The following is a 57,671-nucleotide window of genomic DNA, read 5'->3' as shown; positions in this document are numbered from 1 at the left end:
CCCAAACGAAATAGAACAAAAGAACGCCAATGCCAAACGGTCCGAAAAAGTCAATTTCGACGAAACCACGGACCAAAAACATAAACGCCATACCCAGAAGAAAAATTGTCTCGGTGTTACAGCCCTCCCGCAACACCCGGAACAACCCCACCAGACAACTCCCCAAGATCACAAAAGAAATCAGGAGCACCCCGATAACACCCAGATCAACCAAGACCTGAACGAAAACGCTGTGGAAATGAAAGCTGGAAGGAACCGGCACAAAAAAGACCCGCCCCAGACGTTCGGCTTCGGACTGTCCGGGAACCCAGAACCCGGAATAGCCGTAACCAAGCCAAGGCTTGTTCATCGCAATTTCCAGCCCCTGCCCCCATAGCCACGTCCGCCCGGTCAAGGTTGGGCTTTTACCAACCGCCTTTAGTATTTCAGCCTGCGGATTAATATCGAATGCGAAAAGCATCATCGCGGCCGTCGCTATGGCGAAAACCATCAGCCCCAGCAAAAAAGGCCGCAGGCTCCGCGGGAAGGCCGACAGAAAACAGGCCGCTACACTCAAAGACAAAACAACCGCCAGCGATAAAAGCGAAGAGGCAGAATGACTAAGGATCAGGCATATTACCGCCAATGCCAGCGGCACGAGAGCAAACACGAGCAGTTCCCCCGGTTTTTTCCGGAATTTAAACAAAAGGAGAAGCGCGATAAAAATACCGATTTCCGCGTACAGACCGACCTGGTTTTTCGATCCGAAAAGCCCTTCGAACGAGAACGTCCCGGTTCGGAACAGCACAATCAACACCAGAAATATTCCGATTGAAAGCCCCTTGAGAAAGGCCTCCAGAGACACTGTCCGCGCTATAATCATGGTACAGACAATCATCGAAACATATTCCAGACTGTCTACAAGCGTTGTGCGCGGATACCCCGACCAGAACGTTGAAAAGACGCAATAAATTGAAATCAGGGCCGGCAGGATCAGATCTCCCGACGGTTTCAGGATAAACTGCTTTTTAAACAGCATATGCGGCAGCCATATAGCGTAAAACAGCAAAATCGGAACGATACTCAGCAAATAGGAATAGGCCATAATCAGCGTACTGATCGCCACATAGGCAATCGCCAGATTATCATTGATCTTCGGATATCCTGTCGTTGGCGCGGCGATCATGATGCAGCCTCTTCGTAGATTCCGTCCCAGAACGCATTGGCATCGGCGGCAGAAAACAAAGTTTCCGCTGTTTTGCGGGCCTGGGTTCGGAGCGCCTGATACGCCGTCTTATCCGCCAAAAGGGGTTCGATCCGTTCCAGAGCAGCCGCCGCCAGCCGGTTTGTTTCAGCTTCGAAAAGCGCTTCGTAGGCGGTCGATGCCCGGTCAGCATGGACAATATGTGCCCATTCACCGACCGCGTCCGTTTCCAGCGGCAGCAAGATTCCGTTCACGCCATCCTCGATGAATTCCGGCAGCGCGCCCTGCGCCGTAGCCAGCACCGGCGTATAGTTCGCCATGCTTTCAATCGCACTGAAACCAAACGAGTCACTAAATGTCGGCAGCAAGGTAAAATGCGCATTACCAACCAGCTTGAGAACCTCTTCATTCGGCAAACGGCCATGGTGGCGGACGTTGGGCAGCGATGTGAGCAATGCCCTGTAAGGACCGAAGAACTCATCACGCAGAGGGTCGACCCATGAAGCCGCCCCGACCTCGATAGAAGAAACGATATCAAGCTCCAGCGCCAAGCCGCTTTGCGCCGCCTTTTCCGCCATACGCAGCGCGACAAGCCCGCCTTTGCGGGCAAAGTGCGCCCCCACAAATACCAACCGTATCGTTTTATCCGCGCTGTCTTGAAAGCCATCAGCGGCGGGCGGCATGGGCATGTTCGGATACCGCACAACCAGCTTTTTCTCCAAAGCCGGCGCCCAGGGCTGCCCTTGGTGCTGGCGCAAAAACTGGCGGCGGGCGTACTCGGAAATCGCGATGATCTTCCGACATCGCGGCCCGGCGAGCGTTTCCGCCAGCAGACGGTAGAAAGCCGTGTTTTCAAGGCCAAAGGCACGCGGTAAATGCGATTCAAACCCGATCACAAACGGCGTCGTACCGATCGGGATGCGATTAAAGGCATGGATCAGATCAAATTTCTGGAACGGCCACGGATTAAAAACCGTTACCCCTTCGATTTTCCCGGAGATCTTGTTAAAGGGTACAAAACTACGCACGGAAATGCTGTGCCGCGACCCGCGCGGCCCGTTAAACCGCCACGGATATCGTGTAGGCGCCAGAATGTTGAGCTGTTTTCCTGTCATTTTTTCCGTGCTATTTTTTCGTATTCTGCGAAATAAGTTTCCCCGGCTTTTTTCATTGATAGATTGCGAATAACATATTGCCGCGGATTATACTGGTCTTTTTTCTCCCAGAACTTATCGCAGGCCGTTTCAAATTCATCAATGGCAAAACGCAGGCCGCATGTCTCATCAAAATACGGCACCGATGAAACGCGGACATCATCCGGTATAAATGTCTGGAATGCGGAATTGGCCATTTTTCCTTCATCCCAGGCCAAAACCGGGATATTGGCCGCCATGGCTTCTTCGCATGCCAGCCCCTGGGTTTCGTGTTCGCACACGAACAACAATGCCTTTGATGCTTTGAGTGTGCTTATAAATTCAGATTGAGGATGATGGCCATAGCGCAGAATTTTATAGCTCAGGCATTTTTGCTCAAGTTTTTTGATAATGCGTTCGAGAACTTCGGGAACGCGTTTCTCACGGCACCCGTGGACCTTGTCGTAGATCAGAAAATCTATCGTTTTGGGATATGACGTCATATCCGGCCAGCGCTCTGTATCAATACCAACCGGACAGACCGTTATTTTGTCGCCGCAGTATGGACGATAAATATCGGCAAACCATTGAGACGGCTGGATCAGTTTGGTGAAACGCGGATCTTCGGCGATTTTCTGTGACGGCGCGGGCATGCCGAAATCTCCGGGACCGAAAATGCGCGGATTTTTCAAAAAGTCCGTTCTGTGCAAAACAGAAGGATATCCGGCGATGCCGATCGGGTAATCCGGATTTTTTTCAGCCGCGGCAAAATCGTTCACCCGGACATTGCAACCGATCATTTCCAGACTGCGCCGCAAAGACAAAAAGGCTTCATAAAAGCCCGTCCGGACGTGACGGCCCTGTGCCCGGATCTTGACATAGCGGGCCATACGCCGGGCCTGCGAATACAGCGCGCCGCCGATCCCCGGGCGGGCGATCAGATCGTACCCGTCGAAAAACAGAAGGACAAGCGGTCCGCGCGCTGTTTGCTTTAGTCCTGAAGACATTTGGGCGTTCCTTTTTTTATACGGGCCCAAACGGGCATCCAGAAAAATCTGATGGCTGTGGGCCGGCGCAGCGCCGCCTGCATAGCGCCCGAAAAATCGCGCTGTTTTATACTTTCGACCATTAAGCAAAAAGCATGCATATCCCTTAATTGAAAAGTTCTGACTTGCTGGGCCTTTTTTGCTTTCGTCTCTAAAGCGTGACGCGCCAAAAACCGTTCGTCCCCGGTCAGAACGCGGGCAACATCATCCGATGACAGGCGATGCGAAACAGAACCGGTGCGGGCCGTATACAGATATCCGGCTGCCGGGTCGATCGCGCAAACCGCGCCGCAAGCCAGGCTTTCCGCCAGCAGCAGATAATCTTCGCCGTTTCTGATATCGAGGGGATAAGAAAGATCGTGGCGTTTCAGGAAAGCCGCCGCAAAGACAGGTTTTAAATATCCCAATGTATAGGCGGAAAACTGGTCCAGCTTTCCCCGGATGAAGGCCGCAAGATCCAGTGTTTTCATTTCGGCCAGCCGCGCGGCGGGAAACATCGGAAACGGATCGGTGTCGGTTTCCGGGCAAATCAGGAGATTATCAACGACGATATCGGCCTTTGCCTGCGCGGCCCGGTCCAGACACCGACGCAAACGTCCCGGCGCATAGGCGTCATCCCCGTCGAGAACGGCAATCCAGTTGCCGCCGGCCACAGCAATCCCGGCATTACGCGCGGCCCCCGGCCCACCATTTTCCGGCAGCTGCAGGCACTTAACGCGCGGATCGCTGATCGCCTGCGCCACGGCCAGCGTCCCGTCGGTCGACCGGTCGTCGACCACAATCACCTCAAGATCAACGCTTTCCTGCGTCAGGGCGCTCTGAATCGCGCGCTCAATATAGGACTCAACGTTGTAGGTCGCGATGATGACGGAAATATCAATGCTCATGATTTTTCCTCCGTGCCGTATTGTACCAGATCACTCTTCCCCAAAAGGCGCATGATAACGCCCAGATGCAGCGTCCCGCGCAGCAGCCAGAAAGCGGCCCGATCAAACCGCCAGATATTGAGCAGCGCCATAATATAGCTGAGCCCCCATTTCAGCGCAGCAACCATCCCGTTTTTCAGGCGCGGAGCGATTCCGAACCCTTGTGCCTCCATCAGCAATAACCCATGGGTCTGGCCGGAACGGAATTTACGTTTCAAAAGCCAGCCTAGCCGGGCACGGGCCGGCGGCACGTCTTCGGTGACGAGCGCCGCCGGGGCGTATGCGATTTTCCCGCCGTTTTGGTGAATGGCGGCGAAAAACACGGTGTCCTCACCGCCGCTGCGGCCCAGATCAGGCCGGAAACGCAAGCCTTGCAAAGCGGGTGCAGATGCCCGGAACAAGACGTTACAGCTATAACCCGTAATAATTTCGCCCGCGACCCAGACGGGCTGCGTAGCGTGAAAATCGCCCTTTTTCATCCAGTCCGGCGCTTCATCGCCATAAAACGCCTGTACCGGCCCCAGCACGACATCGCTGTCGCCCTTTGTGATTTCAGCCATCAGGGCCATCAGCCAGTTTGGCGCGGCGATTTCATCATCATCAAGAAAAGCAACATAATCAGCATCCGCGTTATCAAGACAGGCATTCCGGGCCACCGATATATTCCGGGCCGGCGCATGAACATAAGTTACGGACAGCCCGGTTTCCTGCGCGGTTTTTTCGACCAGTTCCCGCGCGGAAGGCGTATCGTCGTTGTCCGCCACGATGACCCGTACCGTCCATTCCGGGTTTAATGCCAGACGAGCGAGCGAGCGGAGCGTATCGGCCACTTGCGGACGGCGGAACGTGCAAACGCAGATATCAATTTTTGTCCGGGTGCTCATCGTTTCAACATCCCCGTCAGCAGCCCGCTCCAAAAGCCGAGCGACCATGAAAAATGCATAATCATAAGGGCCGGGCCGATCGCCAGCAATTCCCGATCTCTGGCCTTGAAAGCCAGCGAACCGCCATAGGTCAGACAAATCAGCGCCCAGACAATCAACGGCAGGGCCGCCAGATCGCCCAAGGGTTCTTCCAGCAGCGCCAAGATTGCCGCCGGAGCGACGACCGCCGGAACCAGTTGCCGGATTTTGGGAATAATGCGGTGTTTGAGAACCGTGCGGGCACGGCCCTGCCCGAATTTATAATATTGCCGGAACAGCGGCCCCGCCGCCGCGCGCGGATAGTAATTCAGAGCGGTGCGTCCCGTCAGCCAGATTTTATAACCCGCCGCCCGCAGCCGAAGATCCAGTTCGGCGTCCTCGTTATGAGAGAAGTTTTCATCATAACCGCCGACGGCCTGAAAAGCCGCGATACTCATCAGGGCATGGTGACCGTGATCGACCCATGCGCCATCCTGACCGGCATTGCGGTGAGCCGCGCCGCCATTGCCCAGTTTGGAGTTCTGGGCCGCCGCCACCGCTTTCTGAAAGCCCGCTTTCCCGACGGTATCCATCGCCACGACCACGGAATCCGCCCCGGTTTTTTGCGCTTCCTCCAGAAGGATCCTGCAAAAATCAGGGGGATAATCCGCATGCGCATCCAGCCGGATTAACCATTCGCAATCCGCCCCGTATGTCGCGACGGCCCGATTGACGGCAGCGCTCTGGATTTTTTGGGGATTATTTAGATACGATACGTAGCTATATTTTTTATCAAGCTGCTTTGCCGCCGAAATCGTTCCGTCTGTGCTACCACCATCGGCGATCACAATATGAACAGGCAAATCCTTGTAATTACTTACCAAAGACTCAACGAGACGCTCGATATGCGCCGTTTCGTTAAGGCAGGGAATGACGATCAGAACAGGTTTATCCATGGCCGTTTTCCCGCTTTAAATTTTCCAGCCAAGACACGAATTCCCGGCCCTCATCGGGGCCACACAGCCACCGGGAAACAGGAACACCCTGCGCCGCTTTTGCCAGTTCCCGATAGTGATCCGGCGTCACATCATTGAAAAACGCCCGCACGGAATCGGCCAAGGGTTCATCCAGTTGCACTCCCGTCCCCAGACTGGTCAGGAGCCGTCCCGTTTCAACATGAGATTGCGCCAGCGGCACGCAGCCGTACAAACCGCCTTCGTAAATCCGGTTGGGCAGCAGCCACGTCGAATTCAATCCTTCTTCGAACATATCAATGGCCCATGTGAAATGGACATCGCCATAAATCACAGCCAGATCATCGGGATAACGATACGGCCCGGCATACGTTACGCCGGGCGTTTCCCCAACAACCCGGTCAAAATCGGGCATCTGGTCATAAGAGGGTTTACCGCGAATAATTACCTCGATCCGACCGGCACTTTCCCGCGCCAGATCGCTGAGAATTTTCAGGCTTTTGGCACAGCGCAGCGCCCCGAACCAACCAATCCGCCAAGGCGGCCCCGCCGAGCGCATTTCGTTGCGCGCGACGGTAACGCCGGGCATGTAGACCTTGTTTTCGACCAGCTTTATCGGCAAATCCACCCTTGATCGGGGTTTAAAATAGTTGTCTATAAAGGCCGGGGAACTGGTAATCAGCGCCGAAGCGCGCCGTGACAGCCATCCCTCCAGCGCCCGCAGCACAATCCCGACCGGCCCGTTATTCAAGAGCAAACGGTGAATATCAATGCTCTCATAAACAATCACAGGCGGAGTTTTACAAAGCCCGCGCCCCCGCACCGCCAGCGCCAGCATTTCCAGATTGCGGGCCACAATAATGTCGACCTCCACAAACAAGGCGCGGTGCTTTTTCAATCCGATTATTTCCCGCAAAACGGCGGCCACGCGCTGGACAAAGCCACCATTATAGGTTCGCCCCCAATCAACCGCCGGCGCCCCGGACACATCAGCCGGGGGCTGTTCGCTGCGCCGGAATCCGGCCACGCGCACCTGCGCCCCGCCATCGCGCATCATGGCTGTGCGCTTTTTCACCCCGGCATCCGAGAGATCATGAACCAGATAAAGAATGTTCAAGCGGTTTGTCCTCACTACTGCTCTGTATCTTTTTCTGCGGCTTCTAGAGCATCCATCGGTGTAAATTTTACCCATGCCACGTCCGCATTCACCGGCCCCTTATAATGGAAGCGGCCCAGCCAGTCACTGGCTTTCTTTGTTCCCGACCACAAGCTGAAATACAGTCGGCCGGGATTGTCCGGAATGTCGGCCCCGTCAGGCGTTTCGAAAATCTGCCGTCCATCCGCGTACCAGCGAATTTTATCGGGCATCCATTCAAAAGCATAATCATGAAAGTCCGCCGAAGCATCGAACCCCAGCGTGACCGTGAACGGCCCCATATTTTTTCCTTTCCGGTGGTAATTAACTTCCACCTTGCCCGGTTCCTTGCCCAGAAATTCAAAGTCAATTTCATCATGGACCGGATTGCCATGCGGCGGCCCGGTAAAGGTAAAAAACGCCGTATTCAGGCCCGAACCGGCAGCGGTGCGCATCCGCGCTTCATAGCGGCCATAGCCGAACATTTTCCTAGTCTGGATTTCCGCGCAGCCATATTCACGGAGCGTTGCGCCCTGATGATCGCTTAGCCACATCCGTAGATGCCCGTCTTCGCCCTTGAGCGCCTCGGCCCGCCATTCACAGGAATGATGCCCGCCATTCGTCCAGCCATGCGAGAGATACCAGCGGCTCTGGTCTATATGCGGGTACGTCGCAAAAAACGGTATATCTTCCGCCTGCGCCGGGCTGACGGATGCCCCGCACAAAACCAGCAACACGATGAATAACCGCCACCCGGCGTTATGATGAATTGAATGCTTGTTCATTACGCTTATTATTCCCTGTTTTCTCAGGGCGACTATAAACAAGAACGCCTTGAATTTTCAATGTTTTATTCCCCTGCCCCCTTTTATGCGCTAAGATGGCGCCCGGTGCGCACGACAATGAAAGTCCCCCATGAGTTCCTCTTATGACGTTATTATAATCGGCGCCGGCGCCGCCGGCATGATGTGCGCGATCGAAGCCGGGAAACGCGGCCGCCGGGTCTGGCTGATCGACCATGCCGCCAAACTGGGGGAAAAAATCCGCATTTCCGGCGGTGGACGCTGTAACTTCACGAACATTGATGCCGGGCCGGATAACTACCTGTCCCAAAATCCGCATTTTTGCAAATCCGCGCTCAGCCGCTTTACACCGCAGGATTTCATATCCCTGCTCAGGAAACACAGCATTCCGTTTCACGAAAAGAAGCTGGGACAGCTTTTTTGTGATGAGAGCGCCAAAGATATCCTTGAAATGCTCAAAAAAGAATGCCGGAACGCTCAGGTCGATCTGGCGCTGGATACGCATGTCGAAACCATTGACTATGCCGATGGCGGCTATGCCGTCAAAACCAGCCGGGGACTCCGGACATGCGCGGCGCTGGTCATCGCCAGCGGCGGTTTGTCGATCCCGAAAATCGGGGCCAGCAAATTCGGTTACGAGGTTGCCCGGCAATTCGGCCTGAAGGTCGTTGAAACGCGGGCGGGGCTTGTTCCCCTGACCTTTCAGAGCGATTTTCTGGAACGCTGCAAAGCGCTGTCCGGCCTGTCGGTCGAGGCTACGGTGAGCTGCGGGCCGGTTACGTTTTCCGAAGGGTTGTTGTTTACGCACCGGGGGCTGAGCGGGCCGTCGATCCTGCAGATATCCTCTTACTGGCGCGAAGGACAGGAAATTATCATTAATCTGGCGCCCGGCGTGGATGCGCTTGATTTTCTGAAAGACAAAAAGCGGGCGCACCCGAAACAAGATATCCAGACAGCGCTCTCCGATCTTGTTCCCAAGCGGCTGGCCCAGAGCATTTGCGATGATATGGACATCAAAGGGCGGCTGGCGGACCTGCCGGACAAAACCCTGTCCCGGCTGGCGGCGGCCCTCAATGACTGGCATGTCAAACCCGGCGGCACCGAAGGTTATCGGACCGCCGAGGTAACACTGGGCGGCGTTGATACGGGAGGTCTATCCTCGCAAACTATGGAAGCCAAAAAACAGCCGGGATTGTATTTCATCGGTGAAGTCGTCGACGTCACCGGCCAGCTTGGCGGCTATAATTTCCAGTGGGCCTGGGCGTCCGGCTATGCCGCCGGACAAGCCGTCTAGATTTATTCGGCCGAGCGGCTGCTACGCTTCCGTTCATGCGGACACAGATGCTTTTTACGCAGACGCAAGGATTGCGGGGTTACTTCCAGCAACTCGTCATCGTTGACGTAGGCCATCATGTCTTCGAGGCTCATTTTCCGGGGCGGCACCAGAACAACAGCTTCGTCCGAACCGGACGCCCGCATGTTGGTCAGTTTCTTGCCCTTCAAAACGTTGATCTCCAGATCGTTGTCACGGTTATGCTCGCCGACGATCATACCCTGATAGACCGGGGTCTGGTGGCCGATGAACATCGATCCGCGATCCTGCAGGTTGAAAATCGCATAAGCGACCGCCGTCCCGGTATCCGTCGAAATCAGCGCTCCGTTGCGGCGCTGGGCGACATCGCCCTTGTACGGCGCATAGGAATGGAACAGGCGGTTCATCACCCCGGTCCCGCGCGTCTGGGTTAAAAAGCGACTCTGGTAACCGATCAAACCGCGGGAAGGCGCCAGAAACGTAATTCGGGTTTTGCCCGCGCCGGAAGAGCGCATATCGGTCATTTCGGCTTTACGTTTGTTCATGGAATCGATCACGGTGCTGGAATATTCTTCATCAACATCGATAATGACTTCCTCGATCGGCTCCAGACGCTGGCCGTTTTCTTCCTGAAACAACACTTTCGGACGCGACACGGTCATTTCAAACCCTTCGCGGCGCATGGTTTCGATCAAAACGCCCAGTTGCAATTCGCCGCGGCCGCCAATTTCAAAAGAGTCCTTGTCGGCGCTTTCCTTAAAGGTAATGGCCACATTGGTTTCCGCTTCGGCCAGCAATCGTTCACGGATCATCGTCGAGGTGACTTTCGTTCCCTCCCGCCCGGCGAAGGGCGAGTCATTGACGCTGATGGTCACCGACATGGTCGGCGGGTCGATCGGCGTCGATTTCAGAGGCACGGTTTCCGCGGGGCTGCAAATCGTATCGGCCACCGACGCGGCTGTCAGACCGGCAATACAGATAATATCACCCGCATGGACTTCATCGACCGGCACACGTTCGGTTCCCTGAAACATCAGCAATTTGGTCAGGCGCCCGGTTTCAACGGTTTTCCCGTCCAGATCAATCGCCTTGACCGTATCATTGACCTTGGCCGAGCCATGAACAACCCGTCCGGTCAGGCAACGCCCCAGAAACGGGTCGGAATCCAGCAAGGTCGCCAACATGGCGAATGGCTTGCCTGCCATAACATTCGGCGCCGGCACATGATCGAGGATCATATCCAGCAACGGATGAAGATTTTCACGCGGATCGGACAATTCGCGCGCGCACCAGCCATCACGGCCCGATGCATACAAGATCGGGAAATCAAGCTGGGCATCATTGGCATCCAGCGATACGAACAGGTCGAAAACTTCGTCGATGACCTCTTCCGCGCGGGCATCCGGACGGTCGACCTTGTTGATAATCACGATCGGGCGCAAGCCGAGCTTCAGAGCTTTCCCCAGAACGAATTTGGTTTGCGGCATCGGCCCTTCGGCCGCATCCGTCAGCAAAATCACACCATCGGCCATGTGCAAAACACGTTCGACCTCGCCGCCGAAATCGGCGTGACCGGGGGTGTCGATAATATTAATCCGCACGCCTTCCCACTGGATCGAGGTCGGTTTAGCCAAAATGGTAATCCCGCGTTCCTTTTCCAGATCGCCGGAATCCATCATCCGCTCGTCCACTCTCTCATTTTCGCGGAACATACCGCTTTGCTTCATGATAGAGTCGATCAACGTTGTCTTGCCGTGGTCAACGTGAGCGATAATTGCAATATTGCGCAAATCCCGGGTCATAATTTGTGTGCCTGTTTTTGTTACTGTGTTTCCAGCGTGCAGTCCTACAGATTTACAGCCAAAAAAGAAAGTCTTATTTACATACAGGCGCCCCGGAAAGCGCATTTTGTTGACACGGCCAGTAAAAGCTGTCACTGTCCGGCCACAGTTTGATAAAGCGCTCTTACGGACAGAGCTTTCTTGAGGTATCTTCCCAAAGATACGTGGAAGATAGTGAACCTCAAAATTCACCTTTCCTGAAAAGTTCAGTTTTTCGAATAGTACTCCAATCGAACTGGGGAGGTAGACCGCACGGTGCGGCTACGCCCCGATAACTGTTTTCTGCGAAAGGATAAAACAATGCAACAAACAGGTACAGTAAAGTGGTTTAACGACCAAAAAGGTTTCGGCTTCATTCAACCTGACGATGGCGGCAACGATGTTTTCGTTCACGTAAGCGCCGTTAACAAAGCCGGCATGCACACGCTGCGCGAAGGTCAGAAAATTTCTTTTGAAGTTCAAAACGACCCGAAAAGCAACAAAAGCAGCGCTGCTAATCTGCAAGAAGCCGCTTAATAGCTCATTATTTGCATTGTCATCCGGCCCTGGCGCCGGGTGGCAATCTTCTCTTTTTTTACTTCCCCTTCCTCCCTTTTATTGTTCTTAAACTGGCACGGTTAGTGCATTATCATGTCCCCGGGCAAGATAAGGTTGTTCTTTTTGCGAAGGATACCTTTCCCTGATCCGTATAATTTTCTACATAATATAATCCAGACGGGGAGGACAATAACACGTGCGTTTTTACGGCCTGACGACATTCCTGACGATTGCAGCGCTGTTGAGTGGCTGCGCCGCTGCGCCGTCGCATGCGCCGGAAGAGGCCGTGTCCCTGACGGAAGAATATGCCCGCGCGCCGGTAACTTCTGCCCCGGACGCCCTGCTGGCCGTGGCTGATACAAGCCAGCCCTGGTGGACACATTATAACGATCCCGCTCTTAACGCGTTAATGGATGAGGCGCTGGCCAACAATCCCGGCCTGAACCAGATCCGCAAACGGATGGAACAAGCTGCCGCCGCTGCTCAGCGCGATTTTTCAGACCTTTTGCCCGATGCCACCCTGTCCGGTGAGCGCGCCGTCAGCCGCGGCGACAATGCCGGGCCATCGACTTTCTCCCTGCGCGGCGCCGCCAGCTATGAGCTGGATATATGGGGCGGCAACCGGGCCAGCTGGCGGGCCGGCGATCTGGAGGCACAAGCCAGCATTGAAGAAACACGGGCCGCGGCCATTACCTTGAGCGCCTCTATTGTTGAAAACTGGTTGACACTGCGGTCTTTGCGCGAGGAAGAAACCTTGCTGCACGGCCAGATTGAAACCAACGAGCTGGTTCTGGCGCTCCAGCACAAACGCTATGAAGGCGGCGTGGCGGCAATGCTGGACGTTCTCCAGCAAAAAGAAGTTCTGGAGCGCGCGCGGGCGCGGCTGCCCGACATTCAGGCCAATATAGAGCTGACCGAGCACCAGATATCGTTACTGGCCGGGCGCAACCCGTCTGTGCCGCTGGATATCGCCGGTGACAAGCTGCCGGATATCCTGCCTTTGCCCGTGACGGGCATTCCGGCGCAGTTACTGGATAACCGCCCGGATATCATTGCCGCATGGCTCAAGGTGAAAAGTGCTGACTGGGCCGTGGAATCGGCACGGATTGACCGCCTGCCCGCTTTTGATCTTTCTGCTGATTTTTCAACCGCCAGCACGGCCTTTGCCAACCTGTTTGATGTCTGGGCGCTGGATCTGGCGCTGGGGCTGGTGATGCCCGTCATTGACGGCGGACAACGCGCCGCCGAACAAGCCCGGCAGGAAGCTCTGGCCGATGAGCGGTTTATGGCCTACCGCGAAACGGTTCTGGCCGCGATCGGCGATGTTGAAAATGCTTTATCACGCAATTATCATCAAACCGCCAAAATCGCAGCCGTCAAAGACCAGCTGGCCGCCGCCCGCAATACGCTGGAGCAAGCACAAATCAGCTATGCGAACGGCGACAGCAGTTATATTGTTGTTCTGAACGGGCTTATCAATACGCAATCTCTGGAGCAGCAGCTCGTACAAGAACGCCTTGGTCTGGCCTTGGACCGTGTATCCTTATGGCGGGCGATTGGTCTGCGGGCCTGGACGGACCGTGCCTTGACGGCTGAGCAAAAAGATAAAACGGAGGAACCCTCGTGATTTCTTTTCTGAAAAAGGGATTATTGCCTTTGCTGGTTCTGGCCGTGGGACTGGGCATCGGCGCATGGTTTTTCAGCCACCCGGAAGAAGCCAAAAAGCGCCCGCCGCAACCGGCGCAGGCCTTGCTGGTCGAGACAGGGCAACCGGAAGGCGGCCAGTTCAATGCCCTGATCGAGGCCATGGGACAGGTTATTCCCGCCGTCGACGCTGAATTAAAAGCGCAGGTTTCCGGAGAAATCATCAACACGGCCGCTGAGTTCGTACCGGGCGGAACCTTCCTGAAGGGCGAACCGGTTTTAATGATTGATCCCGAGGACTACGAGCTAGCCGTGCGAAAACAGGAAGCTATCCTGAAACAGGCACAGGCCGATTTCCAGCTGGAGCAAGGACGGCAGGATATCGCCAAGGATGAGCTGGCTCTGCTGGCTAAAACGACCGGCAAAAAGCTCGACAACCCCAAACTGGCCCTGCGGGCGCCGCAACTGGCGCAGGCGCAGGCCGAAATTGACAAAGCCCAAGCGGATCTGGATACGGCCAAACTGGCCCTGCGGCGCACGACGATCACCGCCCCGTTCGACGCCCTGGCAATCGCCCGTCACGCAACGCTTGGCGATAAAGTCTCCACCGGCGAGTCGCTGGCGACGCTTGTCAGCACCGATACCTACTGGGTTGAACTTTCCGTGCCGGTTAATGTTTTACCGTGGCTGTCCTATTCGCCGACCCCGCTGCGCAACGGCATTGGCAGCCCGGCCGTGATTAAAACAAGCAACGGCAGCCGCAAAGGTCATCTTTTGAAATGGACCGGGGCGCTGGATCCGGATACCCGGCTGGCAACGGTTCTGGTATCGGTTGTCGATCCCCTGATGCTCGACAAAGCCATACCGGGGGCGCCGCAACTGACCCTTTACGATTATGTCAGCGTTACGCTGGAAGGCCGACGCTTTGCCAGCGACACACTGCGCATCCCCCTGCAATGGCTGCGGGACGGCGGTAAAATCTGGCTGATAGAGGACGGCAAGCTGGTTTCCCGCAGCGTAAAGATTATCTATGAGGATCGCACACATGCCTACGTCACCGAAGGGCTGGACAAAGACGACCGGATTGTGACCTCCGGGATCGCCGTGCCGGTTGAGGGCATGGCCCTGCGGACGGCGGAGAGCCAGCCATGAGTCATTTCGATCCTGAGGAACTGAAGGATATAAAGCCCGGCCCGATCGCGTGGATGGCGTCACACCCCGTCGCCGCCAATTTGCTGATGATCGTTTGCCTTCTCGGCGGGCTGTTTATTTATTCCAAGACAATCAAGGAGGTCTTTCCGACCTTTGCCACCGACACCGTCACCGTCCGCATGTCATATCCCGGCGCCAGCCCGGAAGAGGTCGAACAAGGCATCGTTCTGGCGCTTGAAAACGCCGTGCGCGATGTCGAGGGGCTGGGCGAGATTACCTCTGTCGCCAACGAAGGGGCCGGCAGCCTGACGGCGGAAATTCTCGATGAAGACGATATCATGCGGGTTTTGCAGGATATCAAAACGGCCGTTGACCGCGTAACGACGTTTCCGGTCGATGCCGAAGATCTGATCGTATCCATCAACAACCGCAAGCGCGAAGTGATGGAACTGGCGCTTTACGGCGCGGTCGACAATCACAGCCTGCGCGAGGCCGGCGAGCGTCTTCGTGAACAACTGGAGGCCAACAACGACATCGGGCCGGTTGAGTTATCCGGGATTAAGGATCTGGAGATTCATATCGAAATCTCACAGGAAGATCTGCGCCGTTACAACCTGTCTCTTCCGGATATCGCCAGCCGGATCAAAACGATTGCACTGGAGCTGGGCGGCGGACGCCTGAAAACAGAAAACGGTGAAATTCTGGTGCGTATGAGCGAACGCCGCGACACAGCCCCGGACTTCAAAAATGTTCCCGTCATCACACAGGATAACGGCGCGCAAGTTCTGCTGGGTGATATTGCGACGATCAGCGAAGGGTTTGACGATTCCAGCCAAAGCGCCAGTTTTGACGGCAAGCCTGCGATTTTGCTGAATGTCTACCGGATCGGCGACCAAACCCCGATTGGCGTTGCCGAAGCTGTCTATGAAGAAATCGAGAAAATGGGTGCGATCCTGCCCGCGGAAATGAAAATCGGCGTTATTGACGATGATTCCGAGCTGTTTAAGCAGCGCGCGCAGCTCCTGATTAAAAACGGGTTGTGGGGATTGACGCTGGTGGTGATTTTCCTGGCGCTGTTTCTTGACGTCCGGCTGGCGTTCTGGGTAGCAATGGGAATCCCGATTTCCTTTATGGGGGCGTTCCTTTTGTTCCCGATGACGGATTTCACCGTCAATATTGTTTCGATGTTTGCTTTTATTATCTCGCTGGGGATTGTGGTTGATGATGCCATTGTTTCCGGCGAAAATATCTATCACTACCGGCAAAAAGGCTATCCGCCGCTAAAAGCAGCCGTCACCGGCGCCCGTGAAATTGCCGTACCGATCACCGTTAGCGTCCTGACCAACATGGTGGCGTTTTTGCCGCTGATGTTTGTACCGGGCATCATGGGCAAAGTCTTCAGCGTCATTCCGATTGTTGTGAGCGCCGCGTTTCTGGTGTCGCTGGTGGAAAGCCTGTTTATCCTGCCCGCGCACCTGACGTTCCGTAAAAGTAACGAGATGCCGCACGGGATTCTCTGGCACCTGATTGACCGGCAAAAGAAATTCAACGGCCATTTCGAGCATTTTATCGCGCATCGTTACGGGCCGTTTTTACATTTCATTGTGCATTTTCGCTATATAACGCTGGCCCTGTTTCTGGCCTTCCTGTTTGGCATGGGCAGTTATGCGCTGAGCGGCCGTATGGGCATGACGCTGTTCCCGCGCGTGGAATCTGATTTTGCCTTTGCCGCGGCCACCTTGAAAATCGGCACACCGGAGCAACAAGTAGAGGCCGTGCGCGACCGGATGGTAGAGACCGCCCGAGCCGTTGTCGACAGCCATGGCGGTGACGATCTGTCCACCGGGATTTTTGCCGAAATCAATGAGAACAGCATCCGGGTCCGCACCTTCCTGACGCCGCCGGAAGTCCGGCCCCTGACAACGGCGGAAATGACACGGTTGTGGCGTGAGGAAACCGGCCCTTTGCCGGGGCTGGAAAGCCTGAGCTTTGAATCCAACCGGGGTGGACCGGGATCGGGCGCAGCCCTGACGGTTGAGCTATCCCACCGCAGCACCGAAGTTCTGGATGAGGCCGCTATGCGGCTGGCGGCGGCGCTGGAAGAATTTGACGTCACCAAAGACATCGACGACGGGTCGGCGCAGGGGAAAAAACAGTACGATTTCAAAATGAAAGAGCTGGGCTACACGCTGGGGATGGCCACTCAGGACGTGGCCCGGCAGGTCCGCGCCGCCTTTTATGGCAGTGAAGCCCTCAAGCAGCAGCGGGGCCGTGATGAAATCCGGGTTCTGGTGCGCCTGCCCGAAGATGAGCGCAATTCCGAATATACGTTGAAAAACATGTTCTTGCGGGCCCCGGACGGATCAGAGGTACGGTTGGCAGATGTCGTCGATATGACCGAGGGCCGTGCCTATACCACCATCAACCGCCGGGATGGGCGGCGCAACATTCAGGTCACCGCCGATGTCGAACCGCCATCACAGGCCAACCGGGTCATTGCCTCCCTGAAAAAAGATATATTGCCGGAATTACAGCAGCGCTATCCCGGCCTGAGCTATTCCTTTGAAGGTCATCAGGCGGAAATTCGCGATTCTATCCATAGTTTGCTGATGGGGCTGGTCGCCGTTTTATTTATCATGTATGCGTTGCTGGCCGTTTTATTCGGTACTTACAGCCAGCCTTTCATGATTTTGCTGGCCATTCCGTTCAGCGCGATCGGTGCCGTAATCGGTCACATGGTTATGGGCTATTCATTGAGCATTATGAGCCTGTTCGGGATGATGGCACTGGCCGGGGTTGTGGTGAATGATTCCCTGATCCTGATCGAATTTGCCAACCGCAAACGAGCCGAAGGGATCGCTCTTTTAAACGCAATCATTGAATCCGGTACCCAGCGTTTCCGCCCGATCCTTTTGACCACCCTGACGACCTTTGTCGGGCTGGCACCGATGATATTTGAAACCTCGCGGCAAGCGCGGTTCCTGATCCCCATGGCTTTATCCCTTGGCTTTGGCATTTTGTTCGCGACGATGGTCACGCTGGTTTTAGTCCCGGCGGTCTATATGATTATCGAAGACTTGAAAAAGCTTGTGTCGCGGCGAAAAATATAGTTCAAACAGCGTCATGAGTTCACTTCTCCTTAGCGTCAGAGATGCAGCGGTCCGTTACGGCGGCCTGCCCGTTTTCGAAAATCTGTCTTTTAATATTCATGACGGCAGCCGAATTGCGCTGGTCGGCAAGAATGGCGCCGGCAAATCGACGCTGATGAATATCATCACCGGGGCCAAGGAACTGGATGACGGCGAACGCTGGCAAGAGCCAGGGGTTTCGATCGGCTATCTGGAACAGGATATCATCCCCCGCTCCGGTCAGACCGTGTTTGAGTATATCTTCAGCGAGATCAAGGAAGAAGAAAAAGAGCTTCACGCCTATAAGGTCGATATTGTGACCGAAGCGCTGGAACTGGACCCGGCCGCGCAGATGGATCGTCTGTCGGGCGGAGAGCTGCGCCGGACGGGACTGGCCCGCGCGCTGGTCGAGGAACCAGATATTTTATTGCTGGACGAGCCGACCAACCACCTTGACCTCGATGCGATTGAATGGCTGGAGACCTATCTGAAATCCTATCGCGGGACACTGCTGTGCGTATCGCACGACCGGGCGTTTTTGGCCAATGTCACCAACCGGATTTTCTGGCTAGACCGGGGCGCGCTCAAAACCTGCCCCAGGGGATTTGCTCATTTCGATGACTGGTCAACCATGCTGCTGGAACAAGAAGAGCGTGAGCTGCGGAACCGCAAGGCGCTGGTCGAACAGGAAGTCGAATGGGCCAGCCGCGGCGTCAAGGCCCGCCGCAAGCGCAACATGCGCCGCGTCGAACAGGTCAAAAAGCTGCGCGAACAGCTCAAGAATGATATGGCGGCCTATAACCGGGCAACAGCCAAGATCGAAATCAAACCGCTCAAGGACATCGAGAATAACTCCAAAATCGTGGCCGAATTTTACAATAGCTGCAAGACATTCGAAGATAACGGCACCCGGAAAATCATTCTGGATAAATTCAATCTACGGATCCAGCGCGGCGACCGGATCGGCATTTTAGGCCGCAACGGGTCCGGCAAGACGACCTTTCTTAAGCTGTTGATTAACGAGCTAAAACCCGATCAAGGCAGCGTCAAGCGCCGGAAGGATTTAACATTTTCATATTTCGATCAGAAACGGAGCGATTTGAATTTAAACGATAGTTTAAAGAAAGTTCTGGTTCCTTCGGGCGGCGATTATATCGACGTTATGGGCAAGCACCGCCATGTCTGCGGTTACCTGAAGGATTTCATGTTTGATCCCGCGCGGGTACAGGAAAAAGTCTCAACCCTGTCCGGCGGGCAAAAAAACCGGCTGATGCTGGCCAAGGTTCTGGCCAACCCGCAGAGCTGTCTGATCCTTGACGAGCCGACCAACGACCTCGACATGGACACGCTGGATATGCTGGAGGAAATTCTCTCGCATTACACAGGCACTCTAATTGTCGTCTCTCACGACCGCGATTTTCTCGACCAGACGGTAACCAGCATTCTGGCTTTTGAAGGTAACGGTAAAATCGAGCGCTGTATCGGCGGGTACAGCGATTATCTGGAGAAAAAGAAAGGGATTGCCCCCAAGGAATCCCCTGCGGAGTCATCAGCGCCCTCCCCGGCCAAACCGGCCGCCGCCGCGGTGCCTACGTCGCCGCCCAAAAAACCGGCACAAAAGCTGAGTTATAATCTGGAGCGAGAGTTAAAACAGCTCCCGGACAAGATTACCAAACGCGAAGCCGAGATTGCGGCATACAAAGAACAGCTGGGCGACGCCGATTTCTACCAGCGCGATCCCGACGGCTTTCATGAAACGGTTAAAAATCTCGAAGAGGCGGAAATTAGTCTGGAGCGTTATGAAATTCGCTGGTTGGAGCTGGAAGAGATGAAAGCCGAGCTGGAAGGGTAAAGCCTTATAACAGGAAATCGGCGATCGTCACCGGCCGCTTCGCAAAGCTGGCAAACTGGATTTGCTGCCGCACCTGCAGCGCCAGTAATTTCGCGCCTTCCTGATTTTGATCGGCCAGCGTTAATTCATCGGCCCCCGTTTCCAGTATGTTAATCACTGCGCGCGTCGTATCTTCGCGGGTTTTAATGACGTTCAAATCGGTGGCCAATGTCGTGATATAGCGCCGCAAGGTTTCGCGCGTTTCCCTGACTTTTCCGATTTCATCCTGAACGTCTTCGATAACCGCAAAATTCAGATAGCCCAGCCCCAGACCATCGGCGGTGGCGTCAATTCCTTCGCTCTGGATAAAGCTGGTCCGGTCTTCGTTCAGATATGTTGTCAGCGTATCATCCCGCAACAGGTTAATCCCGCGGTAGTGAGCATCATTCACCAGAAAATCGAGCTGTCCCAGCATCTTCTGGTATTCGTCTTCATATTTCTGATCGACGGCATCGGGCCCCTGCGTAATGCCACCGTCGCCCTCGTGTATCAACAGGTTCCGATAATAACTGTCCCCGTCGTCACCCGCACCGTCATCATCATTGATAAAGGTCAAATGGCTGAAGGTGCCGGTAAAATAAGCGCCGACCGGAATCGTCACATGCACCCAGCTTCCGCCGCCGCTATATTGATATGTTCCCGTCGGCGCCGCATAGGTAACGCCCGTCAACTGCGTTCCATAGAGGAAAAACTGATTGTTGCTGTTGGAAAAATTCGTATCGTTGTCAAAGCCGATCCCGGCGATTTCGGGGATGTTGGTGCTCCGGAAATCAAATTCCAGAACGGTATTGGCGGTCACATCATAGTCTACCTGTAACCGTTTCCAGAGATTACCATCGAGATAAAAACCACTTTCACCGCCCCCCAAAAGCGCCACCGTTCCACCGATATCCTGTGCGCCGGCATAGCTTTGCAGATCACCGATGGCCGCCGGCCCCAGATAAGTCGGCCCTTCTTCGGTTGCGGTTACGTCTATTTCCCCGTTCAAAAATGCTCGTTCATATTCCAGCAAATACGTCTCCAGCTGATCCAGAATTTTCTCCGCCGCCCGCAAGCCTTTATCCGCCGTTTCGATAGTCAGGATGCTCTGCCCGATTCCATCCAAAAGCCGGGACAAGTCGCTTGCCCGATTGTTTAACGATCGCGCCGCAAAGAAATTTTGAGGGTTATCAATAGCGGAATTTACACGCAAGCCAGATGCAAGACGCCCTTGCGCGCCGTCCAGAGAACGCGCGGTCGTTTGTATGGCGAACAGCTGCTTTTGCTGTACTGCCGTTAAAATGTTTCCTACATTTGCAACCATCAGAATCCTTCTGAAGGCATAATTCAGCTCACTATATCATATGAGAGTAACATAGAAACGTTACGGAATTACAAACCCGGACCGGAAAAATCAGGTGATATACACAAGCGCGATGGGCAAAAAACGATGTTACCGTTTTACCCGCCGCCTACACGCTCATCCAGAAAGCCCTGAACTTCGCCATAGCCACCTTGCAAGGCCGCTAAAAATTCCTGCTTACGGGGAGCTGATTCCTGATATCCCGATTCAGCTTCAAGACAAAGCGCGGCAAGTCGCTCCGCCCCCAGATTGGCGGCAGCGCCCTTGAATTTATGAGCCGACGCTTTCCACTCATTCTCGTCGTCAGCTTGCTGGGCTTTGGTCAGCCGTTCCAGAGCGATTTCCGCCTGTTCACAGAAAATATCAAACAGCTCTTGCTCGATATCCCTGTCGCCATCTGTAAACGTTTCCAGATGAGCGATATTCACAAGATGATGGTTTGAGTTTTTCTTATCCCCGGCCGGACGTTTAGCTTCATCGTTAGCAGTCTCCTGCGCCGAAACTGTACCGGGCAACCAACGAGCCAACAAACAGGTGAATTTTTGGGCATCGACGGGTTTGCTGATATAATCATCCATCCCGGACCGCAGGCATTTTTCACGATCACCAACCATGGCATTCGCCGTCATGGCGATAATCGGGATATGCCGCATTCCCCCTTCTTCCAGCTTACGTATCCAGCCGGTGGCCTCATACCCGTCCATTTCCGGCATCTGGCAATCCATCAAAATCAGATCGTATTCGTCTTTTTCAACTGCCTCCAGAGCGATCTGGCCGTTATCGACAATATCGACCTTTGCAAAGCCCAGCTTTTCCAAAAGTCTTTTCATCAGGAACTGATTGGTTGGATGATCTTCCGCCAAAAGAATACGGGCTTTCGTATTCAGCGTCATATTGTCATCCTTGCCATTTTTTTCACCGGGACGCGGCACAAAGCGGTCAAGGATATCGTCGATATCCTCGCGCTCGACCATCGGCAGACGGAACCAGAATCTCGACCCTTCACCCTTGGTACTCTCCACCCCGATTTCACCGCCCATCATTTCAACAAGCTGCTTGGAAATAGCGAGCCCCAGACCGGTTCCGCCATAACGCCGTGTGGATGTATTATTGGCCTGATTAAACTTCCCGAAGATCATTTCCAGCTGGTCTTCGGGAATCCCGATTCCCGTATCTTTAACACTGAAAAAGGCGCATTCGCCGTCCCACTCCGCGGTCAAGTGAACGCCGCCTTCATCGGTGAATTTAACCGCATTACCAACCAGATTTCTCAAAACCTGCGTAAAGCGGCCTTCGTCACCCTCTACAAAACGGGGCAAATTCCGTGTCAGATCGGCTTTGAACGTTATTCCCTTATCATTGGCAAGAGGCATAAACAATTCCGCCGTTTCCGCGACAACCTTGCGCAAGGGCAAAGGCGCTTTTTCCAGATCCATGCTGCCTGCCTCGATTTTTGACAAATCAAGAATATCATTGAGAATACAAAGCAAGCTGTTGGCCGACCGGCTTATAACTGAATTATATTCACTTTGTTCTTCATCCAGTTGCGTTCCCTTAAGCATATGAACCATACCGATAATCCCGTTCATCGGGGTACGCAGTTCGTGGCTCATGTTCGCCAGAAACTCGGATTTGGCCTTGTTGGCGCTTTCCGCCTCGACAACGGCATTCATAGCCCGTCGATGCGCGGCCTGCACCTCTTTCACATATACTTTGAGTTGCGCTTCCATGCGCTCTTTTTCCGCAAACCGGCTGGCTTGTTCTTCTCTTATAAACTCAATTTCTTTTTTCCAAAGACGCAAATTACGAATGGCATAGAACCAGCACGCCGCCAGAGCAATGACCGCCACAATCGCAAAATAAAATGTCCCGGAAATTTTTTTAACAAGGTGCTGCATTTCAATGTCGGCATCCGCCAGCCCCCCTCCATTCACATGCGCCTGCAGATCCGCCGTTGCAACTTGATAAATCTGGTAACTGTACCCTCCCACCCACAAAATAGCCGCCAATGTCACGGCCGCAGCAAACAGCAAAAGCTTGCCGGGAAAACAGGTATCCAGTTTCTGCGAATAACAGACTTCATCATCTTTTCTGAGCGTTTGTTTTAAACCCGATGCAAATATACTTTCCTGTACCATGACAGTTTCCTCCTGTTACCGGACAGCCGGGCAATCATGAACATATTGCAATAGTTTTTCCTTGCTAAAAGGCTTGGCAATAAACCCTTTGGCACCGTCTTCGATGGTCCCGACAATGTTTTCAAGTGAATCGTGACTGCTGAACATAACGATGTGCGCGCCGGGGTCCATGTGTATCAAGCGCGCGATAACATCCCGGCCGCTTTTTCCCGGCAAATTAATATCCAGTAAAACCATATCCGGTTTATACGTGCGGTACAGGTCAATGGCTTTGCCACTATCGGTCGCCGTTGCCAACAGACATTCATCTTTCAAGGAAGCCCGCACCATCCAGCGTGTCACCGGATCGTCTTCAACCAGCAAAACCTTGCGGTCGCTCAGATGGATACCCTTGTCGCTGCAGATATCCTGTATTTCCGGAAAGGAGCAAACCGGTTCATCAATGGCGCTACAGGCGTCTTCAGCAGCGCTATATTTGGGGAGACCCCGGTCATATATATCTATAAAACTGTGATAGTCACGGCGGATATCAAAAAGGCTGTAATGAGCTGCCTGCCCTGATTCCTGCGCGACCAGATCCAAAATTTGTCCGCCCAGCGTTTGCAGGATGCCGTTTTGAATATCCTTACAGAAAATATGGATGGTCTGGGCTCCCTCCCAGAAGATACTACCCTGTTTATCGTCCAGGTAAATATCCAGAATATGCCGTATGCCGCCTTGCAAAGCGGGCCATGCTTTCCCCTGTAAACCGGCAGGAAAATCTATTTTCAGGCCATACCAGCCTTCCCAGCTATTCCGATCCTTTTTTACAGCCTGAACCAGAGAAAATATTTCATAATCAACATGATCTGTAATTATTCGCATCGCTTTAGGCTCCTATCTTTTCCAGAGTGTTTTTGGGGCATTTCCGGATATGCTGCAGCAGTTTTTCCTTGGCAAACGGCTTGGCAACGAACCCCTTGGCGCCGGTATTTACAGCTTTCATCACGTTTTCCAGATTTCCGTTTCCGCTTAACATCACGATGTAAGCTTCCGGATCCACGCTCAGAACTTTTCGCAAAATGTCGTGACCGTTTATGTCGGGAAGCTCGATATCCAGAAAAACGACATCGGGGGCCGTTCTCAGATAAGTGGCAATGGCGGACTGGCCGTCTTCGGCGAACAAAATGTCGTAGCTGTTCCCCAAAGAATTTGCGACCAGTTTCCGAGAGAATGGATCGTCTTCAACCACCAGCACTTCTGTTTTCTGTCTGTCCCGGCGCCGTTGCACCAATGTTTTTACCAATTCCTGATTCAAGGGCGCGTTGAGAATAGCCTCTTTTTTCTTTTCCTGATTTTGCAGACGCTTTTTTTCTTCCTCTTCCTTGCGCAGGATCAGTTTTCTTTCCCGTTTATGTTCCGCCAGTTCCCTGAGGCCTGTGCCATTGATTGTGACGTCATAGAAAGACACAAGCCCGGCCCCCCGGGCACCGGCATTTTTGAACTGGGCATAAAAGCGATCACGGAATTTCACAAAGACCTTGAATGTAATGTTTTTTGAGAAAACGAAAATGTCCCTGTCATGGCATACCAGAATGGCGCCGTGGTCATCATGACCGATCCATTGCGTAATGATGGTGGGCAGTTGCGTAAAATAACGATGATCCAGAGTGGCGGCCTTTATATGAATGCAGCAGTTATGGTTTGTTTCCGGACTGGCATGTTCGACTAATTTAATCAGCCTTTCTTCCGCCTGTTCGAATATCGTTTCCATGGTATGCGCTCCTTCTTTTTTATTATTTTACATAGCGAAAATCGTGCCATATTATATTTATTATATTTCAATGACTTAGAAAAATTCATTCGTTTCAAAATGGGAATTCGTTTCATTTTGAAACGTTTCATTCTGGGAATATTAAGAATTCAGAGCTACACTGGAAATTATGAGTACGCGCATTTTAATCATCGAAGACGACCCCATGCAGCAGGAAATCATCAGCCTGATGCTGGGCCGTAGGCTGGGATATACGGGGCTTATTGCCGCAGATGGGCCAGAAGGGCTTGCCCGCCTTCGAGAGGATTCCGCTATACACCTGGTTATCCTTGATATTGGCCTGCCGGGGATGAGCGGCATGGACATTCTGGATATTATAACCCAGCGCTATCCGGGTTTGCCGGTCATTATGCTTACCGGCAATATGGACATTTCTGTTGCTGTGGATGCCATGAAAGCCGGTGCTTACGATTTCCTGACCAAGCCGGTAGAAGCTGAACGTTTGCAGGTGGCTGTCCGGAATGCCTTGAAAACCAGCTTGCTCGAGAAAGAGATCTCGCGCCTGAAGCGGCAGGAGGACGGCGCTTTTACTTTTGACCAGCTGATCGGTCATGACGGGGGGCTGGCGGATATCATCAGCACCGGACGAAAAGCCGCCGCCACCGATATCCCGGTTTTGTTAAGCGGGGAAACCGGTACGGGGAAAGAAATATTCGCGCGCGCCTTGCATGGCGAAAGCCGGCGGGTCGGCAAACCATTTGTTGCCGTTAATTGCGGCGCTATCCCGGCGCAGCTCGTCGAAAGCACCTTGTTTGGACATGAAAAAGGCGCGTTTACCGGTGCCATCGCCAAATCTATCGGCCGCTTTCGGGAAGCAGAAGGCGGCACTATTTTCCTCGACGAAATTGGCGACCTGCCGCCGGATGCACAAGTCAAACTGCTGCGTGTCCTGCAACAAAAAGAAGTCATGCCGGTTGGCGCTGACAAGCCCGTTCCGGTCAATGTCCGGGTCATCTCGGCAACGCACAGGGATATGGCCACCGAAGTTGCCGCAGGACGGTTCCGGGAAGATTTGTACTTTCGTTTGAATGTACTTCCCCTTCATCTTCCTTCCCTTGATGAAAGACCCGGTGATATTCCGGCGCTCGCCCGGCATTTCATAGAACGCATGGCCGCATCGGAGGCTCGGCCTCTTAAGGAAATTTCCCCGGCAGCCCTTGATTTTCTGGCGTATCACTCATGGCCCGGTAACGTACGTGAGCTTGAAAACACCATCAATCGCGCCATGGTTTTGTGCGAATCCGATACGCTGACGCCTGAAGATTTCTCCGCACTGTCCACTTCACCCGAAATCGGAGCAACCGATCAAAACGATACGGTCCGCAAAGAAATCGGGGGCGTAGCGACTTTGCCTTTGATCGATGAAAACGGTATTCTGCGCCCTTTGGATAAGCTAGAGCAAGAAGCCATGGCATTTGCTCTGGCCCATTGCCATGATAATGTCACCGTCGCTTCGGCGGCGCTGGGCATTGCCAAATCAACTTTCTACAGAAAAATGAAAGAGAACGCATAACCCGACAGGATCAGGGATACGTGCTGCAAATAAGATCCCCGGTGCCGTCGCTACGAACGACAATTCCTGTCACGAACTCCTGAGGCGGCCCTAAGCTACATGTGTTACTAAAGTTAATGTGCGTCCCCGCCCCCCCCGGAAGCAAATCCTCACAGACCAGTTGATTGTTTTCAATGCCCTTGGCTACCTTACCATCCGGGCATTTATATCCGCCCGTTCCCGCACCGACATCACCGGATATAAAGCTGGGCTGCAAGCAGCCTGTCGACGACGCATAACCGGGAACCCCCAGATAATTACAAAAGCCTTGCTCGGATTCGACCCGATCTTCGATACGGATATCGCCTACGGCCTGCAGCGGCGTTGTCGGCGTTATATCACCAACGCCAACATTGCCGAGATTGGTGTTGTAAATCCATGTCTGACCGGGCGGAGAAAAGTTAGAGGTCATCCACAAGGGCATAGAGGCGGTTGTAGTATAATAGATGATATCGTCAAAATAGTTATCGTTGTCGGCCAACCGCCGCAGCCCCGCCACAAAATAAGCATCATTATCGCAGTTTTCGCGGTCTGTTTTCGCCACGCCGGTTCCCGGCTCAAAAGTCCCGGGAATGATCGGTGTAAAAGTATTGCTTTGGCAGGCATCCAGAACAGCCGTTCCTTCATAGGGTGTCGCGCCAACCTGGTCAAAACCGTGGGAAATGACGACAAAATGGGTGGATGCCTCTATATCCGTCAGGCTCTGGTCGTTTTCGTCACGTAGATTGATTCCCCCCAGATGAGGATTAGCCGGACTATCAACAGTATATGCTGTATCCGCCATTAATCCCGATACCGCATAGGTGAATTTCATACCGTAACCGTCCCGGCCATTAATTTCTTCGATTTTTGACCTTTTTGAGGGATTTCCCGCCAACGTTACGATAGGCAACGTCCCGATCAAAATCGGGTCATCCCCCCCTTGACCATCAGCATCGCGGCTACCATCGCTTGTACAGACGATCCCCACCGGCGCCGTCGAACAGTCCACGATATTCGCCGGCGGACATAGTTCCACGCCATAACCGATATCACCGGGACGCAACGCCGGATTTGCCGGACACGGATAGCGGCCCTTTAGCCCGTAGTACTCTTCTATGGCTTCCTGCGCCAACTCTACATTGTCATTGGTCAGACGGTAATCCCCATTAGAAAGGCTTGATTTGTAGACCTGCATCGCCGCTGTTAACAACAGCCCCGAAACAATGATTACAATGGCCAGTTCCAGCAGCGTAAAACCGCTTTCCGTGCCTGTTTTATATGCCCTTCTCATCCGAGACCTTTCTTGTTAACACCGCTTATGGGAGACATCTACAACTGCTCCATACCCGGTATTGAGGATCTGCCAATCCTGTTGGTTTATAACAGGAAACAGGTCCATCACCACAGTTACAGGATGATGCCGTATCCAGATTAATCACACCGGCTGTATTCTTATCCGTAAAGCCCGGCGGGTGCTGCCAGCTACAAGCTGTACAGGCATTGCTGTGGAGTTGCCAGTTATCTTCATAATCCGGCACTACTTTCGTGCAATCCATATATTTCCTGTATTCGATCGCATTCGGCGGGCCGGATTCTGTCGGCGGACAATTTTCGAATCTTGAAATATATTTCGTCGGATCACAGGAACAGGCCGGACCAACAAACGCGGTCGTCCACGCAGACCAGCTGCCGGCCTGCGCGGCATTATTCACTGCGCCCCCATCCCCGGTCGGACAGTTCCATGTATGCCCTTTGACATTTTGAACATCGGTATAGGGAACACCGCTATAGGTGAAGCTGTTGCTAAATCCGGCCGGACACGGATCTCCGGGTTTGTATTGTGTTACAACATGACAGGCGCAATCGCTCTTGTCATATGTATAGGTGTAATTAAGCGGACATGCCCTGTTCCAGGTTCTATCGACCCACCCGGAAACTCTGGCCCATTTCGTGGCCGGCGTTCCATCGCTCGGCACACCAAAAAACTCGTAACACCGTTTCCAATTTACATTGACACCGGAGCCCGGAACACAGGCACAATCCATATCGCCATTGGCCAACGGGATATTTGTCCAGTTGCTAAGATTGTTGATATCCGCCGTCTGGGGACATCTGTATTTGTAAAGCTTGAATTTGCTACCGGAATACCCGCTACCACAGCTCTCCGTTTCGATCCGGAAATCTTCCCGGCACCAACAATCATGAGCATGAATAATCGGCGCGTTATATGGATCCATGCCTGCTACATATGGATTATTACCAACTTCCGCCGGTCTCGCCCCACCGGTATCAACCGGGTTAACCACAAAGCTACTACCGTAAGCCATACGTTCATGGGCCATCTCGGAGGTGTACAAAGGATTGAAGGGCGTATGCGGTCCCCATGATCCGGACTCACACCGGAAGGCATCCCTGACTTGCGCCGTCGGCGCCGTCGGGCCACAATCCGTGGAACCACGCGGCATCGCGTTCACACCATCGAGATACGTTTTGATATCGTTCTTGATTGTCGCGATAGGATCACTGTTGCCCAACCCCGTTGCAATCATGGCGTCAACATTGCTCACGACCGTCGCGTTGCTCTGGGCCGCCGGATGGCATGTCCCGGAATAAGCGTAGCTGTAATTGCCATCAGCCGCGGCGGCAATGTTACGGCTGGTGCCGCAACTGGTCGTAATGGTCGCCGCCGGACAGCCCCCGGCAGGCAACGTGTTACATTTCAAAGTCCCGTCGCCATTAATTCCCACCAGATAATCACCGGGCGGGCATTCAAATGAAACCTGGCTCCGACAAACCGGGCCACCGTTTTCGACCCCCACCAGATAATCATTGCCACAATCCATGCCTTCCCCGGGGTTCACGCCGTAAATAACTTCCGGTGCAAAACAATCGACGCCACCGCTGTCACGGCATAATTCCGCCGATTCCGTCATACCGCTTTCGATAAGCATCCCGGCGCTCGACAGGCCGACTTCCCCGGCGAATTTACGAATATCAACCGTTCCGAAACCCGTCGGATCATCGACCGCGCTGTTCAGGCCCACCACGAAATTATTGGCGCTGCGCAGGTGAATATCGTTTTCAAATCCGGCTGTAGAGGCAATTTGCCATTCTGACATAGCATTTGTTACAGCATAGAAAACCCGGTCATCGAAATCACTTTGCAGGCTCACCTTACGAAAAACGGCATCCAGGTCGCAGTTTTCATTCTCCAACCCTGCCGGACAAGCGCCAATCTGCGCGCCGCCCCGGGACCATGCCCCGTCATTATTTTTATTATGGCTGATAACGACAAAATGACCTGAGTCTGCGGGCGTAATCACGCTGTCGTCATTCACATCCACAATATCAATCGCGCCGGCCCGCGCATCGAATGTTGTATCAACCGTTAGCAGTGCCGTAACGGCGTAGGTCAGACGTCCCCCATAACCATCAACTGTCTCGCTTTCCGGCAAGCCCAATTCACGAAACGGAATACTTCCGATCAAAATATCCCGGCCGTTATCCGGATTGGTCACAGACACAATCCCCGGCGGGTTCGGGGTACAATCTTCATAGCCGTAATTCAAATCACCCGGCTGCGCGTTGACCGGCGCCGGACACGGGTAGCGGCCATGCAGGGAACGGTAGCTCGCCAACTGCCCGGTCGAGCGGGTTAGAGCCCCTTCTGTCTGGGTTGTTTTTTGGTCCTGGATATACAGGCTGTAAAGACTAATCGCGGGGACGGCCAAAATGCCGACGATCAGGATCGCCACAGCCATTTCCAACAATGTAAACCCTTGTTGCTGAACGTGCTTTTCTTTTAAGGTAACGCGCATGTCACTACTCCTGCTCCATCAATACCTGTCATCATCGCCCCGGGTCCCAATAGACTAGGGCAATCCAGCGGCGTAAAAGTGCCGGCCGAGAATTTATAGGCCGTACCGGATGCATCGGTTACAGACCCAAAACTGTCTACGGGCGATGCACAGTAAACCTGATCATTGCCAACTTTCAAAACCGGCTCATCACCGGGAATAAGGTTTTCTCCACAATCCATTTCGGGACGATTGCCGCCGATCAGCTCGGTTTCAAAACATTCCGCACCTGGATCTTCGAAATATTTATCACAAATCTCAGGCGTTATGATACTGGCCGGAGATACGCCATTACCAGCACGGACGCCGCCGATGACATGAAGACGGTCCTTGGGCTGTACCGTTCCGATCCCCACCTTGGCTGACAGCGTCATGGCGTAGTCCGGATCGATCCCGTTTTCAAACCATATGCCCGCCGGGACGAATTCCTGTTCAGAAGTAAAATCATCATAATAGTTAGCGTCGTTAACCATTGACCGAGCGCCTGTTGCTCTAAACGATGAATTGGGATGAGAATCCAGCATGAAAACATCATCGTAATCACAGTTCTGGTTTTCCAGTTGCACGACGCCCCCCGGGGCACAAATATTCATAGCAACAGCCCGGTTGGTGTAAGCCCCTTCGCCATTTTCGCCAAAGGATACCAAAACCATATCATAGGCGCCCGGAAGGTTTGCCGGCGCCGCCGCCATGTCGCCATAAGCCATTGCCGTTATGCCGCTACCTGCGGCTAATTTCGGAATATAGCTGCCCGCCGTCGCTTGACTTCTCGTGACCGCGTAGAGAAGTTTGCGATGCCAATAATCCTCGGTATTTTCAGGCTCCAGCCCCAAAGCATCGAAGGGAACCGCGCCAATCAAAATTTCCGGAACCGTATTGGTCACGCACATACCATCGCTGGCGAACCATGTCGCTGACGTGCAAAGTTCCGGTGTGGCGTTGTTGCCTTCCGTCCCATACCATGCATCCCCTTCAGAACCGGCCAAACTCGCCGGAACAGGATAGCGGCCATTATTCACGACAAAGAGATTGATAGCGCCCTCGACACTGGAAAATGCCGCGCGCGTTTTCTGATATTTAATTCTTTGCATTGTAACGTTATAGGCAATGACCAGCGGCGGGATAAGCAGACCCAGAATAACCAGAACCACGGCGATCTCAATCAGCGAAAAACCCGACTGGTCTTTCGCATATCGCCTGGCATACAACTGTCTGTTTAAAAGCCCCAACAAGTCCCCTCACATTACTTCTTACGCAAGACTTTTCCAGTTTATCAAAAAAAAGTCCCTGTTACTACAGATACAATTTTATGAAACTTGTATTAATATTTTATAAAAATAGGGAAACCGAGCCTTTTCGAAGAAAAAACCCGGCTTTATCCGGCGCGAAAAAGAAAACGATGCACAAAGGCTTAAGACACCAGAACTTCCAAAATCCGAAGAATTTTATCCCTCAGCACCAAATCCGGAAGACCTCTCACCTTTTTTAGCAAAAGAGATAAGTCGTCATTCCGGTTTTGGCGGGCATAATCCGCCCCGTCAAGACCGGCAAAGAAATCCTCGTAAGGCACGTCCAGATGGCTTTTTAGCCTGTACAGTTTGCTGGCCGACAAGCGGTTGAGTCCCCGTTCGTATTTTTGCATTTGCTGGAAGGTTATACCCAATATACCGGCCAATTCGGCCTGTGACATTCGCCTGCTTTGTCGCAGAGCACGCAAATTCCGCCCGATTTTCATATCGATTGCAGCCAGTCCATCCCTTATATCCTGCCTCCCGCTCATTGCCACCCCGCACAAAAAATTTCTATAAAGGAAATTGTATCCTACTCAATCATTTCCAATATAGCAATATTTATCCTTTTTAATTTCCACTACATTCATAATATGGACGCTCAATGGCTAAAAACGCAATTCTCTCTGAACCCCGACAAAAGCAAGGCTGAACTGGCACGCGTTCTGGGGCTGGAACCACCGGCGATCAGCAAAATTCTGGCGGGAGCACGGGAAATAAAGGCGCGGGAATATCAGTTAATGCGCCGCTATTTTAACTTGCCGGTTGACGGTGAAAAATCCACCCGCCCCCAAAATTCCTATGTCTTATCCCCCTTGTCCAACTCCCGCGAATTGTCCGATTCATCACATACACAAGATGATAAAAGCTGGATTATTCCGGCGGGCGTACTGGCGGCACGCACCCAAGCGCCCCCCGAACAAATCAGGATATTTTCTATTTCGGAAAATTCCATGGCGCCTGATTTTCTGCGTGGCGAACAGGTTTTGGTCGACCTGTCAGATCAAAGACCATCTCCACCGGGCATTTTTGTGATATCAGACGGCGTTAGCCCCATCCTCCGTCAGTGCGAACTGATCCCCCAATCCGATCCCCTGCAAGTCAAAATTTCAGCGCATAACAAACAATATGAGCCTTATGTGCTCCCCTTGGAAAAATCCGCGATCATCGGCCGCGTTATTGCTAAATTGCAATGGCTGTAGGGCAATAAAAAAGGCGCCCGAAAGGCGCCTCCTTCAAACAAATGTCCGCTAGCTCTAGTTTTTCTTGCTCGGCGGCATTTTCTTTTCGACAAACTCGACATGCATGCCGCATTTGCCCGTTTCCGGATTGTAGGCCCGCGGATCATGAGCACGGCGGCTCAGCTTCTCCGGGTAACCTTTCCCTTTTTTCGTCCAGCGACGGTAGCCGGTCGGACGACCATCTTTCATCGTGCCCGTGCTTTCCAAACGAATTTTTTCTGCGCCACCTTTTTTAGCCATGGTCTTAACCTTGTTTGTCTAATCAATTAAATTCCGAAAGCCGCAATGTAAGGATTTTTCCGCATGTGTCAAGAAAATCCTTATACCGCCTTTGCATGTTTTTGCGCAGCCGGGACAAAATAGGAATCAAACGCCGTACAGATCAGGCGCGTGAAGATTTTGGCCTCCGCGTTAATCCGCACTTTTGTGCCCTCACGGACGATCATGCCGTCCTGTTCAAACACTGCCAGTTTGGCAGCAATTTCCTGTTGTTCAGCCGCCGTCAGCACACCGTAATCGGTTTCAAAATGGCACATCATGTGCTCAACTATGCCACGGCGGGTGATATCATCCTTGTTCACGGCAATCCCCCGCACAATCGGCAGCGTCCCCGCCCACACCATTTCCCGGTATTTTTTGAGCAGCGGTGTATTTTGCACGAAGCCCTGCGGTAGCTGGCCGATGGCCGTCGCGCCAAAAGACAGCATGATATCGGCCGTATCCGTTGTGTATCCTTGGAAATTCCGGTGTAACGTTCCCTCATTCACGGCCTTGAACATCGGGTCATCGGATTTGGCAAAATGGTCGATCCCAATCGGGTGATAGCCATGACTTTCCAGCGCATTGGTCAGGATCATAAATTGATGATAACGCTCAACCGGGTTTGGCATCGGATATTGTTCGAGTTTTTCCTGATGCTTGGCAAACCAGGGCACATGGGCGTAGCCGAAAACTGCCAGACGTTTCGGGTTCAGGGACGCGGCCTGCTCCATTGTTCTGCGAATTGTTTCTTCCGTTTGCAAAGGCAAGCCGTACATCAAATCGAAATTCACATCGTCGATCCCGGCGGCGCGGGCCCAAGCGGTTACTTCCTTGACTTGTTCATAGGGCTGAACGCGGTTTATCACTTCCTGAACGTCGGCATCGAAATCCTGTACCCCGAAGCTGATCCGGTTCACACCGAGGGCCGCCATCGCCTCAATCTTGGCCTGATCGATTGTACGCGGGTCAATCTCCATGCCGATTTCCGCGTTTTCACGAACATCAAACCGGGCACGCAGTTTTTCAAACAGGCGGGAGAGATCATCGGTGCTCAGGAAGGTCGGCGTACCGCCGCCCCACTGGATGTGGCTGACGGGCTGCCGCCGGCCCAGACGATCAGCAACCAGATCGATTTCCCGCAGCATTGTTTCCACGTAATCGGCCGCGGGATCATAATTCGGGATAATTTTGGTATGGCAACCGCAATAGGTACACATGGTTTTGCAAAACGGAATGTGCAGGTAGAGCGATACCGCCTGATCGGCCGCGATCCCCGCGAGCCAGCCTTCATAATCAGCAGGCGTTACCGCATCAGAAAAGTGATTCGCGGTCGGGTAGCTGGTATAACGCGGCGCGGTGCCGTCATATTTTTCGATCAGGGCTTCAATATGCATGCCCGCCGTTATACAGGGGCTTCGCCACGATTGCAAAAGTATTTCTAAAACGGTGTATGGGTTCGCCGCGGATAAGTCGGTTCATAGGCCGAATCTTCCGGGAGACCTATATATTCAAGAAGTTTCCGGCGTAACGTTTTATCGTCCTCGGCGACGAGCAAAAACTCCTTACCGGCCCATACTGTCACGGGTTGCACAGGATCGGATATATCGAAGTAATCAATGCTGTCAAACGCCACAAGACCTCTTGAAACAACATGACCGTTCTCGTCATGCTCGATAACTTTCATCGAGGACACATTTTTCCGTTCAAATAACGCAGAGACATCCTGAAAGGAAAGTCTTTGCCCCGTTTCATGATCGACCGGGATGAATTCTTCACCGCCGACAAAGTACCCGTCCAGATCATATATGTTCACCGTCACAATGACCGCCCCTGTATCAGGCAATACAAAAACCCCGGACAAGCTATTCAAATTAAGCCAGATATCTTTGGTTTCATCCGGATCTGCGGGTTTTGTTCTTATGAGAGGAACGCCCGCCTTTTCAAAAGCTGTCCGGCAAGATTTCACGTTTTCCCGCGAGGACAAAGAATATACGTTTCCGGGCGCTTCCGGACCAATATCGTCCGGGTGCTTTTCTGTTAAGGCCAATACATTGGCCCTGGCAACATACAAGCGCACATCACCTCCCCCTGCCTCTTCAGAAAAGCCTACAATCCGGGTCACCGGGAAAGACGTCTTTTTCCTGAAAATACGTGCATCAATTGTTGGCGTTTCCATATCCGTTTTTTTGTTCCGCTATTGATTGCCATAATCTTGGAAAAGGTTTAGCTGAAGGGTGGACGGCCTGTCAAACAAAACTATCCATTCCCTGCTTTTCCTGCTAACACGGTAGGTATGGATAAAAAACACGCACCGCCTTCCAAGGAAGAGCTTCTCGATTACATCAAGGCCATGGCCACGCCGGTCGATAAACGCGATCTGGCGCGGGCGTTTGGTATCAAGGGCGATGACCGGATCATCCTGAAAGATATGCTGCGAAGCCTAGAGGCTGACGGGTTGATCGTCAAACAAACGGGGGGCGATTATACCGTTCCTGAAGGCTTGCCGCATGTTGCCGTCCTGGAAATCATATCGGTCAGTATTGACGGCGACGTCTTTGCCCGGCCCTCGGACTGGAGCGAAGACCTGCAGGGACCGCCCCCGACCATCGAGATACTTCCCGACAAAAAGAACCGTCACGTAGGGGGCGTCGGTGATCGTATCCTGACACGGCTGCACCGCGTATCAGAGCGGGAATATGAAGGCCACGTCATCCGAAAGCTAGACACACCGCGCTACCGCGCACTTGGTCTTGTGACACGCGACAGCCGTGGAACCTATGTTTTACACCCGACCGACCGCAAGGCCAAATATTCGTTCGACATCCCGCAAGCCGACCTGAACGGCGCAGAACTCGGCGATCTGGCGCTGGGGGAAATCCAGCCCGCGCGCGGGATGAAGCGCAAGAAAGTCCGCATTGTCGAGGTGATCGGCAAGCGTGACGATCCCAAGGCCATCAGCTTGATTGCCATTCACGAACAGGGGCTGCGCAGCGAATTCCCCGATATCGTCATTCAGGAAACCAAGTCCATGACCGTGCCCGATTTAAAGGGACGGGAAGATTTGCGGGATATTCCGCTGGTGACGATTGACGGTGCCGATGCCCGCGATTTTGATGATGCCGTCTTTGCAGAGGCGACAGATGATGGCGGCTTTCACCTGATGGTGGCTATTGCCGATGTGTCTTATTATGTGCGCGCGAATACGGAGCTGGACCGCGAAGCATACTTACGCGGGAATTCCACTTACTTCCCGGACCGGGTGGTACCGATGCTGCCCGAAGCGCTGTCTAATGATTTGTGCTCTCTGCGCCCCCATGAAAACCGGGCGTGTATGGCCGTTCACATGTGGATTGACGCGCATGGGGCGATCAAAAAATACAAATTTGTACGCGGCCTCATGCGGTCGGAAGCCCGGTTGATTTATGAACAAGTACAGGCGGCGCGCGATGGGCTACAAGACGATGTAACCGGCCCCTTGATGGACACCGTCATCAACCCGCTTTACGCGGCCTATGATGTTCTCTGGCGAGCCCGCGAAAAACGGGGCGCTCTTGATCTGGACCTGCCGGAGCGGCAAATCCTGATCGACGATCAGGGCAATATGACCGGTGTCAAACAGCGCGAGCGGCTGGATGCCCACAAATTGATCGAGGAATTCATGATCCTCGCTAATGTCGCGGCGGCCAGCGCACTGGAGGACAAGCGCGCGCCCTGCGTTTACCGGGTGCATGAGCCACCTTCGCCGGAAAAACTGGACGCGGCCCGCGAATTTCTGACCAGCTTCGACCTGTCGCTCCCCAAAGGACAGGCGATCAAACCGGCCCAGATCAACCAGATTTTGCACAAGGCGGCCAAACTGCCTTATTCCCACCTGATTAGCACCGTGATTTTGCGTTCGCAGTCGCAGGCTGTTTACAGCCCCGACAATGCCGGCCATTACGGTCTGGCCCTCCATAAATACGCTCACTTTACCTCGCCGATCCGGCGCTATGCCGATTTGCTGGTTCACCGCTCTCTGGTCGGCGCCTATGGCTTTGGCCCCGGTGCACTGGATCAGGAGCAAGAAGTCCGTCTGGCCGAAATGAGCGAGCATATTTCCACCACCGAGCGCGCCTCGATGATGGCCGAACGCAGCGCCGTCGACCGGTTCACCGCGGCATATCTTTCCGACAAGATCGGCGCCCAGTTTTCCGGGCGGATTACCGGCGTGACCCGCGCCGGGCTTTTTGTCGAACTGCACGAAACCGGGGCTGACGGTTTTGTCCCGATGCGCTCTTTGCCTGACGATTACTATATCCATGACGAGCACCAGCATGCCCTGATCGGTCGGAAAAGCCGCCGGATATACCGCATGGGCGCCGCCGTCAGCGTTAAAATCCACGAGGCCAGCGGTCTGACCGGATCGACGATTTTCATGTTAACCGGCGCCAGTCTTGACGGGGCCGATATTCCAGGGATTAAGCTGAAAGCGCCGCGGCCACAAGCGGACCACCGCGGCAAGGGCGGAAACAGGGCAAAAAATAAAAAACAACGATACGGGAAACGAAAGAAATAAAGCGTTGATTTTTATATATCGATATGTCAAATAAATATCTTTGTTGATGTTTAAAGAGATGAGATGATGAGTATTCCCGGCTTTATTTTCAGAGGATCGCTTCTGGCGGCTCTTTTTTACCCGGTAGCCGCAGGAATTCACAGTTGTTCCCAGCATTCGGTTACACCCCAACAGCCTTTATCCAACTCTTCCGTAAAAACATTCGGACACGAAGCCGGCGATCTTTACAAAAAAGAGTTCGATGTCGTCAAAGGGACCGTCGTATGCGCAGCCAACGCCCTTCATGGCGTTAACTGCTTCAACAACAAGCCATAATTAGATCACATCTACCAGATGTCCATCCCCCGGCATAAGGGATTCCCAATCTTCGGCCTTTATTTCAAGCCGCGCCAGCGCGCCCGGCGCAAAACACATCATTTTTCCGGTTAAAAACCTGACCAGATCACCCACACCGGGGTTATGGGCCACAACCAGCAACGATTCGCATGACGGCGGCGCGGTCTGGATGCACTCATAAATTTCGCTCGCCAGCGCATTGTAGAGATTTTCCGGATAAATCGCCGCGCAATCCAGCGCCAGCGCATCCAGCGTTTCCTTGGTCCGCCGGGCTGGTGAACACAGCACATAATCAAGATTGTAACCGGCCTGCTTCAGGCGCTGGCCGAGCGTTTTGGCATCAGATTTCCCCTTGTCTGTCAGGGGCCGGATTCTGTCGCTTTCGGCATTAAAGGCCGCTTCCGCATGCCGGAGAATGTAGAGAAATCGTTTGCCCATTTGAAAATCGTTTGCCAGAGACCGTTTCACGTGATTAATTCTGCCTGAGTTTAACAGAAACCAGACAAGCAAAGCCATATATTCCGATCATGACATCCCCAGATTACAAACAGATTCTCCTTGGTGCCTATGATGTTGCCGTTGCGGTATCGCGGCCTGAAAACGGCATGACGCCCTATATCCCGGCAAAGCCCAAGGGCAAAACCTATATCATCGGTGCCGGGAAAGCCGCTGCGCGTATGGCACAGGTCTTCGAAGAGCTGTGGGATCACGATATGGAGGGCATGGTCATCACCCGCTATGGGCACAAGCTGCCGACAAAGATCATCCGGGTGATTGAAGCGGCCCACCCCGTCCCCGATCAGGCCGGGATGGACGGCGCCAAGGACATGCTCGCTTTTCTGGAACAAACAACCGCCGATGACCTGGTCGTATGCCTGCTGTCCGGCGGCGGATCCGCCCTGTTGACCTGTCCGGCGGACGGTATTGATTTTGCCGATATTCAGACGCTTAACAAACAGCTTCTTGCCTGCGGCGCCGGCATTCACGAAATCAACACCGTGCGCAAACATCTTAATCAGGCTTTTGGCGGTAAACTGGCCAAAGCCGCCGCGCCGGCCCGGCTGGTCACCCTGTCGATTTCCGATGTGGCGGGCGATGATCCTTCGACGATTGCCTCCGGCCCGACGGTCGGCGATCCGACGACACTGGAAGACGCGCGGGCGATCCTGAAAAAATACGATATCCAGACAACACAGGCGATTGTCGATTATCTAAACGACCCGGCCCATGAAACGCCGAAGCCCGACGATCCGGTCTTTGCCAACACGGAATACCACCTGATTGCCACGCCGCAAAAGGCGCTGGAAGCCGCCGCGGCTTATATTCAGGAGCGCGGCTTTACGCCCTATATCCTGTCGAGCGAAATTGAAGGCGATACCAACGAGGCCGCCGGATTTCATGTTGCGCTTGTGAAACAGGTTTTGCGACATAATCAGCCCGTAAAACGGCCCTGTGCTCTGATTTCCGGCGGCGAGACCACCGTAAAACTGACCGGCACCGGCGATGGCGGCCCCAACACCCAGCTGATGCTGGCGAGCGCGTTGCTGCTCAACAGGGCAGACGGCGTTTATGCCCTGTCCTGTGACACGGACGGTATCGACGGCAACAAGGATAATGCCGGAGCGACGATTGATTCAACGACCATGAAACGGGCCGAAGCCGCCGGTTTGAATGCCAAGGCTTTGCTGACGAACAACGATTCTTATGCGTTTTTCGATGCGCTCGCCGATCGTGTGGCGCCCGGCCCGACCCATACCAACGTCAATGATTTCCGTATATTCCTGATCCTGTAAAATTTGCACTTTATGACAATATAAATTATAAAGGCTCTGTTTTTACAAACACGACAGGGGGACCCTTCCTATGACGGACGGTCAAAAATGGCTGCTGATTCTGGATTTTGATAACACGCAAGCGCCGACAAAACATCAGGAACTTCAAGCCAGCCCGGCGCTCCCCTATAGCTTTTTGCTTAAAGATATGGCTGAAAGCGGCGCGTTGCCGCTGATTCATTGTACGGGCCGCTCCCCGGTGCATATCATCCGCGACATCGAAAACAGTCAAAGTGCCTCATTGCCCGGACCGCATGCCGCCCGCACACCGATGATTTTAGCCAGTGTCGGGACCGAAGCGTTGCTCTGGGACGAGGAACAGTCTCTTTATGTTCCGATGGACAGATTAATCAAGCAGGACGCTGCGGGATTTTTCGAGGAACATTACGAAACGCTGCGCGCTGTGATTGAAAACACGCCGGGCCTGAAATTGCAGGAAGACGCGTTTCTCGGCCCTCATAAAATCAGTGGCTGGAAAGATCCGAAGACCACGATGAGCAATGAAGAGCTTTATGATGCTCTTCTGGATACATTGAAAGTCTATGAAATCAATCCTGATGACCTATCAATCACGGCGTCAATGCAGACAAAATTCGCCGTTGACCTGACCCCCAAGGGCGCAACCAAGGGCAATGCCATTCGTTTTGCCGCCTGGCATTACGATGTGCCGTTGAAGAACGTTTATTATGGCGGTGATTCCATCAACGACCTGGATGGAATGCTGGTCGAAGATATTAACATTATCCTGCCCGGCAATGCGCAGGATAGCCTCGTACAGGCCGTTGAGCAGCATATTGAGGACAAAAGCCGGATTTATAAGGCCCAAGCCCCCTACGCCCAAGGCGTTTTCGAAGCCTTGGTTCATTTCGGGCGGCTGGAACAGGAACCAACTATCCCCCATCATCTGGCCGGCCTTGCTCAATGGCGCCCCCAGAACCCTGCCAAGCCGCCACATACGCTCAGACTGTAACGGCTTTATTTCGCGGCGACCCTCAGCCATGCAACCTGATAAGGTGCCAGCGTCAGGGACAAGCCGTGGGCCGCGATCTCATGGCTTTCGCTACTCAGCATATCCACCGCCTGAAGCGTATTGGCGACCTCTTTGGGAATATAGGGCGCCCCTATTTCCCCCAGTGCCGGACGCTCAATGAAAACCTGTTGCGGTTCCGGCGTGCAGTTTGTCAGCGTAACAACCTTTTCCTTGCAGTGCGGGCTGTGACGCAAGATCGAATAGACCGGGCGCGCCCCTGCGGCTTGTCCCTCGACCGTTGCTATACCCACATCACACAGGGCATAAGGACTAAAGGCCGGAGAGCTTTGACGCGCCTCGATGAGCTGTTTTTTGCGATTGAATATCTTGTTCCGTAACATCTCGTAGTTCGTTTCCGGGTTTGTCAGCGCTTTTTCGAACTCATCAGCCTTGACCAGACCGCGGTTTTTATTGCGGCGATGACCGGCCAGCTCATAGAGGTACTCATCATTGAGCAAAGATGTAATCACGCCCATATAATCGGCAGGAACGCAGTGCGGCGCCGTATAAATAAAGGACTGCGACGCCATGAACCGGTCAACGATTTCGTCAATTTCCGCATCCGTCAGGCGGTTTCCGCGCAAGGCCGCCGATTCCGGCGGTGACAAGATCGCCTGCGTCCAGGTAATGCAGGCCTCGTAAGGCACCCGCACCGTTTCGCCATCCACGATTTTGCTCTTGTAATTGATCCCGCCGCCCCGGCGCTCGATTTGATGAAGCAGGAAATTCAGGGCGCTCATGCCTTCCGGCTCCTCTTTGACCTCGGCCATTGGCAAAACACCAACGCCATCATGCGAATTGGTAAAGGCCAGACCAATCCATTCCGGGTTTTTATTGCGCTCTTCCGCCCATTTCAAAATAGCACCGGCGTCCTCGCGGTAAATCGTGAACAAGGACAGCGGCGCCGAAGGAAATTCATAGACCAGATGTCCCTCATCGTTGTTCTGCCCATAGTATGTCTTGATAACGCTCTCGGTCGCGTTGACTTCCGGAACCAGAGTCACCGACGGCGCCACGTCCCGCAGGAACGCCCGCATGGCTTTCAAAACATTATGCGTTTCCTCGATCCCAAAGCAATCCGTCAGGGCTTCCCGGTCCTCAACGCCCAGCATCTTGACCAGGTATCCGATCGCATCGAGGCGAATCCAGCTGGCGCCCTGCCCGACGAAATCCTTGACCAGCGCCTCCATGATTTCACAGAACACACGCGGGTCTTTAATATTGATATCAGCCTGTGTTTCACTGAAGGTACACCAGACGTTTTTGGTTTCGCCCTTGCTGTTGGTGTAGGGAATCACCGGGTGATGTTCCCGCGGACGGAAAACCGGCGCGAGATTCAATTTATCAAGCTTGTCTTGCGGAATTGTTATAAAGAAATCCTCATAACCCGGCTCGTTTTCAATGAATTTTTCAAACAAATCGCCTTTGGCTGACAAATGGTTCAGCACAAAATCAAACATCAAGCCGGCTTTGGCCTCCATCAAGTCTTCGGGCGTACCGTATTTCGGATCCATCCGGTAGTTCATAGCTTCAAATCCGCCATCAGCGCGGCTCGACGGGCCTTGCATGCCTTCATGGATGATCGGGCTGGGAAAATGCGGCAAAATGTGAAGATGTGAGTATAACCCCGCAAGGTTTTCATTGAAAAATTCGCTCAGAACCGGGGCGGGCTTTATGCCATCCTCGACTTCGATGTGATCAACATAAGCAATACAAAGCGCCGTTTTTTCATTAAAGCGGCTATGGTGGGTGTAATGTTCGTCGGCATCACGCAAAAACGCCGGTTCGTTCTTTGCCAGCCATGATGCCAGATCTTTCAGATGCTCCCGTATGCCGCGCAATTCATCCAGCGTGTACAGGCCACGGTTAACGCCGTTCCACTCATGCTCAACCAGCAAAGCGTCAATCCGGTCCAATGTTTCTTCGCGCAATTTTGTGTTCGGCAGGCTCTTCGTTGCTTCACCCGTGGGAAGCGTCTGAATGTTATCTTTCACTTTTTTTTCCTCTATTATCCCGTGAAAGACTCACTTATAAGCTAAACAAATATTTTTCGGCAACAAAAACTATTCCAATATATTTTGTTTGCATTTGGCATAATACATAGATTATAACCTTGCGACGGTGTGAATATATTAAGAGGGTGAACTGGAAAATGCGGACTGATACATCCCATATTATTGTCCTGAAAGGATTGGCCGGGCCGGAAAACGATATCATCGTTGACCATATGAAGAAAAAGGGGAAGCCCTGGCTTTATCAAAACCCCAGAATCAATCACTGGGCCCACAGGCCAACAGCATGGCTAAAAGAACAAGCCGACAAAGAAAAACTTAAATATCGTCTGATCGTGCCCTGGTCTCCGCCCAGCGGAGCAGATGCCGAGATCGACCCTGATCTAAAAGAAATTGCAGATCGTTTGAATATCACGTTCGTTCCCGTTCCCAGAGAAATGAACGAACTGGCCAAGGGCTTTGACGCTTACGCCAAAGGATTTTGGCATAACACCCCGGATGACGCTTTTCCATACGATGAAGACGAATTCAAAGCCTTTCGTGGAATCGACACCATCATGGCTGATGCCACGGTTTCTTATGCCAAGACAGAAATGGCAGAGGGACGGAAACCGGTCGTTAACATCCAGAATAAAGACTTCTATTTCGCCGTCGGTGATATCCGTGATCGCATGCCCCATGTACCGATCACATTTTTCCTGCATCAGGCCGTGACTGGCAGCCTTAAATCGTTAGAACAGATGGAAAGGCTGGATGACGTTATAGATAGCTTGATACAAGCCGATACCCTGTTTTTCCATTCGCGCCGTCAAGCCGATAACTTTGCGCGACTGGTTGTTGAGCGGGGCCGAACGTTTACACGGAAAATCGATCATATCCCCCTTGGCGTGGATATTGATCTTTGGAAAGAAAAACCTCTTAGCTTGGAAGCTCAACGTTTTTCCGAACATGCACTTGATATGGCCGACGGCCGTAAAATTCTTGCTGCCGTTGACCGGTGCGATCGGTTCAAAAACATCCCCGAACGCATGAAAATGGTCGATGCCTATCTTGAGCGCTTCCCGGATGAACAAGACAAAATTGTTTTGATGCAGGCCGTGCCGCTATCAAACGGTGGCGGTAAAGACAACCCGTACGCCGCCCTCAATAACGAAATTATGTCGACGATGGAAGCCATTAATCAAAAATGGGAAGCCCGGGGCATTAGAGCGCCTATTATCAAGCTGAACAATATCCGTGACGAGAAACCTGACGATCGGTTGAATTACGATGAAATTGCAGGCCTTTCTCGCGCTCTAACCACCAAAGGCGGCGTTTACGTTGTCAGCTCAACGGATGAGGGCTATCACATGGGTATCGCCCAATGCGCCATCATGCGTGACTCCCTGTATAAAAACCCATCATTCGAGCATTCAGGGCTGGTGGGACACTGGGTTAGTATTAACGCCGGATTCTACGACCAAAACGATGACATCTGTCATCCTCTATATCCTAACGATATAGAGAGATCCGTGAAATCTCTCAGAGAAGCCCTGAGAGAAAACACGCTGCACAGAACGATCAATCAAACGCACAGGATTGTAAAGTTCCTGAAGAAAAACACCCCGGAAGACTGGGCCAGACGTCAGCTGGAAGAAGGCGAAACAATACTTGAACGTAAACCCGGTTACGCACCCGCTATGACGATCAACGACCAGCAAAACAAGAAAACGCTGGGTTAAAGAAACTCCTTACTTTTTTATCAACGCCTCCCTTGCTGTTAGCGGGGGAGGCGTTATAATCCCTTAACAGCGCGCGGCCGTCACGGTCGATGTGCAGAAGGGAAGGTTTGGCATGATTATCGTATTTGGCTCTAACGTACTGGATCAGTTTTTTCAGCTGGCGGATTTGCCGCCCAAAGACACGGCCATTCACCTCGAAACCCACCATGAAGCCCCCGGAGGCAAAGGCGCGAACCAAGCCATAGCGGCTGCCCGGGCCGGGGCGGACGTTAAATTTTACGGCGCGCTGGGACAAGGCGGCCACGGACGGCAGTTATTCAAAAATCTGGCCGCGCATGAAGTTGACGTATCCGGCATTGAATTCCTTGATATGCCCTCGGGCATGGCCGTCATATTCGTCGATGAAACGGATGGCACCCACCGGGTCGTCGTCAGCCATGGCGCTAATCTGAAAGCGCGGGAAAGCACAATCCCTGACAAAGAGCTTAACAATGACACAACGGTTCTTGTTCAGGCCGAGCTGCCGCTGGTTGAAACTGAATCCCTGGTGCGCCGCGCCAAATCGAAAGGCGCCCGGACCATCATGAACCTGGCCCCGGCCAACCCGTTATCCGAGGATGCCCTGCGGCACCTTGATTTCCTGATTATGAACGAGCATGAAGCTGACGGACTGGGAGAAACGCTGGGTCTGGATACAAAAGACAAATTTGCCTTCGCCCGGAGCCTTCATGACAAATTCGGCACAACCGTGATTATTACTCTGGGTCCGGACGGAACTATTGCCTGCACCGATGAAGGGCTTTTGAGCGTCCCGGCGCTAAAAGTAAAGCCGATTGACACGATCGGCGCGGGGGATGCGTTTTGCGGTTATTTCGCGGCGGCGCTGGATCAGGGGCTCTCACTGGACGAAGCCTTGCGGCGAGCCTCGGTGGCCGGGTCACTGGCCTGCACCCGGATCGGCGCGCAAAGCGCCCTGCCCCCGGCCAAAGATGTCGACATGTATGCCGCCGATATCTCTATTGAAAAAGCAGCCTAGAGTTCCAGTTTTTCGATTTTACCGTTCCGCAAGGTCAATCCCAGACGCCCCTTCAAAAGCGCCTGTGCCTCTTTGCCGAACACGTCGTAGCGCCAGCCGCGCATGGCCGGTATTTCCTCACGCTCGTCACGGGCCAGATCCTCAAGATCGTCTGCAGACGCAATCAATTTGGCGGCAACGCCGTGCTCCCCGGCCTGAATCCGCAGCAACATTTTCAGCATTTCCAAAGCCGGGCCTTTTTCGATGGGCAGGCGCTGTTTACGCTGGACATGGGGGCAGTCTTCCTTGGGCGTATCCAGCCCTTTTTTCACAGCTTCCAGTACATTCTTGCCCAGTTTTCCCCGGGCCATATCGGCAGAAAACCCACGCAAATGTGACAAGGTATCAACCGTTTTAGGTGTTTGCAGGGCAATTTCCGCCAGCGTGTCGTCCTTCAGGACGCGCGGCCGGGGGATATCGCGGCTTTGCGCTTCGCGCTCGCGCCATGCCGCCAGTTCGCGCAGCACCGCCAAGGTCCGGGGCTTGTCAGAGCGGATTTTCACACGCCGCCATGCCTCTTCCGGTTTGTTTTGATAGGTATCGGCACTGGTCAGGATCGCCATTTCTTCTTCTTCCCAGCCCAGACGGCCCCGATCAGCCAGTTCGGCCTTTAATTTCCCGTACACATTGCGCAAATGCGTTACGTCATCGAGCGCATAGACAAGCTGTTTGTTCGACAAAGGCCGCCGGGACCAGTCCGTGAACTGCTGAGCTTTATCAAGCTGGACGCCCGTGATTGTCTGTACCAGATTGGAATAACCGACCTGATCGCCATACCCGCAGACCATGGCCGCGACCTGCGTATCAAAAATCGGATGGGGAACTTTGCCCATCATGTTGTAAAAAATCTCAAGATCCTGCCGCGCGGCATGAAAAACTTTCACGACATTTTTATTGGCCAGAAGATCAAACAGCGGGGTCAGGTCAAGGTCGCCGACCAGCGGATCAATCGCCGCCGGTTCGCCGTCCGGCGCGGCGACCTGAACAAGGCATAGCAGCGGATAATAGGTTTTTTCCCGCAGGAATTCGGTATCAATGGTGATAAAGGGCGCTTGCGAAAGGTCAGCGCAGAGCGCATCCAGTTTGTTTTGTTCGGTGATAATCATGACATCTCTTTTAAACGTGAAGAGAGCAAGACGCCAATAAATAATTTTATATGTCTCGGTAAAAAACCTTGGCGTTTAGGGGCCGGGACGGTTATAAAAGCTTTTTCGGCAAACAGATTAAAACCAAAGGGATACCGATTTATGCACGCCTATCGCACGCACCATTGTGGAGAGCTTCGTCAAGACCATGACGGCCAGACCGTTCGCCTGTCCGGATGGGTCAGCCGTAAACGCGACCATGGCGGAGTGCTGTTCATTGATTTGCGCGACACATATGGCCTGACGCAGTGCGTTGTGGATGAGGGATCGCCGTTGCTGGCCGAAGCCGAGAAATGGCGCCCGGAAAGCACGATCACAATTACCGGCAAGGTTCGCCTGCGCCCCGGTGAAACGGCGAATGCAAACCTGCCGACCGGCGCGATTGAAGTTTACATCGACGAAGCGACCTTGCAGGGCGCCGCCGAAATCATCCCGTTTCAGGTGGCCGAAGATGACGGGGTTGGCGAAGATACCCGCCTGAAATACCGTTATCTTGACCTGCGCCGGGAGGGCATGCATTCCCGCGTGCGCCTGCGCAACAATGTCATTTCATCCATGCGCCGCCGCATGTGGGATCAGGGCTTTCAGGAATTCAACACGCCGATTATGACGGCCTCCTCCCCCGAAGGGGCACGGGATTACCTGGTTCCCTCCCGTTTGCATCCGGGGAAATTCTATGCCCTGCCGCAGGCACCGCAGCAATTCAAACAGCTTTTGATGGTATCGGGCTTTGACAAATACTTCCAGATCGCCCCGTGTTTCCGGGACGAAGACGGCCGCGCCGACCGGCTGGCCGAATTCTACCAGCTCGATATGGAGATGAGCTTTGTCACGCAGGATGACATTTTCAACACAATGGAGCCTGTGATCGGCGGCATTTTCGAAGAGTTTTCCGATTGGACCGGCAAGGCGCACAGCGTTACCGGCACACCGTTCCCGCGTCTGACTTACAAGGAAGCGATGATGAAATACGGCACCGACAAGCCGGATTTGCGCAACCCGCTAGAGATCATCGACGTCACGGAAATCTTCGCCCGCGACGATGTGGAATTCAAAGCCTTCAAAGGCATCATCGACAAAGGCGGCGTGGTTCGCGCGATCAAGGCACCGGGTGTCGGTGACAAGCCGCGTAGCTTCTTTGACAAGCTGAACGACTGGGCGCGCGGCGAAGGAGCCGTGGGTCTGGGATATATCCTGTATGCCGACGGCGAAGGCAAAGGGCCGATTGCCAAATTCGTGCCGCCTGCCGCACAGGACGCCATGAAGGAACTGGCCGGGCTGGAAAACGGCGATGCGATTTTCTTTGTCTGTGATCTTGAGAAAAAAGCCGCGCCGATGGCCGGAAAAGCCCGCGATGCGATTTGCAACGCCATGGAGTGCCGGGAGTCCGGCGTTTACAAATTCTGCTGGATTGTCGACTTCCCGATGTATGAGCTGAACGAAGAAACGGCCAAGATCGACTTTTCGCACAACCCGTTTTCGATGCCGCAGGGCGGCCTGAAGGCGCTGAATACCGAAGATCCGCTGGAGGTTCTGGCGTGGCAGTATGACTGTGTTTGCAACGGGTTTGAATTGTGCTCCGGGGCGATCCGGAACCATTCTCCCGAGCTGATGGAGCGCGCCTTTGCGATTGCCGGGTATGACCGCGAGGTGCTGGAGAAAAAGTTCGGCGGGATGCTGAACGCCTTTAAATACGGGGCTCCGCCGCACGGTGGCTGCGCCTTCGGGATAGACCGTATCGTAATGTTATTGGCCAATGAGCCGAACCTGCGCGAAGTTTACGCCTTTGTCATGAACGGCCGTTATGAAGACGTGATGATGGGCGCCCCGTCCGAAGCCACGCCGGAGCAGCTCAAAGACCTGCACCTAAAGCTGAACCTGCCGAAGGACAAGGTGAAGGTCGAGGACGCGGCTTAATCCTATCTATCTTGTCATTGCGAAGGAATGTATATGACCGAAGCAATCTTCTGGATTGCCGCGTCGGCCTTAACGGCCTCCTCGCAATGACGGGTTTCCTGTAAAATCCCGGACCATCGCCATCAGAGCGTTTTCGCTTTGATTTGAACACGAGGCAGTCAAGGCGCGGCGCGCGCAGCGTACATAAAAGTACGTGAGCACGAAAGTACGTGAGCACGCCAAGGCCGAAGGATAACGAAGTGTACGCCCAAATGGGAAATGCTCTGGGAAAAAGGTTGGCCCGGTGACATGTTGGGGACACATCAACCGGGCCGGGGGTATCGTCTGCCTAGGGTTTGGGTTCACGGTTAGGGAGGGTTGGCAGACGAAAACCAAACGAAAACCGTTTTTAAAAACTCTTATTCCGCAGCAATGCTCTCTTTCCGGGATTCAATCCCTGTGCCGAAAAATCGCTGGACCGTATCTCCCTTGCCATAGGCACGCAGGCAGACACTGGCCCGGACGGGAAGTTCTTCCCCGTGCCAGGCCAGTGCCAGATTATTCAACTGCCGGACGAGTTCTTGCGCCCTTGCAGCAGCTGATCCCTGTGTTGTGTTGGAGAGTAGGAGAACAAAATTATCATCTTCCAGACGGCCGGCGGCATCCATCAGGCGAATGCTGCCCGCCAGGGCATGCCCGACCAGCCGCAAGCAGGCATCGCCCGCCAGAAAACCATGTTCGGCCTGGATTGTCTGGAAATTATCGACATCGATCAGCAGCAACAAGCCGCCATCGCTCAAATTACGTTCGCAGCGCGCCAATTCGCGGGAAAAAGCCTCACAAAAGCCGCGGCGATTTAATACCCCTGTCAACTCGTCGGTCGTCGCCAGATTTTCCAACTGGCTGATTCTTATTGTTTGTTCGTTCAGGCGTTGTTCGGCGCGCGCCAGCATCCGGCCCGCTTTTTCAAGCAATGTCAGAATACGGTGCGGCACCTGATGGCCGTCATTATCGCGGGGACGGCGCAGCAATCCGGCCAAAACGGCATTTTTCCCGTCAACCTGTCCGGCTTTGGGCATGCCTGTATTATATTTTACAAAGTTCGTTGTCATCGCCGATCCGTTTGTCCGTAAAAACATCTCTTTTTGTTTCAAACAATGGTTTTAAAAAACCGTCACCCAAAATGCGAAAGCCAAGCCTTCATGAGAAAAGACCTTGCGAGGATCGTGCCAACCGGGACAAATAAATTTTTTCATTTAAATTCAATATATTAACAGGGTATAACTTCCCATCCTCCACGCGGCATTTTTAACCGCCCTTCCCTATCCGGGCTATTTTTGCCTGCGGGGTCGGCAATAATTGCCACAGAAGGATCGAAAACGGCATTGTTGGCTCTTTGCCCGGCCGGTTTTATCCTTTATGATAGAAGAATGATTAAGCTTTCCCCTGACCGTTATATTTATCTGCTGATCGCTTTTATCGCGGTACTGGCTTTTATTGACCTGAAGGGAAGCCCGGCGGGCAAGGAACCGCCTGCGCCGCAGCCCATGACTGAAGCGCTCGTTTCCAGAGATTCCGCTGTGAAACCGGCACAGATCATCGACGGGCTGGCCGCCCATAAAGCCCTGTACGAGATCGAAATGACGGCCCGGCGCAGCAGCGCCCAAATTCTGAACATCAGCGGCCAGATGTTTTTCGAATGGCGCCCTGTCTGCGAGGCATGGACATCGGATCACCAATTTAACCTGACATACGAGTATGCCGAAACCGCGCCGATGCATATCACCAGCGATTTTTCGACCTACGAAGCCTTTGACGGCGAAAGTTTTAACTTCAGTTCCCGGCGCAGCCGTAACGGCGACATCTATGAGGAACTGCGCGGAAGAGCGGAAAGCCCTCCCGGCAAGGAAGGAACCGTTTCCTATACGATCCCGGCTAATTTTTCTCTCGATTTGCCACCCGGCACCCTGTTCCCGGTCAGTCATACGATGGCCCTGATCGCGCAGGCCCGGAAAGGCAAAAAATTCTTTAATGCCACGGTGTTCGACGGCAGCGACGAAGACGGCCCGGTTGAAATCAATGCCTTCATCGGCAAAGAGCTTTCCCCGGAAGAGAAAATCAAAGACCGCGCCAATGTCGACCAAACTTTTCTCGACACCAGAGCCTGGCATGTGCGCATGGCCTTTTTCCCTTTGGCCGAACCGGCCGCCGATTCCGATTATGAAATGGATGTCGTCTTGTATGAGAACGGCGTCATCGGCGATATGCTGGTCGAATACAAGGATTTTTCGGTGACACAAAAGCTGGTGGCGCTGGAAAAACCCAAAACATCGCCATGTCATTAAAAAAATTAAGGTTTTCGCAAATATTTACCGGCTAATATAAATATCGTGATATAAAGAGGAACTGTTTTCACTAACAATAAAAAGTCATGGCACAAACCGTACTGATCGTCGAAGACAATGACCTGAACATGAAGCTTTTCCATGATCTTCTGGAAGCGCATGGCATTGACACAATCCAGACCAAGGAAGGCAACAAGGTTCTGGAACTGGCGCGGACACACAAGCCTGACCTGATTTTAATGGATATACAGCTCCCCGAAGTTTCCGGCATGGACATTACCAAGTGGCTAAAAGCCGACGAGGAACTTAAATCAATTCCGGTGATTGCCATTACGGCCTTCGCGATGAAGGGCGATGAGCAAAAAATCCGTGAGGGCGGCTGTGAAGACTATATCTCCAAGCCGATTTCCGTTTCTACATTTATTGAAACAGTCCAGAAACATCTGGGTACAGATAAAGATTAAAAAAACAAAAGAGGGGCTGCTGAACAATGTCTGCGCGTGTTTTGGTCGTCGATGATATTTTACCCAACGTTAAGCTGCTGGAAGCCAAGCTGAGCAGCGAGTATTACGACGTCCTGACGGCCACCAGCGGCGAGGAAGCCCTTCGGAAAGTTGAGAGCGATCGCCCCGACATCGTTTTGCTGGATGTCATGATGCCGGGCATGGACGGCTTTGAAGTCTGCAAGAGAATCAAGGAAAACCCCGCCGCGGCCCATATCCCTGTGGTAATGGTGACGGCGCTGACCGACAATGTCGACCGGGTGCGCGGTCTGGAAGCCGGAGCTGATGATTTCCTGAGCAAACCGGTCAACGATACTGCGCTGATGGCGCGGGTGCGGTCTCTGGTTCGTTTGAAAATGACCGTTGATGAGTGGCGCACACGGGAAACGACGGCTTCACAGCTTGGCGTTACCGATGAAAATGCGTCTGTGATGAACGAGCCTGTCGAACATGCCCGTGTTCTGGTCGTTGAAGATCAGGAATTCGAAAGCGATAAAATCGTCGATATCCTGAAACAGGATGACGACACGACTGTTACCGTGGAATCCGGTATGCAGGCGATGGAACAGGTTTCCCAGCATGAAGCCTTTGACCTTTTGATTGTAAGCCTGAACCTGAAACAGGAAGACGGGCTGCGCTTGTGCTCTCATTTGCGTTCCAACGAAAAGACCCGCTCTATCCCGATTTTGATGATTGGCACCGAGGATGATATGCCGCGCATCGCGCAAGGATTGGAAATCGGCGCCCATGATTACATTATCCGCCCGGTTGACCGTAACGAATTGCTGGCCCGCGCCCGCACACAAATCCGGCGGAAACGTTTTCAGGAACGTCTGCGGGCCAATTACGAGGTGAGCTTGTCGATGGCGCTTACTGATTCCCTGACGGGGCTGTATAACCGGCGTTACATGGAAGTCCACCTTCAAAAACTTCTCCAGAAAAACCAGGAAAGCAAGAAAAGCCTGTGTGTTCTTCTTTTGGATATCGACCATTTCAAGGATGTCAACGATACCCATGGCCACGGTGTCGGGGATGAAGTTTTGAAGACGTTTGCGTTTCGCCTGCAGGATAATTTGCGGAGTTTTGACCTGGTGGCCCGGCTGGGCGGTGAGGAGTTTGTCGCCATCCTGCCCGACACGTCGGAAGATATGTCCCAGTTGATTGCCGAGCGTCTGCGACGCTCTATCTGCGACAAACCGTTTAAATGCAGCACGCCTGACGGAGAACTTAGCATTTCAACATCCATCGGCGGTGCCCTGATTGACCATAACGGCCACAGCGTTGAGGAAGTACTGGAGCGCGCCGACAAAGCGCTTTATCAGGCAAAGGACAGCGGCAGAAACTGCACCGTATTCGAAGATATTGGTAAACTCGACCCCGATAAATTCAAAATCGGCGACCGCCAGCTTATTGAGTAATCACACTATCCGCCGGCGCGGCAATGAATTCAGGATTCAGGAATTTCCGTCCGGCATGACCGTAGCTCATTTCCACTCCGTCCATATCCGTCATAGCGCCCCCGGCGCTCAGCAAAACTGCATGTCCCGCCGCGATATCCCATTCACAGGTCGGGCCAAAACGCGGGTACAGATCGGCCTTACCAGCAGCCACAGCGCAAATTTTCAGGGATGAGCCTTTTTTCAGGACTTTGGCTACTTTCTGGCCGTCGAGAAATTTAGCCAGCTTTTCATCACTGCCGTGAGAACGGCTGGATACAATGGTCAAACCTTCCTTGGGCGGGCGGCGGACATGAATAGACTTTTCCTTGTCGGTGTCCTCCAGCCAGCGAATTGCCGTTCCCGGACCGCTTCCTGCGTAAAGTTCGCCCTTCACCGGCGCATAAACGACGCCCAGAATCGGTTTATTTTTATGGATCAGGGCGATGTTGACCGTGTAATCGCCGCTGCCGGAGATAAATTCCTTGGTCCCGTCCAAAGCGTCGACCAGCCAGAAATAGTCCGCCCCGGTCAGACCGGGAATCCGCCCTTCTGCCACCGCTTCCTCGCCGATAAACGGGATGCCGGGCAATATGTCAGACAGCGCTTTTTCAATCAACGTCTCGGCTGCCCGGTCGGCTTCGGTCACAGGCGAACCATCCCCCTTGGCTTCCGCGCCCTGATAGCCGCTCTCATCAAAATATTCGAGGGTGACTTCTCCGGCTTCCCGTGCCACGCGGCGCACCATGTTGCACAGAGCCGTTGGATGAGCGAGGAGTTTTTCAGACATTATCCGGCCACCGCTTTACTGTCTTCCTTTACAACGATTTGCGCTTCGATGTAGTCGATGACCTGCTGTACACAGGTTTCAACATCGTTGTTTTGGGTGTCGACGACCATTTCCGGGTTTTCCGGCGGTTCGTACGGTGAATCGATCCCGGTAAACTCTTTAATCTGTCCGCCACGAGCCTTTTTATACAGCCCCTTCGGGTCACGGCCTTCGCAGGTCGCCAGATCGGCCTTGACGTAGATTTCGTGGAACCGCGCCGGGGACGCCTTACGCGCCCGGTCCCGGTCTTCCCGATACGGCGAAATAAAGGCCGTCACACAGATATTTCCGGCATCGGCCATCAGCGCCGCGACTTCCCCGATACGGCGAATGTTTTCGGCCCGGTCTTCCGGCGAAAATCCCAAATCGGAGTTCAATCCGTGCCGCACGTTATCGCCGTCCAGAACGTATGTGTGATAGCCGCGCTCAAACAAGGCGCGTTCGACCGCGATGGCCAATGTCGATTTTCCGGCCCCGGACAAACCCGTAAACCAGAAAACCGCGCCATAATGGCGGTTTTGGCGGGCACGCGCTTCATAGCTGGTCAGGGATTCAACCTGATAGATATTCTGCGCCACCGGCTTTTCAGCCCGGCGCTGGTCGGCATAGCCCTCCATCGAGATCGTTCCGCCCCCGGCCACATCATGCCCGTCATAGAGCACCAGACGTCCCATGCGGCTATTGTCGATGTAAGGATCAAGAGGCAGCAATTCCCGCGCCCGCAACGTGATTTCCGCCACGGCATTGCGTTTCACTTCACCGGCCTCGCCGCTTTGCGCGAGATCCTGAGTATCAATAACACGTTCGATGGATTGCACAGAAACCGTTGATTCCTGGGTGCCATAGCGGACCTTGTAAGAATTTCCGACCTTCATCGGCCGATCCGCCAGCCAGAAAATATTCGCCCGGAACACATTCGACAGCATCGGCGGATTTTTCACGTGCGAGCCGACATGGCCGCGCTCGACAAAAATCTTGTCGTCGAGTGTAATCCCGATCGACTCGCCCGCACGGGCTTCGACTTTGTTCTCGTCATGCGGCCAGACCGCCAAAGACGTAACCGTCGCCTCTTCCCCCGTCGGGGAGAACATCAACTTATCCCCTTTGCGCAGGATGCCGGTTTCAACGCGGCCGACGATGTAGCGTTTTTTATCCTGATGGTAAACATCCTGAATCGGGAAACGAAGAGGCTGCGCCACAGGCGGCATCGCCACTTCGAAGCTGTCGAGAACAGCCGTCAGTGCCTTGCCTTTGTACCAATCCATATGCTCGCTACGCTGGGCAATCATATCGCCGTGACGGGCAGAAATCGGTACGATGTGGCTGGCATGCAGGCCAATCGAAGATAAATAACTCTCTACTTCGCGGGAGACTTGAGTGAAACGCTCCGCATCGTATTCTACCATGTCCATTTTGTTGATGACCACGGCCACCTGACGCAGCCCCAGCAAATGCAACAGGTAAGCATGGCGGCGGGTTTGTTCGCGCACCCCTTCGGTCGCGTCAACAACCAGAACCGCCGCATCAGCCGCGGCCGCCCCGGAAATCATGTTCTTCAGAAATTCGCGGTGGCCCGGCGCGTCAATAATCACGTAATCGCGGGCTTCCGTTGAAAACCAGATTTGCGTGGTATCAATGGTGACGGCCTGATCGCGCTCTGCCTGCATCGCATCGAGCACAAACGACCATTCAATCGCTTCGGCTCCGCGTTTTTTCGAGATTTTCTGCAGCTCTTCAAACTTGCCTTCGGGCAGCGAATCCGTATCGTAAAGCAAACGCCCGATCAGGGTCGATTTCCCGTGATCGACATGGCCGACGATGACAACACGCAGTTGCTGGTATTTAAGAGGAGAATCGTTGGTCATTGTCTACATGTATCCTTTTTCGCGCAGTTTTTCGAAGCTGTCTTCAGCTTCATGGTCCATCGCGCGCCCGGCGCGCTCAGCCGTTTTGGTCGTTTCCAGTTCGTGAATAATATCGTCGATGGTTGCAGCGTCGCTTTTAATCGGGAAGGTAATGTTTTTCTCTCCCAGCGAACGATAACGCATGCCATCTTTGGCAAAGTAAAGCGGGACGGTCGGGATATTCTCGCGCTTGGTATAGCGCCAGATATCAATTTCCGTCCAGTGCAACAGCGGGTGAATCCGCACATGGCACCCATCGGGGAATTCGGTTTTATACTGGTCCCAGAATTCGGCGGGCTGGTCCTTGAAGTCCCATGTCCCGTCCAGCGTCCGCGGGGAAAACACCCGTTCCTTGGCGCGCATGGATTGTTCATCCCGGCGAATACCCGCGATAATGCCGCGATATTTCTCGTTTCTCAGCAGGTTTTTCAACCCTTCGGTTTTACGCATCGCCGCGCGGGTTGCCGGCGGCAGGGTCTGGTCCATCTCTTCTTCGGGCGGGCACAGCTCGACTTTCAGCGGCAGGTTCCATTCCTTGACGAGATTATCGCGGAATTCATAAACTTCAGGCAATTCCATTTCGGTATCAAGCTGGACCAGCGGAAACGGCACCCGGCCATAAAACGCCTTGCGGATCAGCCACAGCATTACGTTTGAGTCTTTGCCAATCGACCACAGCATGGCCAGCGGCTCAACGCGATTATAGGCCTCGCGCATGATGTAGATTGATTTGGCTTCCAGTTCGTCTAGATAGGGATACAATGTCGTCTACGCTCCTGTTGCTTCTTTTAATTTTTGTACCGATGGCTTTATGGCATCGCGGCCAATGGACACATAATGAAAGCCCGTGCTTTCCATGTCCGCCGTTTTATATACGTTGCGCAGATCAATCAAACATTTTTCCGCCATCACCGCGCCCAGCTTATCAAGGTCCAGCGCGCGGAATTCATTCCACTCGGTCAGAATAACAAGCGCATCCGCCCCCGCCGCCACATCATAGGCATTGTTTGCCCATTCCACGTCATCAATCCATTCACAGGCGGCTTCCATAGCTTCGGGATCGTAAGCCGCGACTTTAGCCCCGGCCTGTTGCAGCATCGGGATAATCGTCAAAGACGGCGCATCGCGCATGTCGTCGGTATTCGGCTTGAACGCCACGCCCAGAATGCCGATCCGCTTGCCGTGCACATCCCCGCCACATGCCGCGACGATTTTGTCAGCCATACGCGCCTTGCGGTCTTCGTTCACGGAGACAACCGTTTCGACGATACGCTGCGGCGCGCCGTATTTCTGGCCCGCGCGGGTCAACGCCAACGTGTCTTTCGGGAAGCAAGAGCCTCCGTAACCCGGCCCGGCATGCAGGAATTTACCGCCGATCCGGCCATCAAGGCCGATCCCCTTGGCAACTTGCTGCACATCCGCGCCCACCTGTTCGCACAAATCGGCGATTTCGTTGATGAAGCTGATTTTGGTCGCCAAAAAGGCATTGGCCGCATATTTAATCAGCTCCGCCGTTTCCGGACTGGTGAACAAAATAGGCGTTTCGTTGATAAAGAGCGGGCGGTAGATATCACGCATAACTTTTTGCGCGCGCTCTGACGCCACGCCGACAACAACGCGGTCTGGACGCATAAAGTCGTCAATCGCCGCGCCTTCGCGTAAAAACTCAGGATTGGAGGCCACATCAAAATCCGCGCCGGGCGCCGTTTCGCGGACAATGCGCTCGACTTCCTTTGCCGTCCCCACAGGAACAGTGGATTTGTCGACGATCACCGTATAGCCGTCCAGATTTTCGGCAATCTCCTGTGCCGCCCCGTAAACGTAGGACAGGTCTGCATCCCGCCCGTAGCGGCGTGACGGCGTCCCCACCGCAATAAACACGGCGTCAGCTCCCTTCACCGCCGGCGCGATATCGGTTGTAAACTCAATCCGTCCCGCATCAATCTGGCGCGCCAAAAGATCATCCAGAC

At 53.5% G+C, this 57,671-nt stretch carries 46 protein-coding genes (2 of these 46 cut by a window edge); 18 read left to right on the top strand and 28 right to left on the bottom strand.

Translation table 11 applies throughout. The annotated features are described in order from the left end of the window. The 8 genes in view from H6868_03895 to H6868_03860 are tightly spaced (at most 14 nt apart) and all read right to left on the bottom strand, a layout consistent with a single transcriptional unit that may run on beyond the window. Positions 1-1,165, bottom strand: partial view of an O-antigen ligase family protein gene (locus H6868_03895; protein MCB9988461.1) — the 5' portion only. Its footprint begins 80 nt before the window's first position; the window shows 1,165 of its 1,245 coding nt (coding positions 1-1,165); its start codon is at positions 1,163-1,165; its stop codon lies off the left edge, out of view. Then, complete coding sequence (locus H6868_03890; protein MCB9988460.1) at positions 1,162-2,298, bottom strand: glycosyltransferase family 4 protein; 1,137 nt, start codon at positions 2,296-2,298, stop codon at positions 1,162-1,164. Before H6868_03890 ends, H6868_03895 begins: the two co-directional genes overlap by 4 nt. Continuing rightward, complete coding sequence (locus H6868_03885) at positions 2,295-3,323, bottom strand: glycosyltransferase (protein MCB9988459.1); 1,029 nt, start codon at positions 3,321-3,323, stop codon at positions 2,295-2,297. Before H6868_03885 ends, H6868_03890 begins: the two co-directional genes overlap by 4 nt. Next, positions 3,308-4,249, bottom strand: a complete 942-nt coding sequence (locus tag H6868_03880) for a glycosyltransferase family 2 protein (protein MCB9988458.1) — start codon at positions 4,247-4,249, stop codon at positions 3,308-3,310. The genes H6868_03885 and H6868_03880 overlap by 16 nt, the downstream gene beginning before the upstream one ends. Then, positions 4,246-5,172 carry a glycosyltransferase family 2 protein gene (locus H6868_03875; protein MCB9988457.1) on the bottom strand — a complete coding sequence of 309 codons (927 nt, stop codon included), beginning with the start codon at positions 5,170-5,172 and terminating at the stop codon, positions 4,246-4,248. The genes H6868_03880 and H6868_03875 overlap by 4 nt, the downstream gene beginning before the upstream one ends. After that, the gene (locus H6868_03870; protein MCB9988456.1) at positions 5,169-6,146 is read right to left on the bottom strand and encodes a glycosyltransferase family 2 protein; all 978 of its coding nucleotides are present in this window, start codon (positions 6,144-6,146) and stop codon (positions 5,169-5,171) included. Before H6868_03870 ends, H6868_03875 begins: the two co-directional genes overlap by 4 nt. Further along, positions 6,139-7,281: a glycosyl transferase family 1 gene (locus H6868_03865; GenBank protein ID MCB9988455.1), complete on the bottom strand. Its 1,143-nt coding sequence runs from the start codon at positions 7,279-7,281 to the stop codon at positions 6,139-6,141. Before H6868_03865 ends, H6868_03870 begins: the two co-directional genes overlap by 8 nt. Positions 7,282-7,295: 14 nt before the next feature. Next, the gene (locus tag H6868_03860) at positions 7,296-8,084 is read right to left on the bottom strand and encodes a family 16 glycosylhydrolase (GenBank protein ID MCB9988454.1); all 789 of its coding nucleotides are present in this window, start codon (positions 8,082-8,084) and stop codon (positions 7,296-7,298) included. A 130-nt stretch (positions 8,085-8,214) separates the two neighbouring features. Between H6868_03860 and H6868_03855 the strand changes: the two genes are divergently transcribed. Further along, entirely contained in the window at positions 8,215-9,396 is a 1,182-nt protein-coding gene (locus H6868_03855) for an NAD(P)/FAD-dependent oxidoreductase (protein ID MCB9988453.1), read from the top strand. Positions 9,397-9,398: 2 nt separating this feature from the next. On the opposite strand, the gene typA is transcribed toward H6868_03855, so the two are convergent. Next, entirely contained in the window at positions 9,399-11,216 is a 1,818-nt protein-coding gene (gene typA, locus H6868_03850; GenBank protein ID MCB9988452.1) for a translational GTPase TypA, read from the bottom strand. 339 nt (positions 11,217-11,555) lie between these two features. Between typA and H6868_03845 the strand changes: the two genes are divergently transcribed. From H6868_03845 to H6868_03825, 5 genes are all read left to right on the top strand, one after another. Next, positions 11,556-11,771, top strand: a complete 216-nt coding sequence (locus tag H6868_03845; protein ID MCB9988451.1) for a cold-shock protein — start codon at positions 11,556-11,558, stop codon at positions 11,769-11,771. A gap of 217 nt (positions 11,772-11,988) precedes the next feature. Continuing rightward, complete coding sequence (locus tag H6868_03840) at positions 11,989-13,419, top strand: efflux transporter outer membrane subunit (protein MCB9988450.1); 1,431 nt, start codon at positions 11,989-11,991, stop codon at positions 13,417-13,419. Continuing rightward, positions 13,416-14,588 carry an efflux RND transporter periplasmic adaptor subunit gene (locus H6868_03835; protein MCB9988449.1) on the top strand — a complete coding sequence of 391 codons (1,173 nt, stop codon included), beginning with the start codon at positions 13,416-13,418 and terminating at the stop codon, positions 14,586-14,588. Before H6868_03840 ends, H6868_03835 begins: the two co-directional genes overlap by 4 nt. Next, positions 14,585-17,698 carry an efflux RND transporter permease subunit gene (locus tag H6868_03830; protein ID MCB9988448.1) on the top strand — a complete coding sequence of 1,038 codons (3,114 nt, stop codon included), beginning with the start codon at positions 14,585-14,587 and terminating at the stop codon, positions 17,696-17,698. The genes H6868_03835 and H6868_03830 overlap by 4 nt, the downstream gene beginning before the upstream one ends. A 13-nt stretch (positions 17,699-17,711) precedes the next feature. After that, positions 17,712-19,568: an ATP-binding cassette domain-containing protein gene (locus tag H6868_03825; protein MCB9988447.1), complete on the top strand. Its 1,857-nt coding sequence runs from the start codon at positions 17,712-17,714 to the stop codon at positions 19,566-19,568. A gap of 4 nt (positions 19,569-19,572) precedes the next feature. On the opposite strand, the gene H6868_03820 is transcribed toward H6868_03825, so the two are convergent. The 4 genes from H6868_03820 to H6868_03805 form a co-directional block, all read right to left on the bottom strand. Then, a complete protein-coding gene (locus H6868_03820) occupies positions 19,573-20,910 on the bottom strand; it encodes a hypothetical protein (protein ID MCB9988446.1) in 1,338 nt (445 codons plus the stop codon). Between the two features lie 137 nt (positions 20,911-21,047). Beyond that, positions 21,048-23,087, bottom strand: a complete 2,040-nt coding sequence (locus H6868_03815; GenBank protein ID MCB9988445.1) for a response regulator — start codon at positions 23,085-23,087, stop codon at positions 21,048-21,050. A gap of 15 nt (positions 23,088-23,102) precedes the next feature. Then, on the bottom strand, positions 23,103-23,951 hold the full coding sequence (locus H6868_03810; GenBank protein MCB9988444.1) for a response regulator transcription factor: 849 nt from the start codon (positions 23,949-23,951) through the stop codon (positions 23,103-23,105). Positions 23,952-23,955: 4 nt separating this feature from the next. Beyond that, positions 23,956-24,840 (bottom strand): response regulator, encoded by an 885-nt coding sequence (locus H6868_03805; GenBank protein MCB9988443.1) that lies wholly within the window; start codon positions 24,838-24,840, stop codon positions 23,956-23,958. 169 nt (positions 24,841-25,009) lie between these two features. On the opposite strand from H6868_03805, the gene H6868_03800 reads away from it, so the two are divergent. Continuing rightward, positions 25,010-26,413: a sigma-54-dependent Fis family transcriptional regulator gene (locus H6868_03800; protein ID MCB9988442.1), complete on the top strand. Its 1,404-nt coding sequence runs from the start codon at positions 25,010-25,012 to the stop codon at positions 26,411-26,413. A 10-nt stretch (positions 26,414-26,423) separates the two neighbouring features. Here H6868_03800 and H6868_03795 read toward each other — a convergent pair whose 3' ends face one another. The 4 genes from H6868_03795 to H6868_03780 all read right to left on the bottom strand — a co-directional run bounded on the left by H6868_03795 (position 26,424) and on the right by H6868_03780 (position 32,071). Then, complete coding sequence (locus H6868_03795) at positions 26,424-27,725, bottom strand: type II secretion system protein (GenBank protein ID MCB9988441.1); 1,302 nt, start codon at positions 27,723-27,725, stop codon at positions 26,424-26,426. A gap of 25 nt (positions 27,726-27,750) precedes the next feature. Then, on the bottom strand, positions 27,751-30,252 hold the full coding sequence (locus tag H6868_03790; protein ID MCB9988440.1) for a type II secretion system protein: 2,502 nt from the start codon (positions 30,250-30,252) through the stop codon (positions 27,751-27,753). Next, complete coding sequence (locus H6868_03785; GenBank protein MCB9988439.1) at positions 30,237-31,499, bottom strand: prepilin-type N-terminal cleavage/methylation domain-containing protein; 1,263 nt, start codon at positions 31,497-31,499, stop codon at positions 30,237-30,239. The genes H6868_03790 and H6868_03785 overlap by 16 nt, the downstream gene beginning before the upstream one ends. Before the next feature lie 203 nt (positions 31,500-31,702). Then, positions 31,703-32,071 carry a helix-turn-helix transcriptional regulator gene (locus tag H6868_03780; protein ID MCB9988438.1) on the bottom strand — a complete coding sequence of 123 codons (369 nt, stop codon included), beginning with the start codon at positions 32,069-32,071 and terminating at the stop codon, positions 31,703-31,705. 102 nt (positions 32,072-32,173) lie between these two features. Here H6868_03780 and H6868_03775 point away from each other — a divergent pair, with 102 nt between their 5' ends. Then, positions 32,174-32,782 (top strand): hypothetical protein, encoded by a 609-nt coding sequence (locus tag H6868_03775; GenBank protein ID MCB9988437.1) that lies wholly within the window; start codon positions 32,174-32,176, stop codon positions 32,780-32,782. A gap of 54 nt (positions 32,783-32,836) precedes the next feature. On the opposite strand, the gene H6868_03770 is transcribed toward H6868_03775, so the two are convergent. The 3 genes from H6868_03770 to H6868_03760 form a co-directional block, all read right to left on the bottom strand. After that, positions 32,837-33,061 (bottom strand): 50S ribosomal protein L33, encoded by a 225-nt coding sequence (locus tag H6868_03770; GenBank protein MCB9988436.1) that lies wholly within the window; start codon positions 33,059-33,061, stop codon positions 32,837-32,839. 80 nt (positions 33,062-33,141) lie between these two features. Beyond that, positions 33,142-34,476, bottom strand: coding sequence for an oxygen-independent coproporphyrinogen III oxidase (hemN, locus tag H6868_03765; protein MCB9988435.1), 1,335 nt, complete (start codon positions 34,474-34,476; stop codon positions 33,142-33,144). Between the two features lie 44 nt (positions 34,477-34,520). Further along, the gene (locus H6868_03760) at positions 34,521-35,258 is read right to left on the bottom strand and encodes a hypothetical protein (protein MCB9988434.1); all 738 of its coding nucleotides are present in this window, start codon (positions 35,256-35,258) and stop codon (positions 34,521-34,523) included. A 117-nt stretch (positions 35,259-35,375) separates the two neighbouring features. Between H6868_03760 and rnr the strand changes: the two genes are divergently transcribed. Next, a complete protein-coding gene (rnr, locus tag H6868_03755; protein MCB9988433.1) occupies positions 35,376-37,637 on the top strand; it encodes a ribonuclease R in 2,262 nt (753 codons plus the stop codon). A gap of 63 nt (positions 37,638-37,700) precedes the next feature. Continuing rightward, positions 37,701-37,952, top strand: coding sequence for a hypothetical protein (locus tag H6868_03750; protein ID MCB9988432.1), 252 nt, complete (start codon positions 37,701-37,703; stop codon positions 37,950-37,952). On the opposite strand, the gene H6868_03745 is transcribed toward H6868_03750, so the two are convergent. Beyond that, a complete protein-coding gene (locus tag H6868_03745) occupies positions 37,953-38,441 on the bottom strand; it encodes a histidine phosphatase family protein (protein MCB9988431.1) in 489 nt (162 codons plus the stop codon). A 59-nt stretch (positions 38,442-38,500) separates the two neighbouring features. Here H6868_03745 and H6868_03740 point away from each other — a divergent pair, with 59 nt between their 5' ends. Both H6868_03740 and H6868_03735 read left to right on the top strand, forming a co-directional pair. Then, positions 38,501-39,766 (top strand): glycerate kinase, encoded by a 1,266-nt coding sequence (locus H6868_03740; GenBank protein MCB9988430.1) that lies wholly within the window; start codon positions 38,501-38,503, stop codon positions 39,764-39,766. Positions 39,767-39,836: 70 nt separating this feature from the next. Continuing rightward, positions 39,837-40,775, top strand: a complete 939-nt coding sequence (locus H6868_03735) for an HAD hydrolase family protein (protein ID MCB9988429.1) — start codon at positions 39,837-39,839, stop codon at positions 40,773-40,775. Positions 40,776-40,780: 5 nt separating this feature from the next. On the opposite strand, the gene H6868_03730 is transcribed toward H6868_03735, so the two are convergent. Next, positions 40,781-42,829: a hypothetical protein gene (locus H6868_03730; GenBank protein ID MCB9988428.1), complete on the bottom strand. Its 2,049-nt coding sequence runs from the start codon at positions 42,827-42,829 to the stop codon at positions 40,781-40,783. Between the two features lie 158 nt (positions 42,830-42,987). Here H6868_03730 and H6868_03725 point away from each other — a divergent pair, with 158 nt between their 5' ends. Further along, positions 42,988-44,568, top strand: a complete 1,581-nt coding sequence (locus tag H6868_03725; protein MCB9988427.1) for a trehalose-6-phosphate synthase — start codon at positions 42,988-42,990, stop codon at positions 44,566-44,568. A 112-nt stretch (positions 44,569-44,680) separates the two neighbouring features. Then, positions 44,681-45,604 (top strand): ribokinase, encoded by a 924-nt coding sequence (locus H6868_03720; GenBank protein ID MCB9988426.1) that lies wholly within the window; start codon positions 44,681-44,683, stop codon positions 45,602-45,604. On the opposite strand, the gene rnd is transcribed toward H6868_03720, so the two are convergent. Then, positions 45,601-46,749: a ribonuclease D gene (gene rnd / locus H6868_03715; protein MCB9988425.1), complete on the bottom strand. Its 1,149-nt coding sequence runs from the start codon at positions 46,747-46,749 to the stop codon at positions 45,601-45,603. The two genes, H6868_03720 and rnd, sit on opposite strands and share 4 nt — an antisense overlap. 141 nt (positions 46,750-46,890) lie before the next feature. Here rnd and aspS point away from each other — a divergent pair, with 141 nt between their 5' ends. Beyond that, positions 46,891-48,705, top strand: a complete 1,815-nt coding sequence (aspS, locus tag H6868_03710) for an aspartate--tRNA ligase (GenBank protein MCB9988424.1) — start codon at positions 46,891-46,893, stop codon at positions 48,703-48,705. Positions 48,706-49,103: 398 nt separating this feature from the next. On the opposite strand, the gene H6868_03705 is transcribed toward aspS, so the two are convergent. Further along, positions 49,104-49,796, bottom strand: coding sequence for a GGDEF domain-containing protein (locus H6868_03705; GenBank protein MCB9988423.1), 693 nt, complete (start codon positions 49,794-49,796; stop codon positions 49,104-49,106). Between the two features lie 318 nt (positions 49,797-50,114). Between H6868_03705 and H6868_03700 the strand changes: the two genes are divergently transcribed. The 3 genes from H6868_03700 to H6868_03690 all read left to right on the top strand — a co-directional run bounded on the left by H6868_03700 (position 50,115) and on the right by H6868_03690 (position 52,950). Next, on the top strand, positions 50,115-51,029 hold the full coding sequence (locus tag H6868_03700; protein ID MCB9988422.1) for a cell envelope integrity EipB family protein: 915 nt from the start codon (positions 50,115-50,117) through the stop codon (positions 51,027-51,029). An 86-nt stretch (positions 51,030-51,115) separates the two neighbouring features. After that, positions 51,116-51,493 carry a response regulator gene (locus H6868_03695; GenBank protein MCB9988421.1) on the top strand — a complete coding sequence of 126 codons (378 nt, stop codon included), beginning with the start codon at positions 51,116-51,118 and terminating at the stop codon, positions 51,491-51,493. A 26-nt stretch (positions 51,494-51,519) separates the two neighbouring features. Beyond that, positions 51,520-52,950, top strand: coding sequence for a PleD family two-component system response regulator (locus tag H6868_03690; GenBank protein MCB9988420.1), 1,431 nt, complete (start codon positions 51,520-51,522; stop codon positions 52,948-52,950). On the opposite strand, the gene cysQ is transcribed toward H6868_03690, so the two are convergent. The 4 genes in view from cysQ to H6868_03670 are tightly spaced (at most 6 nt apart) and all read right to left on the bottom strand, a layout consistent with a single transcriptional unit that may run on beyond the window. Continuing rightward, positions 52,940-53,758 (bottom strand): 3'(2'),5'-bisphosphate nucleotidase CysQ, encoded by an 819-nt coding sequence (gene cysQ, locus H6868_03685; protein MCB9988419.1) that lies wholly within the window; start codon positions 53,756-53,758, stop codon positions 52,940-52,942. The genes H6868_03690 and cysQ overlap by 11 nt on opposite strands. After that, on the bottom strand, positions 53,758-55,662 hold the full coding sequence (cysC, locus tag H6868_03680) for an adenylyl-sulfate kinase (protein MCB9988418.1): 1,905 nt from the start codon (positions 55,660-55,662) through the stop codon (positions 53,758-53,760). Before cysC ends, cysQ begins: the two co-directional genes overlap by 1 nt. A gap of 3 nt (positions 55,663-55,665) precedes the next feature. After that, on the bottom strand, positions 55,666-56,463 hold the full coding sequence (gene cysD, locus H6868_03675) for a sulfate adenylyltransferase subunit CysD (GenBank protein MCB9988417.1): 798 nt from the start codon (positions 56,461-56,463) through the stop codon (positions 55,666-55,668). 6 nt (positions 56,464-56,469) lie between these two features. Continuing rightward, a protein-coding gene (locus H6868_03670) for a UDP-glucose/GDP-mannose dehydrogenase family protein (GenBank protein MCB9988416.1) crosses the window boundary here: on the bottom strand, positions 56,470-57,671 show its 3' portion. It continues 148 nt past the right edge of the window; only the last 1,202 of its 1,350 coding nucleotides appear in the window; the start codon falls outside the window, past its right edge; its stop codon occupies positions 56,470-56,472.

It is taken from the genome of Rhodospirillales bacterium (assembly GCA_020638175.1).
In the GTDB taxonomy this organism is placed as follows: domain Bacteria; phylum Pseudomonadota; class Alphaproteobacteria; order Micavibrionales; family Micavibrionaceae; genus JACKJA01.
The sequence above is the reverse complement of the archived record's forward strand: the minus strand, read 5'-3'. Positions and strand labels throughout refer to the sequence as shown.

Coding starts and splice junctions, on each gene's coding strand:
- H6868_03890 (MCB9988460.1), bottom strand. CDS start 2,298: ATGACAGGAAAACAGCTCAACATTCTGGCGCCTACACGATATCCGTGG.
- H6868_03885 (MCB9988459.1), bottom strand. CDS start 3,323: ATGTCTTCAGGACTAAAGCAAACAGCGCGCGGACCGCTTGTCCTTCTG.
- H6868_03880 (MCB9988458.1), bottom strand. CDS start 4,249: ATGAGCATTGATATTTCCGTCATCATCGCGACCTACAACGTTGAGTCC.
- H6868_03875 (MCB9988457.1), bottom strand. CDS start 5,172: ATGAGCACCCGGACAAAAATTGATATCTGCGTTTGCACGTTCCGCCGT.
- H6868_03870 (MCB9988456.1), bottom strand. CDS start 6,146: ATGGATAAACCTGTTCTGATCGTCATTCCCTGCCTTAACGAAACGGCG.
- H6868_03860 (MCB9988454.1), bottom strand. CDS start 8,084: ATGAACAAGCATTCAATTCATCATAACGCCGGGTGGCGGTTATTCATC.
- H6868_03855 (MCB9988453.1), top strand. CDS start 8,215: ATGAGTTCCTCTTATGACGTTATTATAATCGGCGCCGGCGCCGCCGGC.
- typA (MCB9988452.1), bottom strand. CDS start 11,216: ATGACCCGGGATTTGCGCAATATTGCAATTATCGCTCACGTTGACCAC.
- H6868_03845 (MCB9988451.1), top strand. CDS start 11,556: ATGCAACAAACAGGTACAGTAAAGTGGTTTAACGACCAAAAAGGTTTC.
- H6868_03830 (MCB9988448.1), top strand. CDS start 14,585: ATGAGTCATTTCGATCCTGAGGAACTGAAGGATATAAAGCCCGGCCCG.
- H6868_03825 (MCB9988447.1), top strand. CDS start 17,712: ATGAGTTCACTTCTCCTTAGCGTCAGAGATGCAGCGGTCCGTTACGGC.
- H6868_03820 (MCB9988446.1), bottom strand. CDS start 20,910: ATGGTTGCAAATGTAGGAAACATTTTAACGGCAGTACAGCAAAAGCAG.
- H6868_03815 (MCB9988445.1), bottom strand. CDS start 23,087: ATGGTACAGGAAAGTATATTTGCATCGGGTTTAAAACAAACGCTCAGA.
- H6868_03810 (MCB9988444.1), bottom strand. CDS start 23,951: ATGCGAATAATTACAGATCATGTTGATTATGAAATATTTTCTCTGGTT.
- H6868_03805 (MCB9988443.1), bottom strand. CDS start 24,840: ATGGAAACGATATTCGAACAGGCGGAAGAAAGGCTGATTAAATTAGTC.
- H6868_03800 (MCB9988442.1), top strand. CDS start 25,010: ATGAGTACGCGCATTTTAATCATCGAAGACGACCCCATGCAGCAGGAA.
- H6868_03795 (MCB9988441.1), bottom strand. CDS start 27,725: ATGAGAAGGGCATATAAAACAGGCACGGAAAGCGGTTTTACGCTGCTG.
- H6868_03790 (MCB9988440.1), bottom strand. CDS start 30,252: ATGCGCGTTACCTTAAAAGAAAAGCACGTTCAGCAACAAGGGTTTACA.
- H6868_03780 (MCB9988438.1), bottom strand. CDS start 32,071: ATGAGCGGGAGGCAGGATATAAGGGATGGACTGGCTGCAATCGATATG.
- H6868_03775 (MCB9988437.1), top strand. CDS start 32,174: ATGGACGCTCAATGGCTAAAAACGCAATTCTCTCTGAACCCCGACAAA.
- H6868_03770 (MCB9988436.1), bottom strand. CDS start 33,061: ATGGCTAAAAAAGGTGGCGCAGAAAAAATTCGTTTGGAAAGCACGGGC.
- hemN (MCB9988435.1), bottom strand. CDS start 34,476: ATGCATATTGAAGCCCTGATCGAAAAATATGACGGCACCGCGCCGCGT.
- H6868_03760 (MCB9988434.1), bottom strand. CDS start 35,258: ATGGAAACGCCAACAATTGATGCACGTATTTTCAGGAAAAAGACGTCT.
- rnr (MCB9988433.1), top strand. CDS start 35,376: ATGGATAAAAAACACGCACCGCCTTCCAAGGAAGAGCTTCTCGATTAC.
- H6868_03750 (MCB9988432.1), top strand. CDS start 37,701: ATGATGAGTATTCCCGGCTTTATTTTCAGAGGATCGCTTCTGGCGGCT.
- H6868_03740 (MCB9988430.1), top strand. CDS start 38,501: ATGACATCCCCAGATTACAAACAGATTCTCCTTGGTGCCTATGATGTT.
- H6868_03735 (MCB9988429.1), top strand. CDS start 39,837: ATGACGGACGGTCAAAAATGGCTGCTGATTCTGGATTTTGATAACACG.
- H6868_03725 (MCB9988427.1), top strand. CDS start 42,988: ATGCGGACTGATACATCCCATATTATTGTCCTGAAAGGATTGGCCGGG.
- H6868_03720 (MCB9988426.1), top strand. CDS start 44,681: ATGATTATCGTATTTGGCTCTAACGTACTGGATCAGTTTTTTCAGCTG.
- rnd (MCB9988425.1), bottom strand. CDS start 46,749: ATGATTATCACCGAACAAAACAAACTGGATGCGCTCTGCGCTGACCTT.
- aspS (MCB9988424.1), top strand. CDS start 46,891: ATGCACGCCTATCGCACGCACCATTGTGGAGAGCTTCGTCAAGACCAT.
- H6868_03705 (MCB9988423.1), bottom strand. CDS start 49,796: ATGACAACGAACTTTGTAAAATATAATACAGGCATGCCCAAAGCCGGA.
- H6868_03700 (MCB9988422.1), top strand. CDS start 50,115: ATGATTAAGCTTTCCCCTGACCGTTATATTTATCTGCTGATCGCTTTT.
- H6868_03695 (MCB9988421.1), top strand. CDS start 51,116: ATGGCACAAACCGTACTGATCGTCGAAGACAATGACCTGAACATGAAG.
- H6868_03690 (MCB9988420.1), top strand. CDS start 51,520: ATGTCTGCGCGTGTTTTGGTCGTCGATGATATTTTACCCAACGTTAAG.
- cysQ (MCB9988419.1), bottom strand. CDS start 53,758: ATGTCTGAAAAACTCCTCGCTCATCCAACGGCTCTGTGCAACATGGTG.
- cysC (MCB9988418.1), bottom strand. CDS start 55,662: ATGACCAACGATTCTCCTCTTAAATACCAGCAACTGCGTGTTGTCATC.